The 55,136-nt window shown below is 53.7% G+C and carries 38 protein-coding genes, 4 tRNA genes and 5 pseudogenes; 42 read left to right on the top strand and 5 right to left on the bottom strand.

What is annotated here, in order from left to right:
• From ABVT36_RS15880 to ABVT36_RS15860, 5 genes and pseudogenes are all read left to right on the top strand, one after another.
• A partial coding sequence (locus tag ABVT36_RS15880; protein ID WP_368457412.1) for a hypothetical protein occupies positions 1–508 on the top strand: 508 nt, incomplete at its 5' end.
• A 3-nt stretch (positions 509–511) separates the two neighbouring features.
• The gene (locus ABVT36_RS15875; RefSeq protein ID WP_368457411.1) at positions 512–841 is read left to right on the top strand and encodes a hypothetical protein; all 330 of its coding nucleotides are present in this window, start codon (positions 512–514) and stop codon (positions 839–841) included.
• A 369-nt stretch (positions 842–1,210) separates the two neighbouring features.
• Positions 1,211–1,969 (top strand): annotated as a pseudogene (locus tag ABVT36_RS15870) (IS5 family transposase); the annotation flags it as partial.
• Positions 1,950–2,621, top strand: a pseudogene (locus tag ABVT36_RS15865) (IS5 family transposase); the annotation flags it as partial. The pseudogenes ABVT36_RS15870 and ABVT36_RS15865, both read left to right, overlap by 20 nt.
• Before the next feature lie 2 nt (positions 2,622–2,623).
• Positions 2,624–3,070, top strand: a pseudogene (locus ABVT36_RS15860) (transposase); the annotation flags it as partial.
• Here ABVT36_RS15860 and ABVT36_RS15855 read toward each other — a convergent pair.
• A pseudogene (locus tag ABVT36_RS15855) lies at positions 3,070–3,345 on the bottom strand (transposase); the annotation flags it as partial. The pseudogenes ABVT36_RS15860 and ABVT36_RS15855 overlap by 1 nt on opposite strands.
• Before the next feature lie 17 nt (positions 3,346–3,362).
• Between ABVT36_RS15855 and ABVT36_RS15850 the strand changes: the two are divergent.
• From ABVT36_RS15850 to ABVT36_RS15770, 17 genes and pseudogenes are all read left to right on the top strand, one after another.
• Positions 3,363–3,638 (top strand): annotated as a pseudogene (locus ABVT36_RS15850) (transposase); the annotation flags it as partial.
• A gap of 206 nt (positions 3,639–3,844) precedes the next feature.
• Positions 3,845–4,951 carry a glycosyltransferase family 2 protein gene (locus tag ABVT36_RS15845; protein WP_368457410.1) on the top strand — a complete coding sequence of 369 codons (1,107 nt, stop codon included), beginning with the start codon at positions 3,845–3,847 and terminating at the stop codon, positions 4,949–4,951.
• A gap of 40 nt (positions 4,952–4,991) precedes the next feature.
• Positions 4,992–6,104, top strand: coding sequence for a Coenzyme F420 hydrogenase/dehydrogenase, beta subunit C-terminal domain (locus ABVT36_RS15840; protein ID WP_368457409.1), 1,113 nt, complete (start codon positions 4,992–4,994; stop codon positions 6,102–6,104).
• Positions 6,104–7,372 (top strand): polysaccharide pyruvyl transferase family protein, encoded by a 1,269-nt coding sequence (locus tag ABVT36_RS15835; RefSeq protein WP_368457408.1) that lies wholly within the window; start codon positions 6,104–6,106, stop codon positions 7,370–7,372. The genes ABVT36_RS15840 and ABVT36_RS15835 overlap by 1 nt, the downstream gene beginning before the upstream one ends.
• Complete coding sequence (locus tag ABVT36_RS15830) at positions 7,369–8,283, top strand: hypothetical protein (RefSeq protein ID WP_368457407.1); 915 nt, start codon at positions 7,369–7,371, stop codon at positions 8,281–8,283. The genes ABVT36_RS15835 and ABVT36_RS15830 overlap by 4 nt, the downstream gene beginning before the upstream one ends.
• A 1,083-nt stretch (positions 8,284–9,366) precedes the next feature.
• Complete coding sequence (wecB, locus tag ABVT36_RS15825) at positions 9,367–10,524, top strand: non-hydrolyzing UDP-N-acetylglucosamine 2-epimerase (protein WP_368457406.1); 1,158 nt, start codon at positions 9,367–9,369, stop codon at positions 10,522–10,524.
• Positions 10,525–10,543: 19 nt separating this feature from the next.
• Complete coding sequence (gene wecC / locus ABVT36_RS15820) at positions 10,544–11,821, top strand: UDP-N-acetyl-D-mannosamine dehydrogenase (protein ID WP_368457405.1); 1,278 nt, start codon at positions 10,544–10,546, stop codon at positions 11,819–11,821.
• Complete coding sequence (locus ABVT36_RS15815; protein ID WP_368457404.1) at positions 11,812–13,950, top strand: glycosyltransferase family 4 protein; 2,139 nt, start codon at positions 11,812–11,814, stop codon at positions 13,948–13,950. Before wecC ends, ABVT36_RS15815 begins: the two co-directional genes overlap by 10 nt.
• A 713-nt stretch (positions 13,951–14,663) precedes the next feature.
• A complete protein-coding gene (locus ABVT36_RS15810) occupies positions 14,664–15,608 on the top strand; it encodes a glycosyltransferase family 2 protein (RefSeq protein ID WP_368457403.1) in 945 nt (314 codons plus the stop codon).
• A gap of 14 nt (positions 15,609–15,622) precedes the next feature.
• Positions 15,623–17,395, top strand: coding sequence for a hypothetical protein (locus ABVT36_RS15805; RefSeq protein WP_368457402.1), 1,773 nt, complete (start codon positions 15,623–15,625; stop codon positions 17,393–17,395).
• A gap of 384 nt (positions 17,396–17,779) precedes the next feature.
• Positions 17,780–20,095: an alginate lyase family protein gene (locus ABVT36_RS15800; RefSeq protein ID WP_368457401.1), complete on the top strand. Its 2,316-nt coding sequence runs from the start codon at positions 17,780–17,782 to the stop codon at positions 20,093–20,095.
• 14 nt (positions 20,096–20,109) lie between these two features.
• Complete coding sequence (locus tag ABVT36_RS15795; RefSeq protein ID WP_368457400.1) at positions 20,110–21,264, top strand: glycosyltransferase; 1,155 nt, start codon at positions 20,110–20,112, stop codon at positions 21,262–21,264.
• A gap of 45 nt (positions 21,265–21,309) precedes the next feature.
• Positions 21,310–22,431 (top strand): GDP-mannose 4,6-dehydratase, encoded by a 1,122-nt coding sequence (gene gmd / locus ABVT36_RS15790; RefSeq protein WP_367152237.1) that lies wholly within the window; start codon positions 21,310–21,312, stop codon positions 22,429–22,431.
• Positions 22,428–23,402 (top strand): GDP-L-fucose synthase family protein, encoded by a 975-nt coding sequence (locus ABVT36_RS15785; RefSeq protein WP_368457399.1) that lies wholly within the window; start codon positions 22,428–22,430, stop codon positions 23,400–23,402. Before gmd ends, ABVT36_RS15785 begins: the two co-directional genes overlap by 4 nt.
• A gap of 46 nt (positions 23,403–23,448) precedes the next feature.
• Positions 23,449–24,213, top strand: coding sequence for a glycosyltransferase family 2 protein (locus ABVT36_RS15780; protein WP_368457398.1), 765 nt, complete (start codon positions 23,449–23,451; stop codon positions 24,211–24,213).
• 2,242 nt (positions 24,214–26,455) lie between these two features.
• Positions 26,456–26,872, top strand: coding sequence for a CPCC family cysteine-rich protein (locus ABVT36_RS15775; protein ID WP_368457397.1), 417 nt, complete (start codon positions 26,456–26,458; stop codon positions 26,870–26,872).
• A 106-nt stretch (positions 26,873–26,978) separates the two neighbouring features.
• Complete coding sequence (locus tag ABVT36_RS15770; protein WP_368457396.1) at positions 26,979–27,494, top strand: hypothetical protein; 516 nt, start codon at positions 26,979–26,981, stop codon at positions 27,492–27,494.
• Between the two features lie 1,206 nt (positions 27,495–28,700).
• On the opposite strand, the gene ABVT36_RS15765 is transcribed toward ABVT36_RS15770, so the two are convergent.
• Positions 28,701–29,996 (bottom strand): M20 family metallopeptidase, encoded by a 1,296-nt coding sequence (locus ABVT36_RS15765; protein WP_368457395.1) that lies wholly within the window; start codon positions 29,994–29,996, stop codon positions 28,701–28,703.
• Positions 29,997–30,060: 64 nt separating this feature from the next.
• On the opposite strand from ABVT36_RS15765, the gene ABVT36_RS15760 reads away from it, so the two are divergent.
• The 7 genes from ABVT36_RS15760 to ABVT36_RS15730 all read left to right on the top strand — a co-directional run bounded on the left by ABVT36_RS15760 (position 30,061) and on the right by ABVT36_RS15730 (position 40,849).
• Positions 30,061–30,390 carry a tetratricopeptide repeat protein gene (locus ABVT36_RS15760; protein WP_367149384.1) on the top strand — a complete coding sequence of 110 codons (330 nt, stop codon included), beginning with the start codon at positions 30,061–30,063 and terminating at the stop codon, positions 30,388–30,390.
• 213 nt (positions 30,391–30,603) lie between these two features.
• Complete coding sequence (locus ABVT36_RS15755) at positions 30,604–31,698, top strand: ABC transporter ATP-binding protein (RefSeq protein ID WP_368457414.1); 1,095 nt, start codon at positions 30,604–30,606, stop codon at positions 31,696–31,698.
• The gene (locus tag ABVT36_RS15750) at positions 31,698–33,923 is read left to right on the top strand and encodes an extracellular solute-binding protein (RefSeq protein ID WP_368457413.1); all 2,226 of its coding nucleotides are present in this window, start codon (positions 31,698–31,700) and stop codon (positions 33,921–33,923) included. The genes ABVT36_RS15755 and ABVT36_RS15750 overlap by 1 nt, the downstream gene beginning before the upstream one ends.
• Entirely contained in the window at positions 33,920–34,810 is an 891-nt protein-coding gene (locus ABVT36_RS15745; RefSeq protein WP_368457394.1) for a sugar ABC transporter permease, read from the top strand. Before ABVT36_RS15750 ends, ABVT36_RS15745 begins: the two co-directional genes overlap by 4 nt.
• 115 nt (positions 34,811–34,925) lie before the next feature.
• A complete protein-coding gene (gene glk / locus ABVT36_RS15740) occupies positions 34,926–35,888 on the top strand; it encodes a glucokinase (protein ID WP_368457393.1) in 963 nt (320 codons plus the stop codon).
• Between the two features lie 516 nt (positions 35,889–36,404).
• Entirely contained in the window at positions 36,405–39,197 is a 2,793-nt protein-coding gene (locus tag ABVT36_RS15735) for a TonB-dependent receptor (protein WP_368457392.1), read from the top strand.
• 131 nt (positions 39,198–39,328) lie between these two features.
• A complete protein-coding gene (locus ABVT36_RS15730; protein WP_368457391.1) occupies positions 39,329–40,849 on the top strand; it encodes a tryptophan halogenase family protein in 1,521 nt (506 codons plus the stop codon).
• Positions 40,850–40,862: 13 nt separating this feature from the next.
• Here ABVT36_RS15730 and ABVT36_RS15725 read toward each other — a convergent pair whose 3' ends face one another.
• Complete coding sequence (locus ABVT36_RS15725; RefSeq protein WP_368457390.1) at positions 40,863–41,681, bottom strand: DUF3014 domain-containing protein; 819 nt, start codon at positions 41,679–41,681, stop codon at positions 40,863–40,865.
• A gap of 296 nt (positions 41,682–41,977) precedes the next feature.
• Between ABVT36_RS15725 and ABVT36_RS15720 the strand changes: the two genes are divergently transcribed.
• Positions 41,978–43,621 carry an alpha-amylase family glycosyl hydrolase gene (locus ABVT36_RS15720; RefSeq protein ID WP_368457389.1) on the top strand — a complete coding sequence of 548 codons (1,644 nt, stop codon included), beginning with the start codon at positions 41,978–41,980 and terminating at the stop codon, positions 43,619–43,621.
• A gap of 299 nt (positions 43,622–43,920) precedes the next feature.
• On the opposite strand, the gene ABVT36_RS15715 is transcribed toward ABVT36_RS15720, so the two are convergent.
• Entirely contained in the window at positions 43,921–45,252 is a 1,332-nt protein-coding gene (locus tag ABVT36_RS15715) for an MFS transporter (protein WP_368457388.1), read from the bottom strand.
• A 126-nt stretch (positions 45,253–45,378) separates the two neighbouring features.
• Complete coding sequence (locus tag ABVT36_RS15710) at positions 45,379–46,302, bottom strand: hypothetical protein (RefSeq protein ID WP_368457387.1); 924 nt, start codon at positions 46,300–46,302, stop codon at positions 45,379–45,381.
• 149 nt (positions 46,303–46,451) lie between these two features.
• Between ABVT36_RS15710 and ABVT36_RS15705 the strand changes: the two genes are divergently transcribed.
• The 12 genes from ABVT36_RS15705 to ABVT36_RS15650 form a co-directional block, all read left to right on the top strand.
• Entirely contained in the window at positions 46,452–47,906 is a 1,455-nt protein-coding gene (locus ABVT36_RS15705) for an alpha/beta hydrolase (RefSeq protein ID WP_368457386.1), read from the top strand.
• Entirely contained in the window at positions 47,893–48,645 is a 753-nt protein-coding gene (locus ABVT36_RS15700) for an ATP-binding cassette domain-containing protein (protein WP_368457385.1), read from the top strand. The genes ABVT36_RS15705 and ABVT36_RS15700 overlap by 14 nt, the downstream gene beginning before the upstream one ends.
• Entirely contained in the window at positions 48,642–49,835 is a 1,194-nt protein-coding gene (locus ABVT36_RS15695) for an ABC transporter permease (RefSeq protein WP_368457384.1), read from the top strand. The genes ABVT36_RS15700 and ABVT36_RS15695 overlap by 4 nt, the downstream gene beginning before the upstream one ends.
• 25 nt (positions 49,836–49,860) lie before the next feature.
• On the top strand, positions 49,861–50,973 hold the full coding sequence (gene alr, locus ABVT36_RS15690; RefSeq protein WP_368457383.1) for an alanine racemase: 1,113 nt from the start codon (positions 49,861–49,863) through the stop codon (positions 50,971–50,973).
• A 2-nt stretch (positions 50,974–50,975) separates the two neighbouring features.
• Positions 50,976–51,971: a bifunctional biotin--[acetyl-CoA-carboxylase] ligase/biotin operon repressor BirA gene (gene birA, locus ABVT36_RS15685; RefSeq protein WP_368457382.1), complete on the top strand. Its 996-nt coding sequence runs from the start codon at positions 50,976–50,978 to the stop codon at positions 51,969–51,971.
• Entirely contained in the window at positions 51,962–52,708 is a 747-nt protein-coding gene (locus tag ABVT36_RS15680; protein WP_368457381.1) for a type III pantothenate kinase, read from the top strand. The genes birA and ABVT36_RS15680 overlap by 10 nt, the downstream gene beginning before the upstream one ends.
• A 22-nt stretch (positions 52,709–52,730) precedes the next feature.
• Complete coding sequence (locus ABVT36_RS15675) at positions 52,731–53,450, top strand: SPOR domain-containing protein (protein ID WP_368457380.1); 720 nt, start codon at positions 52,731–52,733, stop codon at positions 53,448–53,450.
• Between the two features lie 105 nt (positions 53,451–53,555).
• Positions 53,556–53,631: transfer RNA gene (locus ABVT36_RS15670), tRNA-Thr, on the top strand.
• A gap of 110 nt (positions 53,632–53,741) precedes the next feature.
• Positions 53,742–53,825: transfer RNA gene (locus ABVT36_RS15665), tRNA-Tyr, on the top strand.
• A gap of 81 nt (positions 53,826–53,906) precedes the next feature.
• Positions 53,907–53,980: transfer RNA gene (locus ABVT36_RS15660), tRNA-Gly, on the top strand.
• Between the two features lie 111 nt (positions 53,981–54,091).
• A tRNA-Thr gene (locus ABVT36_RS15655) sits at positions 54,092–54,166 on the top strand.
• A gap of 127 nt (positions 54,167–54,293) precedes the next feature.
• The coding region (locus ABVT36_RS15650) for an elongation factor Tu (RefSeq protein WP_368457379.1) at positions 54,294–55,136 on the top strand (843 nt) is incomplete at its 3' end.

Below are 55,136 nucleotides of genomic sequence, written 5' to 3'. Positions count from 1 at the left end.
TGGTGGTACAACCTCGGAGTTAAGTGGCGGAAAGTTTGCCAATGGTGCCATTACGGCTGCAATGCAGTATGTGATGAATTGGCAGGGAGGGGGTGAAAGTGCACAAAAGGGGGTCACTAGAGAGTGGGCGGAAAAAGAGCTGGCCTTAATGGATGCATGGTTGAAAGAGAATTATGAGGGTTTTCCTGATACTAATAATTTCCTTATAAGAATTAATTCTCCGGTTGATATGGCGTTGCCACCAAATATCAATATTCTTGAGATGAATGTAAACGAAAGGATATTTCAGGATCAAGCTTTTCATGAAAAGCTTCATGTTTATATTTTTAATGAAATAGGGTCGGGGACGTATTTCTTTTCATCTAATATAGGCCAAATCCATGCTTGGATAAACGATACCGCACCGGACCTAGGAAGGTTCTATCGTGGAGTAACTGTTAGGGGAGAAGTGATGCCGGATTTAAAATCTTACCCAAGGCCTCAATTTAACTATTTTCCCGAGGATTAGTTAGTGCAGATCAGTATAAAGAAAATTTCCATATACATACTCTTGATGTTGGTTTTTCTATATCTTCTATTCTTTTATTTTTCTGATTCAATCAATGAAATAGCTAAAGCTGGAATAAAAAGTGATTTAAAGATTATTAAAAAAGCTACGCTTCAATTCAAAAAAGATAGAGGGTTTTTTCCTAAAAATCTAGCACAATTAAAACCGTATTTTACTGCCATGCCCAGTGATCCATGGGGGGATGCTTATATATATACAGTGGGTGATGGCTGGGTTGAATTAAAATGTTGTAAAAGCAAGAAAATACAAGTAGATAGATTTGGGTCAGAGTGAAATATTGACACGATATTCCGCTTTCCATTATCACTTGGCGCCATAAGTTCAAACCCCCGGCAGAGTCCTTTGCCGGGGGTTTGATATTCTGAGAAGAGGCTTGTCAAGAAGCCTGTTTCTGCTTGATCAGTGCCTCCAGTATCTCTGAAATAAACCTTTGTTTGCTTCGAGGCATCAAGCCAATCTGTTCAATCTGACGCTGTAGCGTGGAGGCTGGGCCGCGCTTCTTTTTAGCTGCCGATGCAGAACCTTCAATCAGTTCCTCGAAAGATACTCCTAGCAGGCTGTTGATTTTGTCGCCCGGGAACATTGAGTTAGATACAATACGGAAAACGATAACCCACAGAGGATTTTGGTTCAGTGCGCGGTATGGATGTTTTTCAGGAGTCTCTTTTCACAACAGTGCAGTTGGAATCGTTTGTTCCAGCAGATCACCCACTGAGGCCGATCAAAGCGCTCCTGGATGAGGCGATGAAGAACCTCAACTGGCTCTTCAGCAGCATCTATTGCGAAACCGGCAGGGAGTCCATTCCGCCAGAACGCCTTATCAGGGCGCAGTTGCTCCAGGTGCTTTACAGCATCCGCAGTGAACGGCAACTGGTTGAACAGATCAACTACAACCTCCTGTATCGGTGGTTTGTCGGCTTAACGATTGATGACAACGTCTGGAATCACTTCACATTCAGCATTAATCGGGATCGGCTGCTGGAAAACGATGTGATTACGGAGCTGTTCGAAGAGGTGGTTGAGCTGGCTCGTAAACGCAAGCTTCTTTCCGACGAGCACTTCAGCGTAGACGGCACCCTGATTCAAACCTGGGCTTCGCAAAAGAGCTATCGCCGTAAAGATGACAATAACGATCCTCCTGCGGGCGGTGGTCGCAACCGCGAAGCGAATTTCCACGGTGAAAAGCGCAGTAACATTACCTACGAGTCGAAGACGGACGGTGATGCGCGGATGGCCAGGAAAGGCCCTGGTAAAGAAGCCAAGCTGTCGTACATGGGTCATACCGTGATGGAAAACCGTAACGGTCTGATTGTTAAGGCTGCGGCCAGTCTCGCTACTGGCAAAGCTGAGCGGGAAGTAGCAGCGGGCTTGCTGGCGAANCTACAACCTCCTGTATCGGTGGTTTGTCGGCTTAACGATTGATGACAACGTCTGGAATCACTCCACATTCAGCATTAATCGGGATCGGCTGCTGGAAAACGATGTGATTACGGAGCTGTTCGAAGAGGTGGTTGAGCTGGCTCGTAAACGCAAGCTTCTTTCCGACGAGCACTTCAGCGTAGACGGTACCCTGATTCAAGCCTGGGCTTCACAAAAGAGCTATCGCCGTAAAGATGACAATAACGATCCTCCTGCGGGCGGTGGTCGCAACCGCGAAGCGAATTTCCACGGTGAAAAGCGCAGTAACGTTACCCACGAGTCGAAGACGGACGGTGATGCGCGGATGGCCAGGAAAGGCCCTGGTAAAGAAGCCAAGCTGTCGTACATGGGTCATACCGTGATGGAAAACTGTAACGGGCTGATTGTTAAGGCTGCGGCCAGTCTCGCTACTGGCAAAGCTGAGCGGGAAGTAGCAGCGGACTTGCTGGCGGAACTTCCCGGTATGAAGAAGCGCACGGTTGGTGCAGACAAGAACTATGACACCGCCGGGTTCGTGGAAGATTGCAGGGCCATGAATATGACGCCCCATGTTGCCCGGAATGACAATCGTATTGGAGGCTCTGCCATTGATGGTCGCACCAGCCGGCACGCTGGCTACCAGATCAGCCATCGGNGGGCGGTGGTCGCAACCGCGAAGCGAATTTCCACGGTGAAAAGCGCAGTAACATTACCCACGAGTCGAAGACGGACGGTGATGCGCGGATGGCCAGGAAAGGCCCTGGTAAAGAAGCCAAGCTGTCGTACATGGGTCATACCGTGATGGAAAACCGTAACGGTCTGATTGTTAAGGCTGCGGCCAGTCTCGCTACTGGCAAAGCTGAGCGGGAAGTAGCAGCGGACTTACTGGCGGAACTTCCCGGTATGAAGAAGCGCACGGTTGGTGCAGACAAGAACTATGACACCGCCGGGTTCGTGGAAGATTGCAGGGCCATGAATATGACGCCCCATGTTGCCCGGAATGACAATCGCATTGGAGGCCCTGCCATTGATGGTCGCACCAGCCGGCACGCTGGCTACCAGATCAGCCATCGGAGCAGAAAGCGGGTAGAAGAACCATTTGGCTAGGGCCTGTTAACACTAATTAGCCGGTCAGCGATCAGTGAAAAGTTGATGAAGAACTTAAAAACGACATCCAACTTGTCAAATCGACTAAATATTCTTCGGAAACCTTTCAAGCGGCGAAACAGACGCTCTACTTCATTTCGCTTTTTATACATCTCTTTGTCGTACTCCCAAGGTGTCAGTCGATTGACCTTCGGAGGTACGACAGGCGTCATACCTAAATCCAAAACGAGTTGTCGAGTGTCATTGCCTTCGTAGGCCTTATCCATGATGACGCTGGCACCTTCNCGGGTTCGTGGAAGATTGCAGGGCCATGAATATGACGCCCCATGTTGCCCGGAATGACAATCGTATTGGAGGCTCTGCCATTGATGGTCGCACCAGCCGGCACGCTGGCTACCAGATCAGCCATCGGAGCAGAAAGCGGGTAGAAGAACCATTTGGCTGGGGTAAGTCAATTGGTCTCATCAGGCAGATGAAAGTACGGGGTTTATCGAAAGTGAACAGTGTCTTTATGCTGACGATGATTGGCTGGAACCTGACTCGAATGAGGGCGTTACAGGGATAGTCCGTCTTGAAGGCGGGGAAAGCCCGCCGCCAAGGCCCGTAAGGGTGAAAAATGGCCTTAAATAGTCTATTTGGGCTGAGAATTCCAGATTCAAACGATCAACGTGTTCGAATCTGGGTGAAAATCAACAGCCTGCCAGTTCTATCTATTTGCAAAGACGAAGCTGGGCATAAAAAATAATAGGTTACATCACAGGAATTCCCATATTGAAACTAATAATCCAGATACCCTGTTATAACGAAGCCGATACATTGGCAATTGCTTTAAAAGCTCTTCCGAAGGCAGTGGCGGGATTTGATATAGTCGAATCAATCATAATTGATGATGGGAGTCAAGATGATACTATTAAAGTTGCTCGAGAGTGCGGTATTGATCATGTTGTTCGGCATACTCACAATCAGGGATTGGCGCGTGGTTTTATGACTGGCTTGGATGCTTGTTTGCGACTAGGTGCGGACGTTATTGTTAATACTGATGCGGACAACCAGTACAATGCAGATGATATCCCTGCTCTTACGAAGCCGATTTTGGCGTATGAAGCAGATATTGTAATAGGGGCTAGACCTATAGCGACAATTGATCATTTCTCTCCAGTTAAAAAGGTATTACAAAAGCTGGGGAGTTGGGTTGTGCGCGCAGCGAGTGGAACAGATGTGCCTGACGCGCCAAGTGGTTTCCGTGCCATGAGTCGGGCTGCTGCGCATCGTCTAATGGTATTTAGCGACTACACTTATACACTTGAGACAATTATTCAGGCAGGTCAAAAGAACATGGCAATCACCTCTGTGCCTGTCCGTGTGAATGGTGACTTGCGCCCATCGCGGCTCGTAAAGAGTATTCCCTCTTATATCAAGCGCTCTATTTTCACGATAATAAGAATCTTTGTAATCTACCGTCCCTTTCGCTTTTTTGGTGGGCTCGGCTCGCTAATATTTGGTGTGGGCGTTCTAATTGGTTTGCGCTTCTTGTTGCAATACCTGCAGGGCAATGGTGATGGGCATGTTCAGTCATTAATTTTAGCGGCCGCTCTTCTAATTATGGGTGCTCAGACTTTTCTCGTAGCGTTTTTGGCCGATTTATTATCTGCCAACCGAAAATTGATCGAAGACGTGAGAAGTAGCTTGAGGGCAGAGGTAGACACTGATGGCGTTTTAGAGACAGTAATCGACAGAGATCGAATTTATTCCACTCGGGTAGAAGCTGATGAGTTTTTGGAATCAGTAATTCGAAATTCTAACGATTTGTCCGGTGCAGCTTCGAGCCGGAAAACTCCCATGAGCAGTAATCCCCTAGCAAAAAAATCTGGTAGGTGAATGAGAAATTAACAATTAGCTCAAGTTGAGGGTAAAGAAGTTGGCAGCGGTTGGAAAATTAATTGATCGATTCCTAAAAAAGACGTGGTCCGAAAACGACATTAAAGCTTATGTTGGTGAGTACAAAAATGCATATTTGACTCATGCGACTGATCAAAGTATTCGGTCACGTGCCGCATCTGGCGGCACGACTAGTGCAATGCTGATTCATGGCTTAGAGGTTGGCGAGTATGAAGGAGTGGTCGTTTGCAATACTGTCCTCGAAGATGGCAAGGTGCGCGCGAGGTTTTCAATCGCAACTGATCGTGAGCAGGTTCTGAAAGCTCGAGGAAGTAAATATGTCGAATCTGACTTCCTTCGGGAAGTTTTGCCGTTGATACGCGCTTTCGACGGTCGCGTAGCTGTTGTAGGGTTGCCCTGTGATCTCAGTGGCCTCCAACGCCGTTGTGCAAAAGAACCAGAATTGGCAGCCAAGGTCATGCTGACTTTCGGCTTGGTGTGTGGCCATAATTCACGTAGAGAATTAATTGACGGAATTACGGAGCGACTTGAGCGTGAGGCTGGAAAGAAGCTTGTCGATTACCGTTTCCGGGTCGGCCATTGGCGTGGCCAGTTGGAGGCTGAGTTTGAAGATGGAGAAGTACTTGAAAAACCAACAAAGTATTTCAATGACTACCAAAATTTATTTTTTTTTAGTGAACGAAAATGTATGGCGTGCACTGATCATTATGGTTATAACGCAGATATTAGTATCGGAGATGTATGGCTCTTTCGCCTGAAGAAGGATCCTATTAAGCATTCAGGAATAATTGCTCGCAGTGATCGTGGGCAAGATGCATGCAATGGTGTTTTTGAATCGGGTAAGGTTCTTGCAAAAGAGCTGGATGTGAGAGACATTATGGATGGTCAGTCGCGGATCGGACCCTCACATTATAACGTCTCCGCTCGCCATAAAGCAGGTAAGCTGCTTGGCTTCAAGCTTAAGGACAGCGTTCGACGGCCAGTTTCTTGGCATTCCTATCTAAATGCACTGATCACACTTTGCAATATGCGACTCAGCGAGAGCAGCTGGGGGAAGAAGTTGATTTTTGCAACTCCCCGACAGATATTGAAATTCTATTTGTATTTAAAAAAAGCGTTGGAATCACTTTGATGAAGGAAGTTTCGATCGTTGCGGCAACATTTTATGGCAATCGAGGGGCTGAAGGCATGCTAAGCACCACGATTGGAAAATTAAGAGATGGATATCCGGGCGATCTTAGATTTAATGTATTTAGCTATTATCCACAGCGTGATCTGGAGTTGGTTAACGATGAACGGATATCGATATATTCATCAACCCCCGCGTACTTGGTTTTAGTACTGTTCCCGTGTTCTGTGTTGTTTCGGATTTTGGGTTTTTTTCGTTTTTATACTTTACAAAAAAGCTTGCCGAACTCAGTCCAAGCGTTGGCTCGTTCTGAGATGCTGGTTTGTCTGGCGGGAGTTTCTTTTGTCGAGGGGCGTGCGAAATTTCTTCCATTCAATATCGCCACAATTGTTCCAGCTATTTTATTAAACATTCCAGTTGTGAAGTTTGCACAGGCAATGGGACCATTCAGGTCACTGGTTAATCGCTTAGCTGCAAAGCTTATTTTGGGACGTTGTCGTCAAGTCTTTACCCGTGGCGAGGAGACTCATGGCTACTTGCATAGTCTTTTTCGCGATCGGCCGTTGTATCAACGAGCGGATGACGTGGCTTTTTTGTTCGCCAAGGAATACTGCATTAGCAGTCCGGCTCCTGGGCTGGATCAGCGTTTGGATCGGTTGCAGGTTTTGAGGGCCGCTGGACATAAAGTTGTAGGGGTATGTCCTAGTGTGGTTATTGCGAAGCGAGCTGAGGCCGCCGGCTGGGATTATCGACTACGTATGCTGGAATTAATCAATGGATTGACTCAACGTGGATACGTTGTGGTTCTTTACCCTAATGCCACTCGAGGCGAGGATATGGATAAAACACATAACAACGATTTGCCGTTGTTGGCCGCCATTGCTTCGGGACTTACTCAAGAGGTTAAAGAGAAGGTTGTTTATTTCATTGACTCATTAAACATAGGCCAAATTCATCGAATAATTAGTGCCTGTGATGTACAAGCAGTTTCTCGCTTTCATGCAATGGTTGCATCGCTCGCTTCTGGGGTTCCAGTCATGGTGATTGGTTGGAGCCACAAATATCTCGAAGTCATGGAGCGATTTCGGCAAGGAGATATGGTTCTTGATTACACGGCTGGTAGTGTAGAGCCTGCCCTGAATTGTATTGAAAAACTGTTGTTCGAGTGTCGTACTCGAATAGACCAGATTACTGCTGCTCTCCCCGAAGTCCAGCAGATGTCAAATATGCAGTTACAATATCTCCTAGAACTATTAAAGAGTAAAGAATGAGTCTTGCGCGGCTAAAAAATATTTGCAAATTCATATGGATTCTAGCGGTGTTCGTATTTGCGACGCTATACATTATCGATAAGAAAGCAGAGATCGCTCAGATGTTGGCTGCTCTGCCATTGAAAACCTTGTTCATCGCAGGTGTGCTAGTGATTGTCGGTAAATTATGCCTAGTCACTAATATGCAACAGGCGGCAGGAAGATTTTCAATTAGTTTAGGGTGGGGTGACTGCTACCGGATCTACAATTTGACTCAACTCGCTAAATACATACCGGGGTCAATATGGCAATTTGTTGGGCGTATCTCAATTCTTCGGGACCGTGGAGTTCATTCTAGCTCTATTCGTGATTCCTTGCTGGCTGAACATCTCTGGGTGATTGGTTCAGCCGGATTGTTGGCAATTGCCTTATTTTTTTTTAACCTCCCTGTCTTTTTGGCAATATCGCATGTTAATACTGGGGTAGTATCAAGTTCGACTGCTTCTATGATTGTAGTCACATTGATCGCACTCTTCTTGACTTTTCTATTGTCGAGTAAGCGGTTTCGGTGCTGTTTGCGTCGCTTCTCCCCCCCACACGAATTAGTCCCGATACTGCTGTTGACATGGCTATTTTTGGGGGCTTCGTTCTGGGTGACTCTGGGACCCTATACAGATTCTCATCCCTCGCTGCTATATGTTGTCGGGGTTTACTCCATGGCTTTCATCACGGGCTTCCTGGTCCCGTTCGCACCAGCGGGGCTAGGAGTTAGAGAGGGGGTACTTATTTTGGGGGTCATTTCTTTTGTAGGTGAGGATATCGCTTTGATGTTAGCTGCGATGAATCGAGTAATCTATTTCTTCGTCGAGATTGGGCTTGCCTCTCTTTGTGTTCGTTGGCGCATAGCAATACCAAATGTGATCAAAAAATAATCAATTTTCAGCTCAAGAAGTGGTTTTAGCCTCGTCTGTCATTCGACTCATAATTCTTCGTCAGGCATAATTCCTCGCTAGTAAACTAGGCAAGTTTTGTGCGTTGTTCACAAAGTAAATCTTGCGCAAGGTGAAACGCTCAAGAATATGGGCCCAAGTTTGGGTACCATGGGGGAACGGTGTCGGAGTTTCAGAATATAGGCCTGATAGGCAGCACCGAAAATGATAGTGGTGTAATTTTACTCAAACGCCTTATAGCGTTTTTGGAGGAGGAGAATCTCGCCGTTTTACTAAAAGAAACTGCTGGTGCTGTTAGTAATCATCATTCACGGATGGCGTCAAAAGACAAGCTCGGCGCACCCTGTGATGTCGTAATCGTGGTGGCGACGATAGGTCCTCGTGGCCGACCGGGCTCTGGATAAATTCAGTACTCCCCTCATCTGTATCAATTGCGGCAGCTGGGGGTTCCTTACTGATATCACGTCGAATAAAATCGAGCAAGAAGCAGTCGAAATTTTGACCAGTAAGTCATTGGTAGAGAGCCGCTACCTGTTGGGTATGTTTGTGACCCATACCGGCCAGCCGGTCGGAAGAGGCTCTGTACTGAATGATGTGGCTATTCCTCCGGGTGAATTCATTCGGAAGGTTGAATTTGACCTTTTCACTGGCGGTGAATGTTTACATACCCAGTGCTGTGATGGATTGATCACCCCAACTCCGGTTGGTTCAGTAGCTTACTCTCTCCAGAGTGGGATCGATCATGCACTCTAAACTTGATGTTAATGTGTTTGTCCCGCTAAATCCGCACATCTGCAATCGCCTACCAGTTGTGCTGGAATGGAGCAGTGGCAGCCAAGAGCCTTGAGTTCAAGACCGTTGGGAAGCCTAAGGTTGCTAGATTACACGTGACTTGTGATGGCGATGACCAAGTGAATACGGAGCTGGGAAATATCGTGTTCCTACAAAAAGGCCCAGAGGCTGATGTTGGTCCATCCGATTGATCGCAATTTTTACGAGACTTGCCGTTCAAAGCTGAATTGCCAGGTAGGCTGATTAAAGGGTTTGAAGATTTAAGGAAGCATTATGAAAAAAGTCCTTATCGTGTTCGGCACACGGCCAGAGGCGATAAAGATGGCACCGTTGGTGAAGGCATTTGCCAAAAATCAGAGTGCAGATTGCAAGGTGTGCGTGACCGCTCAGCATCGTTCGATGCTAGACCAGGTGCTGACACTTTTCGACGTAACTCCCGACTGGGACCTTGATATTATGGAAGCAAGACAGGACCTGACTGACGTAACGAGCAGGATCCTATTGGGTCTCAGGCCAATCCTTAAGAATTGGTGCCCGGATATAGTTCTTGTTCACGGAGACACGATAACAACTATGGCAGCATCGCTGGCCAGCTATTATGAGAAAATCCCCGTGGGTCATGTTGAAGCTGGATTGCGCACTGGTAATATCTACTCACCCTGGCCTGAAGAAATGAACCGAAAAATTAGTGGCGCTATTGCGACATATCATTTCGCGCCCACTATTAAAGCAAAAGAAAATCTTTTGCGTGAGGGCGTTCACAATTCCGCTACCCTGGTGACCGGCAATACTGTCATTGATGCTCTGTTTGGTGTTCTATCAATTATCAAGAGCGATGTGATTCTTGAGCAGAAACTGTTGGGTGAAATGCCTTTTCTCAAAGAAAATAGGCGCATTGTCTTGGTGACGGGTCATCGTCGGGAGAACTTTGGTAATGGTTTCGAAAATATTTGTACGGCCATTCGCAAGATTGCCTTGTCGAATCCAGATGTACTCGTCGTATATCCTGTGCACCTTAACCCCAATGTCCGGGAGCCTGTGAACCGCATTCTAACTGATGTTGAAAACGTCTTATTAGTTGAACCCCTAGAGTACCTTCCGTTCATTTACTTGATGAGCCGCTCGTACCTGATCTTGACCGATTCAGGCGGTATTCAGGAGGAGGCACCATCTTTAGGAAAGCCTGTACTGGTGATGCGTGATACAACTGAGCGCCCAGAAGCTGTAGAGGCCGGAACCGTGAAGCTGGTGGGGACGGATTGTGGTGTGATTGTTAATGAAGTTGCGAAGCTGTTGACCGATACAAACCAATACAGCGCGATGTCCGAAGCTCACAACCCTTATGGTGATGGGGCGGCATGTGATCGAATTGTGAGTTATACCGTAGCTCTGGAAATGACCAAGGCCACTGAAGAGTTGCATAATAGTTAATTGGAATTTGGCAGGAAGTATGAAGAAGTTTGAATCATTGACAGTCATGGGGCTTGGCTATATCGGTTTGCCCACCGCAGCAGTATTTGCATCCAGAAAAATCAGAGTTTGCGGTGTCGATGTCAACGAAAAAACAGTCTATACAATAAATAAAGGTGAAATTCATATCGTTGAGCCCGACTTGGATATTGTTGTTCGCTCCACTGTGACCGAGAATTATCTTCGGGCTTCACTGGAGCCCAAGGAGGCAGATGCATTCATTATTTCGGTGCCCACACCGTTCAAAGATGAACACACTCCCGACCTCTCATATATTGAAGCCGCAGCAACAGCAATTTCTCCAAAGCTGAAGAAAGGGGACCTTGTGATTCTTGAATCCACTTCGCCAGTTGGGGCAACTGAACACATGGCGAAAGGAATCGCAGGATTCCGCCCCGATCTGAGAATTCCCATTGAGAACCGCTCTGAAGGCGAATTCGATATTTTTGTTGCCCATTGTCCTGAGCGAGTATTGCCTGGTCATGTCATGCGCGAATTGGTGGAGAACGATCGCATCATTGGGGGTATGACAAAGCAATGTGCTGAGATTGCCAAGAGCCTATATGAGGTTTTTGTTGAAGGGGATTGTCTTCTGACGGATGTACGCACTGCTGAAATGGCAAAACTAACTGAGAATGCGTTCCGGGATGTGAACATCGCATTCGCCAATGAATTATCTATGATTGCTGACAAGCTCGATATCAATGTCTGGGAATTGATTAACCTGGCAAACAAACATCCGCGGGTCAGCATTCTTCAGCCTGGATGTGGTGTAGGTGGACACTGTATAGCTGTGGATCCCTGGTTTATCGTCAGTGCCGCGCCGGATGTAGCAAAGATTACTCATGCTGCCAGGAAAGTTAATGACTCCAAACCTGAGTGGGTGATCAAAAAGGTGAGGGAGGCGGCATCTTTCCTATCAAAGGAAAACTCAGTGGACACCGCGGCTTCAATTACTATTGCCTGCTTTGGCCTCGCTTTCAAGCCAGATATCGATGACCTTCGAGAAAGCCCCGCCTTGGAAATCACCAGGCGGTTGGCGGAGGAGCACCCTGGCAGAGTTTTGGCGGTAGAGCCGAATATCGAATCTGACAAGTTCCCCGACTCGGATCACGGTTTCAATCTCGTGAGCTCCGTCAAGGCTCTTCAGGAAGCGGATATCCTTGTGATGCTGGTGGACCATAAAGAATTCAAGGCCATCGATAGAAGTAGCGTCATCAGTAAACAGATTATCGATACGAAGGGGCTATGGACATAAACACTGAAGAGTTAACTCAGACGCTGTCCGGTGGGGGAGAAGAAAAAACCTCCTTGGCGATCAGCAACAGTTTAAGCACACAAGTAGCCTCTATGACTGAAAAGCTTAAGGAACTGGAAGCAGACTACGTTTATGCGACCGAAAGAGTAACCGAATTGGAATGTATGAAATCGAAGCTGGAGAAAGAGCTCGAGTCAGTAAGAGCTGAGCACAAACAGCAGCTAGAAGACTTTCGGCAGGCGTATGCCCGTGAGCTAGAAAGGGTGAAGGCGAGTGCGAGGGGCGAGCGCTCTAACCCTAAGCTGAGCGCAATTTGGGAGGAGTTGACCCGGGTCGAACGTCAAGTATCCAACTTTGAACAGTCTGCCTCCTACCGTTTGGGTGATCTGTTTGTTAAGCATCGCCATAGTCTCCGGGGCTTGGTCAGCCTTCCCTATAAAATTTGGTGCCTACAGCGTGAGGTAAGGCGGGAGCGTTCGCTTGATGAGCCTGTCAAACACTCGGCTTTGCAGAAGTACAGTGTGTTCAAACTGCAGATTATCTATGCTCGATCTGGATGTGAGGCTGCGGAGGAGTACGTCACGAAGGTTTGTAATAGGCCTGAAGAGTTTGCCAAAGCACTTGTCGAATTGGCAAAACTCGAGCTAAAGGTGAATCTCACACGTGCAAAAGCAATTGGTTGTAGGGCGGTCGACGCTGACCCGGGGGTGGCCAGGCGAGCATCGTTTGCATCGTTTCTTTATGAAGCGGGAAGCATTGCAGAGGCGTATAAGGCTTTAAGTGCCTTGCCATTTTCAGAGCGCGCCTCCTTGAAGTATCAAGCGAGCCAGATAGAGGGCGCCTTCAAGCTCAAGAATGCGACAGATTTGATACCTGAAAGAGCACCAACATCTGCCTATGATCCTGTGGCGCGCCGAATTCTTTATGTCGCGGCCTCGGTGCTACCATATCACGTTTCTGGCTATACGACTCGCACTCAGAATGTTTTGTCTGCAATCATCCGTAAAGGCTGGGAAGTCAAGTGTATAGCAAGGCCTGGTTATCCCTTAGACCGGCCTGACGCAAGAGAAGTCGAAGTGGGGAATGAGTACGAATTGGATGGTGTCAAGTACAGGCTTCTAGGCGGAAAGGAAAGAAACAAGGTCGACTCTGAGCAATACCTGCTTTTGGCTGCCAAGCAAATTGCAGAAGAAATTCGCGCGTTCAAGCCAATGGTAGTGCATGCCGCATCGAACTATGAAACTGCACTGCCTGCCCTGATTGCGGCTAGGCAACTTGGTATTCCCTTTTATTACGAAGTGAGGGGGCTTTGGGAATACACGGCGGCATCAAAACGGGCGGGCTGGGAAACAACCGAACGCTTCGCCCTGGATAGAAAGCTGGAGTCTCTTGCGGCACAGCATGCAGAGGGCGTGTTCACGCTGACTAATGCAATGGCAGACGAATTGGTAGCTCGAGGGGTGACTCATGAGTGCGTACAGCTGCTGCCCAACGCAATAGATCTTCAGAAGTTCCAGAGCCGCCCATACAACAAACTACTGGCAAGTAAGCTTGGTATCAAGCGGGACGATTATGTCATAGGTTATATCGGCTCTTTGGTTGGCTATGAGGGGCTGGACGACCTGCTGGTTGCCGTGTCGATGTTCAAAGAAACAATGTCAGAGGTGCAGTTGGTAATCGTCGGAGCGGGTGCAATCATGAATGATTTACAATGGCAGGTGCAGCAGCTTGGTATCGACAAAAATGTGCACTTTGTAGGCCGGGTGGCGCCTGATTCGGTGCAAGAGTACTTTTCAATCCTCGATGTAGTTGCATTGCCTAGAAAAGATATTCCCGTTTGTCGGCTGGTTTCTCCACTCAAACCCTTGGAGGCGATGGCAATGAGAGTGCCAATGGTGGTGTCCAGTGTGAACGCATTGAGCGAAATGGTGAAACATGAGCAGACCGCGCTGATTCACCAATCTGAGGATCCCGCAGACCTCTGCAGGTGCCTGAAGCGACTGGCAGATGATTCACTACTTAGAAAAAACTTAGCTGAAAATGCTTTTCAGCATGTTCACGACAATAGAACATGGAGTCAAGTTATCGGAGTTGTAGTTGAGGCTTACGAACGATACCAAAAGGTTTAGTTCATTACACATTTTCCTTGGGCCTAATTCGTATAGAGATTGTTAGAGCTGTTCGAGTGCATAAGTACGCAGAAATTGTCACTATAATCCCTAACTCGCTAGTGGCTGAGGTCGATAAAATTCCGATTGGTAGATGGACAATGAGGACTTGCCCTGAGATCGTATTGGGAAAAATGATTCCTTGGAGAATAGCTGCTCAAGATAAGTGCCCTTCGAATTTTCATATCCATAGTTGGGGTATGTTGAGCTCATTGTTGGTAATGTATAGCAGTAACGACGGCTTAAAATATTTTGCGCCTTTATTTCGAGTTTTCTTAGAAGGGGTAACCACTTCGCATCCTCCCCTGGTTTATATTGGAAGTGATCTATATTGGAAGAGTCTGGGATGGCCAGTATGACATGGTATCATGTGGCTGTTAGCCTGAGGGTCTATCAGGTTACGTATTGTATTTTGAAGCGCGCCTTTGGGCACTGCTACGGACCAGATACTGAGCTGAATCTACTTTGGAATTGCCTGAATATGTATAGTTCGAACTTAGCGAACGGTGAGAATATTAAGTTTCACAACAATCGCGATTGTTTCAGGTAGCGAAAAATTGGCGGTAAGGTGCCGCAAAGCATGTTGGGTTGTGCGTCGAGATAATTTAGATGAATCTAAGTCGCTCCGATGGGAAAAATGTTCATTTACCGTTAGATGAGAGCTGGTAAAATGTATGCTAAGTACTGAAGTAGTTAATCTTCAAGATGGTTGTAAGGGGAAAGCGTCAAGTCAAGGTGCTTTTAATTCCACGAGGTTTAGGTTTTCAGTAATCGTTCCTGTTTATGACCAGTGGAATTTAGTGGGGCATCTGCTAGCTCGTCTTGAGAGACAGACATTTCCCAGGCAAAAGTTTGAGGTCATACTAGTAGATAATGGCTCAGAAAAACCCATTCCAACTTATGAAGCTAACCTGAACCTTCGCCTTTATGAGTGCTGCGAGCCAGGATCGTACTCTGCGCGCAGTCTGGGTGTGATGCACTCTCAAGGAGAGTGGTTGGCCTTTACTGATGCCGATTGTCTACCTGAGTCAGATTGGCTAGAAAGGATTAATAATTCGATATCTCGATACAACGATGAAAAACTTTTAGTCGCAGGTGATGTAGAAGTGGCGTCCTCAAGGCAATGTCTTTCAGCCTATGAAATTTACGATATCGTTAAAGGGATATGTCAGAGTAAATATGTGGAAAGAGGATATGCAGCCACTGCAAATTTGACAATCAGTAAGAATTTTTTTTTGGATGTCGGGGGTTTTAATACATCCCTCTTTTCAGGGGGTGATGTCGATCTGTGTGGCAGGGCTGCTGCGGGTGGAGCTAGTTTGATTTTTTTAGAAGAGGCAAGAGTATATCATCCCGCGCGCTCCACTTGGCAGGAAGTTAAAGTAAAGGCTCGTCGAATTAAGGGGGGAGAAATTAATCGCTCCACAGGTTTTGGATTGCTTATGGTTGTTGTTAGGTCAATTATGCCTCCGGTTAACGCGATTGGAATTCTTCTTAGAAGAAAGAGGCACAGAGTAAAACATAGATTTATTGCAGCAATTATACAGCTTAGAATTTATGGTGTTGAGTTAATAGAGCTGATTAAGATTCTCTGTAAATTCCCCGCGGAAAGAAGGTAAGGGGTCAATTAAATATGAGCCTTAAGCGTCTTATAGCTGATTTTTTAGCTTGGTACAAAATAGTATTGCTTGCTTTCTATAATGTAAAGCGACTGTCTGGTATTTCAATCGTTTGTATGTCATTAGCGTCTAAAGTATTTACGTTGATGGCATTTCTCTTGCCTCTTAAAATTATCATAATGGCAGGTTCTGATGGAATTCCTAAATATTTTAGTGGTTTTATAGAGTATCAGAATAAGGGCGAGTGGATCTTATTGCTCTCTGTGGCGGCGCTTGGGTTTTATCTCATCTGCCTAGTACTGGATGTTATTGTTGATGCAGAAACCACCTCTGGAGCTAGAAAATTCGTTGCTACGATCGGCAGCCAGAGAGGGGTGATGCCGGAACTTGCCAAAGTCAAGAATTATTACTCCTTGATATGGCAAATTTTGACTGATGCACTTTTTGTTGTGGCTTGCCTTATTACTATTTCCTTACTTAATGGAACTTTATTTCTGGTTTTGTTTTTGTTGGTTTTTCTAGAGTTCTGGGTAACTTCCGCCCTTTTCCGTAAAGCCATTCCCGGGATCAGTTCTCGGTTAGGGAAATGGCTGTATTCCGATATCAAGGGTTATCTAAATATATTTGTTTCTCTCAATTTTTTGCTGGCTTTTGCGACAATAGTTTCACCATTTTTATTTGGTCTAGAGGCGGATGTTTTACTCTCTATAGCAAGCCTTATACTTTGCAGGCATTTATTGACAGCATTGGGGCAACTGATAAGTGTGGGTGTGAGGTTAAGTCGATCTCGAGATCGAATAGAAACGCTGGCTTATGAACTACGTAGCCCTTCTGACGGTGTAGAGTTATCAGCAGAAAGGAATCTTGTCTTTTTGTCAGACCAGGAGCGGCGGAAAACATGGCTGTGTGAAATATTAAATGGAGCGGGATGCTCTCCTAATTCTATTGAGTCTGCTTGGGTGGATTTTCATATTCAGAAAATTTATGTTTTCTTGGTGCGTACATTACGAATAGATTCCGCTCATGAGCATTGTTTTCAGGTTCAAATTTTTGATTCTACCCGTAAACAGTTATATCGTAATGAATATGGACTTTTTAATCTTGTCGATAGGCGAGAGCTTAGCGCTCCTAACCGCATCAGGTCAGCTGACGAGATTGGGTTTTGCTACCAAGTTTTGGAAGTTGGAAGCGGTAAATTCGTTTCAAAAGAAGAATGGCGCCTCTCATTTAAGAACGTTCTGATCCAGCATTGGTCAGTGGAACCACCGGAAAAGCTGGTTTCGCAATTCTCAGGCAATACTCAATTGATTCAAGAGAAGTTCTCTGATCGATTTTTCAGTTGTCTTGAGCTCGCCGTGACATCTGAATCCGAGAGCTCTAATTTGTCCAGATTTTTCTCGTATCTTCCCCGCATTAGGGAAATTTTATCTGCTGTTCCATTATATGTGTACAACCAAGACGTCAGGCTTGGCAATGTTTTTTATTCCGAGGACGACAGTCGCTATTACGTAATGAGTTGGGGGCGATGGTCACTGGATCCAATCGGGGCGATGTTGCCAGGAGGAATTTCCTTGATAGAAATTAACGAGATGATTTATCAGGCAAGACAGGGCAGAGGTGATATGCCCAGTGATTTTGACGCTACTCATATTAGCTTTGTTGCTAAGTTATACAAAGTTGTAAGTTGGGTGAAGTCTGGAAAATATGGTGCTGCCCTCGAAGCCCTGCAGACGGTTTTAGAAAGTCCTCTCATTCTGACGACAGCTTCAGAGGTCGTATGTGAGTAAGTTTGAATTAGGAAAATCCGCTGCAGTAACCTTGAAACTAGCATTGCGCAATCAGATTTATGGAAAGAGACGCCCTCTTTTTAACGATATGATGGCTAAAGTTAATGCGGCTCCCGTGAGAACGTGTTCAGGTTTTTCTATAATTTACTGCCGTATGTTTAAGGTTATTTCCAAGCGTCTCTGTTTTCATAACGCGAAATTCTCGGGATTTGCCAACTCTATATTTATTTGGCCCAGGTTTTGTGGCTCTGGAACGCAATTAGCAGGGCGGGTTTTTAAATTTCTAGAGTGCGAGACAGCAACATATAAAAGAAAATTAGGAGTGAGTAAAAGATTTGTTTCGAAGTCACTGTATCGTGAGTGTTTCGTGAGGGGAAGGCTTGCATGTCGCTAATACGTAAGCTGCTTGTAACTATTCCCGGTGCCCGTGCTGTAAAACAAATTGTTACTGATAGAATTTCCGGTGCAAAGCGCACCACTTGCTTTCCAGCGAATCGTCAACGCAATATTTTACAGCGACAAGTCGACTTGATTGCTTCAGCGCAATGGACTGGATCCGGTCAGGTCCTTCCAGATAGTTTTGTTCTGTACAGAATTATTGGTAACGACCTGGTTCCGCGACATGCGAAGGGTCAGTCAAAAAAAAATTTGCAGTTCATATTGCAGCATGAACCCGAACTTCCGGGTTGTGAAAAGCGGTTTATTGTGAATCGGATAATTGATCCTGGTGAAGAATGCCAGATCCTTGACTTGCTCAATGCGGCTGGACACCCATATCTACACCTGCCTTTCGATTGGGATGAGTACGCGAACATTGGTTGGGATATTGAGGGTGTGCCAGCCGGCTTTGCACCTTTCTCAGTTCGCCGGTCAGCACTCCCGAAGGCCTCCCAAGTGTCGGCCTATCTGCGTTTGTACCGCCTTAAGAATAACTATGTGATGAACAACAACGGAGCGAGAAACCTGGCGCTACATGACGGCAAAAGACGCGCCAATTGGGTTCTTCCGTGGGACGGAAATTGTTACTTGACGACTGCTGCATGGGAGGAAGTCCGCGCTTCAGTTTTGTCGAACAGCTGTGTTCCGTACCAATTCGTCCCGATGGCCCGAATCTTGGATAATCAGAACCTGCTAGAAGAAAATTATCGGCCAGAGGCTGTGGAAGAACCTCAGATGATATTCCGGGCTGACTCGGCGGAAGAATTTGATCCGGGCTACTGTTATGGGAGGCGCTCCAAAGTTGAGCTGTTCTGGCGACTGGGCTACCCGGGGCAATGGGATTACTGGCCAATAGAGCCCTGGGACTTCCCATGCCCTGGATATTCTGCGGATATGGGAAAATATGCCGAGGGCGGATGGGTTGCTCGTTTGTATTCCGGGAAGGCAGAATTTGAGAAACCGCGTGACCATAAAGCCTGGATTGGTCGTGACGAGGCTCGCACTGAAGCAATCGCAAACATGCTCGACATGCTCGATGCTCGAGTCTTCGATAACAGGTTGGATCCGGAGTGCCCTATTTATATTCCCAGAAAGGTTGGTATAGGCGATTCCTCGCCAGCCAATGCTTATCTTGTAAAGGCCGTTGCTGAAGCCATTAAAAGGAGGCCTTTTTCCGTAATCGATAAGGTAACACTCCCACCTGGGGGCAGTGTCCATGACTATTGGAATTCTGCTCCCTACAATTGGCTGAACCCGCTAAAGATACTAGGTTTGTCCTGCGTTCGCCGTGATGGCCAACGTGTTCCGAGAACTCGAATGAATGAACCACTAAGTGACAAATACGATCGCACTCGTCTGCAATATATGTTCGATGATACCTATACAACGGCCATTGCCTGGCGCCAGTATGGGGACCCAGTATATGGAAGTCGCGGTGGAGAACTGATTCGGCACTGGTTCTTGAAACCTGAGACCGCAATGACACCACACCTGAAGTATGCGCAAGTTCGGCGCGGCCATAATCGGAATCGTGGTTCCAGCACGGGTATCATTGAATTCAAGGATCTTTACTACTTCTTGGATGCTGTACGAATTCTCAAGCGAGGGGGATTCCTCACTGGGGAGGAGTTGGTGGATTTCAAGGCTTGGCTGGTTGAGTATCTGGAATGGCTGCGCACCAGTGAACAAGGCATTGGGGAGCGGGCCGCACTGAACAACCACGGAACTTATTACGATCTTCAGATTGCCGCCATTTGTGCGTTCCTTGGTGAAGCCAAGCTACTTAGGGAGACATTACGGGATTCACGTATTCGGCTGCTTGCACAGTTTGACGCTCAAGGGGCTCAACCCCATGAGTTGAAACGGACGAACACGGCCCATTATTGTTGTTTCAACCTACAGGGTTGGATCCATCTGGCCCACATCGCGGAGTCTGTTGGTGAAGACCTTTGGAATTTCACCGGTGAGGATGGCCGTGGCCTTAAGAAAGGAATGGAGTGGCTGTTAGCGCGTTCCCGGAGCGCCTGGCCTTACCGCCAGATAGAAGACTTCGATAGTGAGCGCTTTCTTCCAATAGCCTACTGTTATCAGGAGAAATACGGCCATATCGCTACGGAAATTGTACCGAGTTTGCCGGCAGCGGCCAGGGTAAAGTCGAAATTCCATCCTCATGACGGAATCAGGCCCTACTGGAATCTTTTTATGCCCGATTCATCATGTGATGCCGTTTGTGGCTCTCAAGGGGAGGGAATCACGGCGTGACCAGAGTTGCGGGAATGATAGCGCTGGTCCCTGATCGGTTTGCCCTTTACCGTTACCCGGTTTTCCGCAAGATCAGTGAGGAGGGCCGGGGAGAGGGGCAGGTGGTGATATACGCCGACCCGCGAGAGGACTCATCCAATATCCGGCTGGCGCCCGTCGAGTACTGCAATCTCAATCCGAAAGAAGGCGGTATACGATGGGTTCCCATTCGCAGTCTCTATTTCCGCAAAATCTGCTTCTGGCAGACCGGGTTGCAGGCGCTTGTACTTTTCGGCCGATGCAAGGTGATTGTCTACTGGGGTGAGGCGCACCGTCTATCGACTTGGATGAGTGCTGTTCTAGCCAGATTGCTTGGAAAGCGGGTTGTTTTCTGGACTCACGGTATCTATGGCAATGAGGGAGCTTTAAAGCGGTTGATTCGTGTTTGCTTTTACCGACTTGCCGATGGGCTTTTACTCTATGGCCAGTATGGCAGACGGCAGCTTGAGCGAGCGGGTATACCGGCGGAACGACTCTGGGTCATCAATAACTCACTTGATGTGATGGCTCAGTTAGCGATTGTGAATTCAGTTGGGCGGAGCGAATTGAAGAGTCTTAGGAGAAACTACTGTGATGATTCCGAACGGTTGTTTGTATTTGTCGGCCGGCTTGAACCACAGAAGCGCCTAGATATGTTGGTGGAGGCCGTTGTATTACTCAATGAAAGAGGTGTTGCCTCAAGAGCCCTGATAATCGGAGACGGCTCCGAATACGAATCGCTTACCCGTCAAGCCCAGCGTTTAGGCGTAGAGGATAAGATAGTATTTTATGGTGAATGCTACGAGGATGCGCAGGTCCTTCCGATACTCAACATCGCAGATATTTGCGTGTCACCGGGAGAAATTGGCCTGACTGCAATGCATGCCCTTATAGCCGGAACACCAGTTATCACTCATGACGACTTCGCCAACCAGATGCCAGAATGCGAGGCCGTCAGGGTTGGTGAAAGTGGATTTTTTTTCTCCCGTGGATCTGTAAATGATCTGGTGGAAAAAGTGACCATCTGTCTCGAGGCACTGGATAAAGGCCAGATCACCCAGGAAAGTTGCCGTGGAGTGGTTGAAAAAGAATATACGCCAGAGTACCAGCGGTCGGTTTTTTACCGAGCCGTCGATCCGCTGCTGGGTTAAATGTTGATTTCATGGGCCTTGGCCCTGTATGGAGGAAATAGATAAATGCGGAAGGCATTGATTACTGGCGTTACGGGACAAGACGGCTCGTATCTCGCTGAGTTCCTGCTCCACCGGGGTTATGAGGTACACGGCATCAAGCGCCGCTCATCGTCTTTCAATACTGATAGGATTGATCATCTGTATCAAGACCCTCATGAATCGAACCGGAATTTTATCCTGCATTATGGGGACTTGACGGACAGCCCAAACCTGACTCGTATCCTGCAAGAAGTGCAACCTGATGAAGTGTACAACTTGGCTGCGCAGTCGCACGTCGCAGTTAGCTTCGATATGCCCGAATATACTGCCAATGTCAATGGGCTGGGCACTCTCAGAATTCTTGAGGCGATTCGGCTGCTAGGCCTACAGGATAAGACGAAGTTTTACCAGGCATCGTCGTCGGAATTGTATGGCCTTGTGCAAGAAGTGCCCCAGAGGGAAGCAACACCTTTTTACCCCAGATCACCCTATGCCGTTGCTAAATTGTATGCCTACTGGATTACTGTGAATTACCGTGAGGCATACGGAATCTATGCATGCAATGGAATTCTTTTTAATCATGAATCGCCTCGTCGGGGTGAAACCTTTGTGACCCGAAAGATCACTCGTGGGTTGGCTAATATAGCGCTAGGACTCGAAAAATGCCTTTATATTGGCAATATGGACGCGTTGAGGGATTGGGGGCATGCGCGAGACTACGTTGAGATGCAATGGTTGATGCTACAGCAGGATGAGCCAGAGGATTTCGTGATTGCCACCGGGCACCAATATTCAGTCCGAGATTTTGTCCGGATGGCGGCGGCAGAGCTTGGGATCCAAATCGAATTTACAGGCTCGGGTGTTGAGGAACAAGGTGTTGTAACAGGCATTCGCGGCGATATTGCCTCCGGTGCCCAGGTTGGGGATGTGGTCATTCGTGTCGACTCCCGCTATTTTAGACCCGCGGAGGTTGAGACCTTGCTGGGCGATCCGTCCCATGCCAGGAAAAAGCTCGGTTGGAAGCCGACGATCTCGATGGAAGAACTGATTGCTGAAATGATCGGTGCAGATCTGGAGCTGGCACGCAAGACTGCCCTCCTCAAGAGGGAGGGGTTTAATGTCTCTTTAAGCCAGGGAGATCGATGAGCTTGGGGACGCGTGTATATGTCGCCGGTCATCAGGGTATGGTGGGCGCTGCGATTTGTCGAGAGCTTGAGCAGCAGGGTTTTGAGAACATTCTAGTCCGCACAAAGGCGGAGCTTGACCTAACTAACCAAAGTGACGTCAGGACGTTTTTCGCCCAGGAGAAACCGGATATCGTTTACCTGGCCGCCGCAAAGGTGGGTGGTATCCATGCGAATAACACCTATCCCGCAGAATTTATTTACCAGAACCTTATGTTGGAGAGTAATGTCATCCACCACTCGCAACAGTTTGGGGTCTCCAAGTTACTGTTTCTCGGTTCGTCCTGTATTTACCCGAAGTTGGCCCATCAGCCAATCCGTGAAGGGGCCTTGCTCCAGGGTACACTGGAGCCCACCAACGAGCCGTATGCGGTCGCTAAAATAGCTGGGATTAAGCTCTGTGAATCATATAATCGGCAGTATGGAACCGACTTTCGCAGTATTATGCCGACAAATCTTTACGGGCCGGGAGACAATTTTCACCCAGAGAATTCCCATGTGATCCCGGCGTTGATAAGGCGCTTTCATGAAGCTAGGCTGTCACAGGCACCATTGGTGGAGATCTGGGGAACAGGAAAGCCCAAGCGGGAATTCCTGCATGTCAATGATATGGCTTCGGCTTGCGTCCATGTGATGCAGTTGGATAAGGATCAGTATGATAGCTTGGCCGAGCCGATGCTCTCGCACATCAACGTTGGTACAGGCGAGGATGTCTCGATTGGAGAGCTGGCGGCGCTGATTGCCGAGATCGTTGGGTATCAAGGACAGGTGGTATTCAATACTGAGATGCCCGATGGTGTTCCCAGGAAGTTATTGGATGTTTCCAAGATCCACCAGTCTGGATGGAAGTCATCTATTCCACTTTCCCAGGGGCTCACCTATACGTATGAGTGGTATCTGGAAAATTCGTCCAAACCCGGCTTCAGGGCATGAGGGAACTTCGGGATCTAATTGACCTAGATTTGACAGGGGCGGCCCGTTGAAAAAAATAAGCATCATCACTGTTTGCTACAACAGTGCGGAAACCATTCGAGACACCATTGAATCGGTACTGTCACAGGACTATCCATCCATCGAATATATTATTGTGGATGGCGCGTCTACAGACTCCACTCCAGAAATATTGCAGGAATTTGAAGATCGGATTGATTGCATCATTTCAGAGTCTGACAGGGGTATTTATGATGCTATGAATAAAGGTATTTCCCGGGCTTCTGGCGACTTTATTGGTATTCTGAATTCTGATGATGTCTATGACAATAGAGAGGTGATCTCCCTGGTGGTTTCCAGTTTGGAGACGTCGGGTACCGAGAGTCTTTTTGCTGATCTTTGTATAGTTGAAAGATTCAGGCTTGAAAAGGTTCTCAGATACTGCAGTGCTAAGAATTTCAGTACAGGCAAAATTCGATGGGGGATGACAATACCTCACCCTACATTCTTCGTTTCTCGTGCTGTTTATGAGCGCTTGGGAGGATATCGATTGGGATATCGAGTCTCTGCTGACTTTGAGCTTATTGCCCGGTTTCTATATTGCAATCGCGTGAGTTACAGCTACCTCCCAAGGTCAATTATCCGAATGCGCCAGGGTGGTGTGAGCACCTCAGGGATTCTGGGGAGAATCCAGCAGAATTTTGAAATTGTGCGTGCATGTAGAGAAAATGAGATATATACCAATATATTTATGATCTCCATAAAGATACCTTTCAAGCTGTTTGAGTTCCTCAGGGGATTGAGAGCCTCTTAAAGTGCTTAACCGCAGGGAGTAATTTCTACCACCACATGACAAGTGATCAATTATCTATTGACCTCTCATCCTGAATATTATTTTTTCTGCCCACAGTTTGAAATCTTAGTTTCAGGTAATGTCCGCACCGATCTAGAGAGTAAGCTAACTATAAATTATTTAGCGACCTCCCTCAACAATAGATACATAGCTCGTAAGCGGGTAGTTTATTGGGTTAATACTACATAAGCAATTCTATCATCGGGGGGAGTGAAAAGTTTGGGGTACTGCGATCCATTTTTTGGGTGAAATACTTCTAGGCTGGCATTTCAGTGGTCATGGATAGAGTCTAAATTCCATTGTGACCAGGAGATTGAATACGTGTACATGAGTACCTGGAACTGGTTGAATCAACGCGTATGACACGAGGTATATATAAAAGAGGATTGTTCTCTGGATAAAGTTATTGTGAGATCCTTCGTCGATATTATTAAGGCTGACCTTGTTCATCAGGATTGATTGGAAGCCTAAATCGACGCGATAGCCTATATCAACGAATATATCGCTCTCTTTAATCTAGGTTGGCTTCATCCCAGTCTTTGTAAAGGCAGTTGCAAATAAATAACACTGCATTGAGTAAAGATCGCTTTCCAGTCCACCATTTCCATATCAGTGCGAAGGCGCGTCCCCATACGGCGGTTTGCTTAAAAATTCTGCCCTGGCGGTTAAAATTCATCCAGTTGTCCCTTGTCGGACAAACCCTGAGTTCCCAGGGAATGGTTTGCCGGTGCCCTGGTATGCGGGCCCCACCTCTGTCGGCATGGCATATTCACTCACTGTCGTCTGAATCTTCCGCTTGATTGAATTCTTTGCAAAAAGCGAATACCGTTGGTCTGATGCCATAGCGCCCAGTCGCTAACCCGGTACAGGCTAAAGAAAAAAGTAAAAAACAGCCAAAAAAAGCTAAAGAATACCGCAGTCACTGTCGTTCAACCCGCGAGCGCCCGGTAACAGTGGCGCTCGCGTGAAATCAATAACCACAGCCAGTCGATAACAAACCAACAATCAAATAGGGAAGGACCACACCATGACCGCGTGAGTAAGGCATAGGCGCCACCTCCCGGTGTTGAGACCACCGAGAGATGGCTAACCCCGAAAGATACCAGAGATATCTAGCGAGGCTGTCTTGGATGATACGCCACACATTCGCTCGTCTTCAATAAGGTTCCCCCTGAAGCCGGGCCCGACTGGCCACCCCCGCCCCTGGCGCCGGGGTGTCCTGTGGCGTAGCGTGACCATTGGTGTGGTGCTTTACTTCAGCCGCGCACCGCCCTGGCAGCGCAACCTCTCCCCGGATTTATCCTTTCCTTTTCCCCAAGGACCGCGCCTGCGGCGAGAGAAACGGCGCAAAGCCAATCCCGCTGTCAGCGGCTCTCCGTCACAGGCGATTCAAGGAGCCTAAAAAGATGCCTGTATTCCCCTGTCGATTGTCTAAGTCACTACGACTGCAAAGTTTTTATATCATCACACCCGTAGCCATCCACGACGATATTGTGGATTTGGAAATTGAGCCATGCGAGAGCGGCCGTCCCCTTTGGCTCAAACGCTTATTCGAGCTGCAGGAGCAAGCCTGGGAGCTGGCGGATCATCAAGCCATATTCCCCTCCTCCCATACACCAGCCCAACCCAAACCGACCAGGCGAAAGCGATCCTGATTCCAGGGGCAGGGTGCCTCGAAATACCGGGCGCCCTGAGCTGCACCGAAAGCGCTCAGCTTCCTCGGCTGTCGCTGCGGGAAGCTAAGCGGGGTTGGAGCGGCGAGCGGACCTTTCGATCTGTACCAACTCGTTCTAGTTGCGCGATGTCTGACCACTGCGTGGGGCACAGCTGTGACTGTAACTGAAAGCTGTGTCAATGGACGAGATGGAGTAGGCCCCGCTGATAGTCATATATAGGTATAGTTTTGTGAGAAGTGTGACCGGATCAGAGTTGGGGTTCTGATCATCCTGACTGTTATTTTGCCGGGATAGAGAACTGCGCCGAAAAAAACCAGGTAATACAGTTAGTTATAAATGGTGGTTTATTCCTGGACAGTGGTGGTGCAATTTTTCTAACTTGCGTGGTTGTATAAATTTTGCACAGAAGTATGGCTTAATAGAACTATTAGAGGGCTGACGAAAAATTGCTTTCAGAATAACAATCAGGATAATAATATCCATGGTGGCCGCTATATAAATATCAGCTGCAAGTACAGAGTGAATCTATGAGTGAAGAATGGTTCCACTGGTATGTGGAGCAAGCGACTAAAGAAAAGAGTTGGGCAAGGTATCGGGATAGATTTCTGTGCCCGTGCTGCTTTATGCCCACTCTTGATGAAAGAGCACGCTTTGATATTTGCTCTATATGTTTCTGGGAAGATGACGGGCAAGATACTGACGATGCCAAAATTGTTCGAGGTGGTCCAAATGCAGATTATTCATTGAAGGAAGCTCGAGCTAATTTTAAGCTAAATCACACAATGTATCGCGCCGCAGATAAAGAAGCTTTCAGTCGCGAAATGAAAGAAATGCTGATAAAGAAGAAAGTGTATCAGGCATTCGCGCGGGCAATAAAATCGGGTTCTGATTCAGACTGGAAAAAAGCACTTGAAATTGAAGGTGAGTATCACAATTACAACTAACAAGTTGATGCTGTTTGTTCCGGCCCTGCAGCTCTCTAGCGGATAGTTCAAGTTTCTCATGGCCTTCCGCAGGTCAAGGTACTAAGTTTCATCACTGGGAGAGTTTATGCCATTTACACCAATTCATATGGGACCGGGAATTGCTATCAAGGCAGCATTGCAGACTGGTTTCAGTTTAATGGTTTTCGGCTGGACCCAAATTGTAATGGATATTCAGCCTCTTATTGTTCTAATTACGGGCGAAGGCCATCTTCACGGTTTCACACATACCTATGCAGGTGCTAGCTTACTCGCCGTATTTTCAGCTTTAAGTGGTAAATACCTATCAGAGATAGGGCTCTATATCCTTGACATGAATCCAAATTGGCAGGTGAAAATATTCTGGCGGGTTGCGTTTTTGTCTGGTTTTATAGGTGCTTATAGCCATGTGTTTATAGACAGTATAATGCACTCAGATATGCATCCATTTTTCCCATTTAGTGAAAGCAACAAATTGCAAGGGATTATTTCAGTCGAATTGGTGCATAAGCTTTGTATGGTTAGCGCTATTGTTGGTGGAATTTTGTACTTTGTCATTAATTGGTTTATCAAATTTAACAAGCAAAGGCAGGCGACGTTTTAAAGTGCGCACCTGTTTCGAGCGTTATAAGTATTTCTAGCAAACTGGTGCCGCCATGGCTATACAAAAAAAATATCTTAACCAGCGGTATGGAGTACACTCGGGCCATACCCGTATCTGAGTATAGGAGCAGTTTTATAGGAAAATGGGCCTGTTATGAATTGAAATTTCGGTCACTGTGGACGTTATTTTTCAGGAGAGGGAATCACGTCGTAAAATGGCTATGAGTTTTCAAGAAAAATTGGAGAACAAGGGAAAATTACTATCGTCTTATTTGATGAGATTCAGGCACTATTGTGTCAATTTCAGTTAAGAGAAAGGTGCACTACAGAATACGACGAATAAATAGACCATAATTGATTTGCAATAGCTCCGGATAGGTTAGAAGCAGTTGCTTTCGAGACCAAAAGTATACTTCTAAAGAAGATTTGGCTAAATTCAAAGACGGAGCTGGGTCAATGGTCAGAGGATCACTGTGAGTTATATATCTTTCAGAATCTGCCAGGATAACTGCACCCCTCTATAGTTCAATTAGTCGTATTGGTCAGTTATGTCTATATTCGGCGCCGTTCTCGTTGTAGGGAAGGTGGTTATAGCCGCTCACTTCTATTGCTGGCTGGTGTAAAGTACATCAGGTAGTAAGTAGTATTTATGGCTTTGAACATAGAGTATTTATATAAAACTGGGGAGGGCGTATTTTGCCGCTAAAAAAATGGACCTTGCAATACATTGTTATAGCCTTAGTGCTTTTCCTTGTTTTTTTTGCGGTGCAGTCGCTTAAAGGTCGTGATTTGTCTTATGCGCTAAAATTCGCGGCAGTTTGGTGCCTGGTTACCACAACCCTGTTTTTTATTGCCCGGGTGAGAAATTTCAGAAACCGGGTTGCCTGTAAGCTATGTAATGACCTTCCGCAGAAATAGACAGTTAACCCTTTTAGGGTGCGGCTAATCATTCTTTGGATGGAATATCTGAAGGTTGGAGGGTTAAGGGGGATGGGTTGGCAGGTTGCTGAAAAGGCTTTTTCAGCAACCTGCTGTTCCGAACAGGAATGTTCGGGCCGCAGTTCAAACGTGTAACGGCTTGATTTGTCGTGGAGGGTTTGTGGACATAAGCCACAAATCCGGGCTGAGAAAAGCCAGGGAAGGCTTTTTCAGCAACTTACTAGAGGCCAGGCCGCAGCACAGCTGTGCTGCGGCTTCGGGGTGAAGCTCAGTTGCTCCGGTTTTCCATATAATTCAACGTCAGCTCGGTGAGAGCCTGGGTGCCGGTTTTCAGTGCGGTTTCATCGACGTAAAACAGCGGCGAGTGATTGCTGGGTGCGGTAGTGTGGTCCTGATCCCTGGGTGTGACACCGAGAAAATAATAGAAGCCGGGAACCTCGTTGGCGAAAAAGGAAAAATCCTCTGCGCCGGTGATCTTTGGAACCTCTATCACCTGCCTGTCTCCCGCGGCGGCTCTAAGTACCGGCAGGGCCGCTGCGGTCAACTCGGGGTTGTTCACGGTGACCGGGTAACCCTCCAGGATACGTACTGTGGCTTTGGCTCCGGCACTTTCGGCAATGTTTTCCGCGGTTGTCTTCAGTTTTTGGAAGATCTGGCGGCGGTTGTCCATATCAAAATTGCGGATTGTGCCCACCATCTCCACCTGGTCCGGGATGATATTGTTGCGGACGCCACCCTCGATTTTACCAAACGACACCACGGCGGGCTCTTTGGTGATATCGATCTGACGGCTGACGATGGTCTGCACCCCCAGAATGATCTGAGCCGCTACGGTAATCGGGTCTACGCCGCCCCAGGGGCGTGAGCCGTGGGTCTGGCGGCCGTCTACGGTGATGTAGAATTTATCCGAACTGGCCATCAGCGGGCCGGAGCGATAGCCGATGACCCCCATGGGCAGGCTGGAGGTCACATGTTGGCCAAAGGCCACCTCCGGCTTGTATTTTTTGAACAGTCCCTCTTTTAACATCAGTTCGGCACCGCCCTCCTCGCCGTCCGGCGCCCCTTCCTCGGCGGGCTGGAAGATAAACAGGACATTGCCCTTGAGCTGGTCGCGCATGGCTGCCAGCACTTCGGCGGTACCCATCAGCATTGCCACATGGGTGTCGTGCCCACAGGCATGCATCACGCCCACCTGCTTGCCGTTGTACTCAGTGGTGACCTTGGAGGCAAACGGCAGGTCCACCCGCTCGGTGACGGGCAGGGCATCCATATCGGCGCGCAGCGCCACGGTTGGTCCCGGTTTGCCGCCTTTCAACAGAGCGACGACGCCGGTATGGGCGATTCCGGTCTCTACTTCCATGCCCAGTTCGCGCAGGTGTCGGGCGACATATTTGGCGGTTTCAAACTCCCGGTTGCCCAATTCCGGGTTTTGGTGCAGGTGGCGGCGCCATTCGATGACCTTGGGCTCTGTCTTCTGTAGCAGTTGGTCTGTATCCGCAGACAGTGATGTGTGGGCGGCGAGCAGCGTTGCGCTTGCGGCGAAACACAGGAATACTCTTTTCACGGTGGATCCCCCGATATTCGTGTTGTCATCCCTGGATTCTACCGCCAACTGGAGGAAGGACCCCATGACCAATCCGATCATCGAGCGGCTGCGCACGCAGCTGCAGGAGGGGCGGGACTCACCCCTGTTGCGTTTTGGTCTCGGCAGTGCTCTGTTTCAGGAGAAGGCCTTCGCCGAGGCAGCGGAGCACCTGCAGGTCTGCACCCAACAGATGCCGGACCATTCGGCGGCCTGGAAGCAACTGGGCCGCACCTATATGGCACTGGAGCAGTGGGAGTCGGCCCGCACGACACTCACCCGAGGGCTACAGGTAGCTAAGGATCGGGGGGACAAGCAGGTTGAGCGGGAAATAGGGGTATTTCTGCGTAAACTGGATCGACTGGGCGGCGATTGACTCCTTTGCCCTGGTCAATTAGTGTCCATTCACTAGGCCCCAGGGAGGGAGGATGTCGCGCCATCCGGGCCGCGGGATAATGCTTGGCTGGCTGTCCTGCGCCGGTGGTAAAGCCAAAATAACACCAACCTCGAAGTTGTACGCCCATGAGAGCATCCAGCCCAGACAGGTTAGCCGGCAGTGCCCGCGCGGAAGGGGTGACTTGTGGCTGGGATTGAGTTCAGAGGGGTGGTCAAGCGCTATGGGGACAATCCGCCGGTTCTGCCGGGGCTGAACCTGCGGGTGGACGACGGCGAGTTCATGGTGCTGGTGGGCCCCTCCGGTTGCGGCAAATCCACCACTTTGCGCCTGATTGCCGGGTTGGAGTCCGTGACTGCCGGTGAACTGTGGATCGGCTCCCGCCTCGTCAACCTACTGCCGCCCAAAGATCGCGATGTGGCGATGGTATTCCAGAACTACGCGCTCTACCCCCATATGACTGTGTTCGAGAATATGGCTTTCGGTCTGCGGGTGCGCAGGCAACCGCAAGCGCAGGTTCGATCGAAAGTACAGCAGGTGGCGGAGTCCCTGGGTCTGACGGATCTTTTGCTGCGCAAACCCGGTCAACTGTCCGGTGGCCAGTGCCAGAGAGTGGCATTGGGGAGAGCGATAGTGCGCGATCCACAGGTCTTTCTGTTTGACGAGCCACTGTCCAACCTGGACGCCGAGCTGCGGGTGCAGATGCGCGCGAATATTGGTGGTTTGCATCGCGACTTGGGCACCACTTCTGTCTATGTGACCCACGACCAGGTGGAGGCCATGACGCTCGGTTCCCGCATCGCTATTTTGAATGCGGGTGCGGTGATGCAGGTGGGGACACCGATGGAACTCTATGGCGAGCCGGACAATGTGTTCGTCGCCGCTTTTATGGGTTCGCCGCCCATGAACATAGTGCCGGTACAAAACCGCGGCGACTCGCTGGGGAATGGCCTCTTCACACTTGGACGTGAGGATGTCGCCGGCCTGGGGGGTGAACTGCTGCTCGGGGTGCGTCCGGAGAAAATCTGCCATGGTGCCGAGGCGCCGCGACACTGGCCGCGAATGCGTGCGGCTGTAGCGATGGTGGAGACCCTGGGTGCCGAAATGCTGGTCCATGTGGGTGACGGCGCGGAGCGTATGATTGCGCGGTTGCCGGGGTTGCGACCACTTACTCCGGGTATGGTGCTGGAATTGGCACTGAACCCGGACTCGGTCTATCTGTTCGACAGCCAAAGCCAGTGCCGTATTCGTCCCGCGCACACCCGGCCGGAGCCGGTGCTGTGCCCCTGATGCGCTGGGCGCTGCTCTGGTTGCTGGGTTGCTGCACCCTCGGTGCCGGTGCACAGGATACCCAGCAGCTCATGCTGTGGCACGGATACCGCGGTGCCGAGCGCCTGGCCCTGGAGTCGTTGCTGGAGGATTTCAATCACCGCCAGGAAAAGATACGGGTGAGGGCCCTGGCGGTACCTTTCGATGCCTATGCGGACAAGCTTTCCGCGGCCCTGCCACGCGGCCAGGGACCGGACCTGTTTATTTTTGCCCAGGACCGCATTGGTGGCTGGGCCAGTGCCGGGCATATCATCGCGCCCATTGACGCGCTGGTGGAGGAGCCGGTGCTGCGGCGCTTCCCGCAAAAGCTGGTGGATGCCATGGGTTACCGGGGCCAGCTTTTTGGCCTGCCGTTCAGCTTCAAAAGCACGGCGCTGATCTACAACCGCGCCCTGGTACCCAAACCGCCCGCCACCACCGATGAGATGGTGACTCTGGCGCGCAGTCTCACCGACAGAAGCCGCGGGCGTTTTGGTCTCGCCTACAGCTATACGGAGCCTTTTTTTCACGGCGCATTGATGAACGCCTTCGGCGGCGGCCTATTGGATCGCCGGGGGGAACTGGCGCTGGACAGTGCCGCCAATGTCCGCTCGCTGGCACTGCTGCTGGGCTGGGTGCGGGAAGAGGGAATACTGCCGGAAGCGCCCAACAGTACCCTGGTCACCAACCTGTTCAATCAGGGGCGCGCCGCCATGGTGATCAGCGGCCCCTGGATGCGGGGTGAGATCGCGGACCACGTGGACTACGGCGTGGTGCCGCTGCCGCGGCTCAGTGGCAGCGAGCGCCCGCTGGCCCCCTGGGTTGCGGTCGAAGGCCTGTTTATCTCTCCCTGGTCCACCCACAGGGCGGCCGCCTACCAGTTGATGGTGTATCTGACTTCCCGCGCCGCCGCCGAGCATATGGCGCTGGCGGGCGGCCAGATGCCAGCCAACCTTTCCGCCTTCGAAAATCCAACCCTGGAGGCCGATCCTGTGGTCATGGCTTACCGGCGCCAGCTGGACACGGCCGTTCCCATTCCCAATGTGCCTGAGATGACGATGCTGTGGCTGCCCTTGGAGACGCTGTTGAAGAAGGTGGTGAAAGGGGCCGCACAGCCAGCGGCGGAATTGCGCCGCCTGCAGGTCGAGGTGGAGCGGGATACGGCGGCTCTGGCCACCGCCCGGACAGGGGAGGCAGCGCCGCTTGCCCCCGGGCTCTGGGCATTGGTGCTGACGTTGTTGGCGTTCCTACTGCTGCGCCGACGCGGGCGGTTGCTGGAGGTCTGGCGCGACAACCGCACCGCCTACTTCTGCCTTCTGCCGGCGATGCTGGGTATGCTGCTGCTGGTCTTCTTTCCGCTGTTGTACGGATTCTTGCTGTCTTTCACGGACACCTCCCTGCTCAACGAAAATACGCCATTGGCGTCGCGCTGGCTGGGGCTGGATAACTATCTCGGTATTCTGGGTGACTGGAACCTCTGGTATGGGGAGGGCGCCGGGCGCAGTATCGATTTCGATAATTTCTACTGGACGCTACTGGTCACCATCTGCTGGACCGCCAGTAACGTGCTGCTGTCCGTGGGGCTGGCGCTGGTATTGGCGATGGCCCTGGACCGGCCGATCCTGGGCCGCACCTGGTTCCGCGTTGTGCTGATTCTGCCCTGGGCCATTCCCAACTACATTACAGCGCTGGTGTGGAAGGGAATGTTTCATCCCCAGTTCGGGGTTATCAACCAGGCCTTGCAGATAATTGGTCTGGCTCCGGTAGCCTGGTTCGATTCCATCGGCACCAGCTTTGCCACCGGCCTGGTCACCAATGTCTGGCTCAGCATCCCGTTTATGATGGTGGTGATTCTCGGTGGACTGCAGGCGATTCCCCGGGAGCTGTATGAAGCGGCCAGTGTGGAAGGGGCGGGGCGCTGGTTCCGGTTCCGCAATATCACCCTGCCGCTGCTAAAGCCGGTATTGGTGCCCGCCATCATCCTGTCGGTGGTGTGGACCTTCAATATGTTCAACGTCATCTACTTGGTGAGCGACGGCGCCCCCGCCGGGGCCAACGATATTTTGATCACCAAGGCATTCCGTATCGGTTTTGAGAAATACCAGTACGCCTATGCCGCGGCCTATTCCATGGTGATACTGGCGCTCCTGTTCTGCTATGCCGTCTGGCAGACCCGGGCCAGCAACACACTGGCGGTGGCCCGATGAGCCTCGGTTTTTTGCGCCGCATCTGTGCCGATATTTTCAGCTGGCGCTTTTTGCTGCTGGCGGGTGCAGCGCTGGTGGTCTGCTATCCGCTGCTGTGGGTGGTGAGCCTGGCTTTTTCCGGTCAGCAGTCACTGCAGCTGATACAGCTGCCTGAAGATGCGGGCCGGTGGCAACAATTGACGGCACTGTTACCCCTGCCGCAACAGTGGACACTGGATAACTTCCGCTCCGTGCTCAGCGAGCAGCCGTTTATGCACTGGCTGCTGAACAGTTTGGTGGTGGCGCTGAGCACCACCATACTGGGACTGGGGCTGTCCTGCAGCGCCGCCTACGCATTTTCGCGCTTCAGCTTCCCCGGACGTGAACGGGGCCTGATGCTGTTTCTGATATCGCAAATGTTTCCCCCGGTACTGATGCTGATTCCCCTGTATGTAATCGTGGTGCAGTGGCTGGAGCTGGGCAACAGCTGGCTGGGGCTGATACTGGTATATTCGATTACGGCGCTGCCGTTTTGCGTGTGGATGCTGAAAGGGTACTTCGATACTCTGCCCTACGAGATCGAGGAATCGGCGTTGCTGGAAGGTGCCAGCCGCCTGTATATTTTCTGCCGTATCATTCTGCCTCTGGCGCGCCCGGCCATTGCGGTGACCGGACTCTTCTCTTTTATGACCGCCTGGAATGAATTCATTCTCGCCTCCATTTTTATGGACGACGAGGCGCTGTATACAGTGCCGGTAGGACTGCGTTTTTTTGTCAGCGACTACGCTTCCGAATGGGGCTTTTTCGCCGCTGGCTCCATACTGGTTTCCGTACCGGTAATCCTGCTGTTCCTGGTGCTTCAGCGTTTTCTGGTCTCCGGCCTGGCGGCCGGAGCGGCGAAGGGGTAGGGTTGCGGGTTCCGTTTGTCGCGGGCGCCATGCCAGCCTCCGTGGAGACAGATATTTTTTTACCGGCCGCGGGCACAGTGCAGCGCCTTGGTCAGAGACAGTGACAGGAATTGAAATGACGAGCATCGTTGCGGATATCGGCGGCACCAACGCCCGCTTTGCCATTGCCCGGGCCAGTGGCGACGGCTATCGGCTGGAAGAGCTAAAGGTCGCCGACTGCAAGCGCTTTGGCGGCTTCGACGGGGCCCTGCAACACTGGCTCGAGGGCCTGCAGCAGCCGGCGCCGCGGCAGGCGTGTATCGCCGTGGCCGGCCCTGTGGATAAAACTGCTGCCGGTGGGCGTGTCTATATGACCAATCTCGGCTGGCATATCTGTGCTGACAAGCTGCGCAAGCAGTTTGGCTTCACCAGCATCCAGTTGATCAATGATTTCGCTGCACTGGCACAGTCCCTGCCGTTGCTGTCCGGAGAGGATTACCAGGTGCTGCGGGACCAGCCGCGGCCCCCCGGGGCGGCCATGGCGGTGCTGGGCCCGGGAACGGGTTTAGGTGTTGCGGGGCTGGTGTGGGGTGAAGGGCGCTATCACGTACTCGCGGGGGAGGGGGGGCATGCGAACCTGGCCGCTTCAACCGAGAGGGAGGCGGAGCTGTTGCGGATAATAGGCAGCAGGCAGCGGCCGGTCTTCAACGAGTGGGTGCTGTCCGGCTGTGGGCTGGTGAACCTCTACTCTGCCGTGTGCGAATTAAACGGCCAGCCGGCGGAAGCCCTGGAACCGCCGGACATCAGCGGCCGCGGTCTGGAGGGCTCTGATCCCATGTGCCGGCAGACACTGCTGGATTTCCTCAATTTTCTCGGCAGTGCTGCTGGGGATGTGGCCCTCTACCTGGGCGCGCGCGGTGGTGTTTTTTTGGGTGGGGGCATACTGCCACGCATTGTCGAACTGCTGCCGCAAAGCGAGTTCGAACAGCGTTTTTTAAACAAGGGGCGGGTTGAGGACTGGATGCGGGCGGTGCCCCTCTACGCTCTCAAGGCCGGTTACCAGGCATTGATCGGGGCTGCGGTACAGCTGCGCAAATAACACTATCAACCCGGCAACCAAAGTTGGTTGCCGGTTTAATGTGGTACAAGGATGTGCCACCGCCGGGCAGAGGTCGGCGCTAGGGAACCTATGGTTAAGTCGACGCAAAGCCCCGTAGGGCGGGGCTGTGGCGCCACTTGGACTGTGTTGCTGTGCTCGTCAAGGACAACCAGCCTTGATCTTCGCGCAGTGCCTTGCCAAGCGGTGCTACAGGCTCCGCTGAGGCAGTACTGAATTAATCAGAGGCTTCCTAGCCCTTGGAAGCAAGCGATTCCGCGTAATCGTGCAGGTTTTCAGGGGCGACGATCCAATCGATGAGGAATCGTCCATTGGATTGCCTGGTTAACAGCGGGCGAAGAAAGTACCCGAAACCATAATCCGGTGCGGCATAGGAAGTACTCCCCAACGGGGCTTCAAATTTTCCCGCCTACTCCCCCCTCGGGGGAGGATGGCAAGGACGATGGGCAGACCTAGGATGCAGGGTCTCACTATAACGATAAGTCCAGGGAGAAGATGATGAGTCTATCCAACCGTGCAAAGGGGCCCTTTCGGCCGGCTTTGCTGTCCGCTGCAATTGCGGCGTCTATGACCGCCTCTGTCGGCGTCGATGCGCAGGAGCGGGAGGAAACCGGACCTCTTGAAGAAGTCATAGTGACCGGTTTTCGCAAGAGTGTGGTGGACGCCATCGGCACCAAGCGCGATGCCCAGGCCGTTGTCGAAGCTATCTCCGCAGAGGACATCGGCAAGCTGCCGGATTCCTCCATCGCCGAAGCCATTTCCCGCCTGCCCGGCCTGGCGGCCCAGCGCCTGGATGGCCGTGCCAGCCGCGTAACTATCCGCGGTTTTGGCGAGAACGAGAGTGCCACCACCTTTAACGGGCGCGAGCAGGTGTCCATTGGCGACAACCGCGGTGTTGAGTTCGATCTCTACCCGTCCGAAATCATGAGTGGCGTAACCGTCTATAAAACGCCCCAGGCCAGTATCGAGGCCGAGGGTATCGCCGGGGTGATCGACCTGCAGACGGTAAAGCCGCTGGAACGCAACGACCGTGTGGTTCAGTTCAATGGTCAGTACGAGATGACCAGCTTCGACAAGCTGAACCCGGATGGCGAGGATAGTGGGCACCGCGCCACCTTTTCCTATATCGACCAGTTCGCCGACGACAGGTTCGGCGTGGCCTTCGCCTATAACACCATGAGTTCTCCCAACCAGGAAGAGCGCTGGAATGCCTGGGGTTACCCGGAATTTACCCACCAGGGGCAGACTTTTTCCATCCTCGGCGGTGCCAAACCCTTTGTGCGCTCCTCGGTACTGGAGCGCGACAGCGCAATGCTGGTGCTGGAGGCTCAGGCGACCGAAAAACTGCACACCACTTTTGATGCTCTGTATGTGGATTTTTCCGATGAGAAAATCCTGCGCGGTATCGAGGTGCCATTCGCCTGGGGGCAGGGTTCCATCAGTGCGGATTCGGCCGTGGTAGATCCCGACACTGGTTTTGTTTCCAGTGCGGTCACCGAAGGCCAGCGGGTGGTGGTGCGCAATGATATGGAAAATCGTGATGCCGAGCTGAGCGCCTTCGGTTTCAATGCCAAATACGATGTCAGCGACACTTTACAGCTGGAATTCGATGCCAGCCATTCCGCGGTGGAGCGCCAGATCTGGAGCCTCGAAAGCTACGCTGGCACCGGTCGCGGCGACAGCGAGGGTGTGGCCGATACCCTGGGCTACACCTTCAATTCCGGTAATGCCGGTGCCAAATTTAGCCACGGCCTGGATTACAGCGACTTCGACCTGATCAGGCTGGGGGGGCCGCTTAGCTGGGGGGCAAGTTCCGCACTGAACGACAGATATGGTCTTGAAGAGGGGGACAGCTACTTTAACTCGGCCCAGGACGGTTTCCTCAATGCCCCGGAAATCGACGACGAGCTGACCTCACTGAAACTGGCCGCTGCGCAAATGGTGGACGCCGGTATCGTAACCGAAATCGAATACGGTGTTTCCTTCCGCGAGCGCGAAAAAGTCAAGCGCTCCCGGGGGTTCTATATGACCCTGAGGGACTTCCCTGATATGGTGGCCGTGCCGGAGCAGTACCGCCTGGGTAGTGTATCTCTGGACTTTATCGGTATGGGCGACATGATTGCCTACGACTCTGGCGCTCTGCTGGCGGACGGTTTCTATGAGCTGACCGATGAAGCGCTGACCGGTATCCAGCACCTGACCAAGTCCTATAGTGTCAATGAGGAGGTCACCGCCGCCTTTGTCCAGGCGGGTTTCGACACTGAGCTTTTTGGCCTGCCGCTAACCGGTAATGCGGGTATGCGCTATGTCTACACCGAGCAGAGCTCCCGGGGTTTTGCCGGTCAGGTTAACGGAGATGGACTGGTGATCGCCGAGCCCACTCGGATCAGCCATGATTACAGCAATTTTCTGCCGAGTCTGAATCTGGCATTGGCGATCGACGACCAGCAGACGGTGCGCTTTGGCGCCGCCAAGACCATCTCCCGCGCACGCATGGATGAGATGAATGCGTCCCTGGAAGTTACCTACAACCAGCAGCCGGATGACAATGGCAACAACTGGAGCATCAGTGGCGGCAATCCCACGCTCGAGCCGAAAGAAGCGGTGGGAGTGGATCTCACCTACGAAAATTATTTCAGTGAGGAAGGTTACTTTTCCGCGGCTATTTTCTGGAAGGATTTGAGCCAATGGCACTTCGACGACAACTACACCCTGGAGTTGGTGGGTGTCGCCAACCCGGCCACAGGCCAAGTGCCGGGGAATTCCACGGCAACTGCCTCCGGTAAGGTGAATGCCGGTGGCGGGACCCTGACCGGTTATGAGCTGTCTCTGGCGTTGCCATTTAATCTCTTTAGCGAAAGCCTGGATGGTTTCGGCCTGCTCGCCAGCCATACGGGAATCGAGTCCGATATTCAGGATCAGAACGGCAATGATTTCCAGTTGCCCGGCCTGTCCGAGAGCATCCAGAATCTGACCACTTATTATGAAAATTATGGTTTTTCTGCCCGTGTGAGTTTGCGCAAACGCGATGACTTTAAAGGAGAAGTTTACGGCGTTGGATTCGACAGTCAGCAGGTGGATGTGGTGGGTGAGACCATCGTCGATGCTCAGATCGGTTACGATTTTGCCGAGTCCGGTATCGGTGGACTGGAGGGGCTGTCGGTCTTCCTGCAGGGACAAAACCTGACTGACGAGCCCTTCACCACCCTGAGCGACGGCAATGCGCAGCAGGTGCGCGACTTCCAGAGCTATGGCAAGACCTATCTGCTGGGTTTCAGTTACCAGCTGTAAGGCCAGTGGCTGAAGTTTAACAGCCTGTTGTTCCGAACTGGGGGGTTTGGGTTGCGGAAAGCCAGGGAAGGCTTTTCAACGGGCTGTCAAGTCGTTGCGCGCCCTTGTGATACTGTCATTGCAGGGGCTTTTTGATTTTTGCTTTTGCGGTGGAGGTTTCAGTGAGCGGTGCCAAGATCAAAAAAGTCGTGATTCTGGGTGGCGGAACCGCTGGCTGGATGACCGCCGCACTCTTGGCCAAGGTACTCGGCAAAGCAATTTCCATTACTCTGGTGGAATCGGACCGCATCGGCACTGTCGGTGTCGGCGAGGCTACTATTCCGCCGATCGTCAATTTCAATCAAGCCCTGGGGTTGGATGAGCGGGAATTTCTCCGGGCCACCAAGGGCACCATCAAACTGGGTATCCAGTTCGAAAACTGGCTCCGTCAGGGCGAGAGCTATATGCACGCCTTTGGCAGTGTCGGCAAGAAGTTTCCCTTCTGTGATTTCCACCACTTCTGGTGCAGGCACCGGCACGCCGGCGGCACATCCAGTTACTGGGACTATTCGCTCAATTACCAGGCCGCAGTTCACAACAGGTTTGCACCGCTGGCGCAGATCAAAGGCACCAACCTGCCCGGTATCTCTTACGCATATCATTTTGACGCCGGGCTCTATGCACAGTTTCTGCGCCGCTTCGCCGAGAACAAAGGCGTCCACAGAATCGAGGGTACCGTCAGCGGTGTGCAGCTGTGCCCCCGGGACGGCTTTGTGGAAAGCCTGTCCCTTGAGGGCGGGCAGCGGATTGCCGCCGGGCTGTTTGTGGACTGCACCGGTCTGGCCGCGCTGCTGATTGAAAAAACGCTGGGGATCGATCTGGAAAGCTGGTCGCAGTGGTTGCCATGCGACAGGGCCATGGCGGTACCCAGTGCCGGCAGCCGCCCCCCGATTCCCTATACCCGCTCCATAGCACGGGCCGCCGGTTGGCAGTGGCGCATTCCCCTGCAGCATCGCAGCGGCAACGGTATCGTCTACTCCAGCGATCACTGGAGCGACGCTCAGGCCAGGGAGGCGCTGATGGACAGTCTGGATGGCGAGGCGCTGGCGGAGCCGCGCATCATACCGTTTCGCACCGGCCGCCGCCGCAATCAGTGGGACAGAAATGTGGTGAGCATCGGGCTGTCGAGCGGCTTTCTGGAACCGCTGGAGTCCACCAGTATCCACCTGATCCAGTCCGCTGCCACACGTCTGATCAAATCCTTTCCCCATCGTGGTATCAGGCCCGCGGAGGTGGCTGAGTTCAACCGCCAGTCACAGGTGGAGATGGAGCGCATCCGGGATTTTATAATCCTGCACTACAAATTGAATCAGCGCCGGGACACAGATTTCTGGCGCCAGTGCGAGGCGATGGAAATTCCGTCCACATTAGCGGATAAAATCGAACTCTTCCGGCACACGGGCAAGGTGTTCCGGGATTACGACGATCTGTTCACGGAGGAGGCCTGGCAGCAGGTGATGCTCGGGCAGGGTATAGTCCCTGAGGACTATCACCCCATCGCCGACACCCTGTCCGAGCGGCAGTTGGATGAGTTGATGGCCAGCCTGAAAACCCTGATCGACGGAACAGTAAAAAGTCTGCCGGCCCACGAGGAGTACCTGCCTTTTTGCTAACCCGGCACCTTATTTAGTTTTCCATTCGCAACTGTTCAAGGTCGGCTTTCAACGCCCGCAGTTTTTCCTTTACCCGCGCCGCATTGTCCGGGCCCATGCGGATCAGGAGTTTGTGTACGCCCGGGAGTTTTTCAATTTTGGGATCGGCAAACTTGTAGTAGACCGACGGGCGCACCAGTTGCACGGGTTGATCCACTTCCGGTGCTGCCAGTACCCGATCGATCGCCTTGAGCACCACATCGTGGAAGCGCTTATCGCGAATACCGAGTTCCCTATAGGCTTCCGCCAGCCGCGGGTACCAGAAACGGTAGAGCGCCACAGCGGCGTCGTTGTCCATCATCGCCAGCAATCTTACCGGTGCGTCGTAGCGCCGGTAATTCCCCTCCGACAGTGTCATCCCGGTGGGCCCCTCCTCAGTCACCAACAGTGTGCCTCGGGGGCTGTTGTAGGGGCGGTTCTTGGCCATCATTTCGCCGCTGGAGGCCGCGTTGACGGCGGCCACCCACTTGCGGATTACCTCGTCGGTCACCAGCCAGCGCCCGAGCGCACCATCTGGAGCCAGGCTGAGTAGGTCGTTGCGCACAATGGCATCACTGTCGTTGAGTGCTGGCAATTGTCGCTGCGGTTGGGTTTCCGGCGCCGGCTCCGGCACCGGTGTCTGCTCCGGTTCCGGGATGGGGGCCACCTCGGCTTCAGGCTCGGGCTCTACCACCGGTGGTGGAGCAGGCTCAGGTTGGGGGCCGGTGCTGACGAGAAAGTAGGCCCCTACCGCCAGGGCGGCAAGGACGATTAGGCCGGCGATCCAGACTCGGGCGGACTGATGCTCTGACATTCCCTCACCTCCTTAAGCTGGTTGGGTATCCGGTTTGCGGCCGGGAGCGGGCGCCAGGTTGTCACCAGGCGCCCCTTGAGCCTTTGACCGTGACTGGCGGGCGCGGTTTCACTGGTGGCTATCCGGCGGGTGATAAAAACCTTGTCCGGCCGTCAGGTTGATAAGCTATCCGCATACCAGTGTCGGCGCAAGCATGCGCCATCTACGCCCCCTGCGGGAGGATGCGGCTGTTCCGGGAGCGATTAGAGTGGGTTGCCCGGTTGACCACAGCCGGCGCCGAGTCCGGAGACATAACTATGATACGAATCGCCCCGACCCTTGCCGCCTTTGTACTTGCCGCCGTCTCATGCAGCACCGCTGCCGACCCCTTCTGGCATAACGCCACCATCTATTTTATGTTGCCGGACCGTTTCGCCAACGGAGACACCGACAACGATCTGTCCTATGGCCGGCAAGCGGATGCAGGGCCCCTGCGCGGCTTTATGGGTGGGGATCTGCAGGGGGTGATCGACAAACTCAACCAGGGCTACTTCAACCAATTGGGGGTGGACGCCATTTGGGTCTCGCCGCTGTACGAGCAGATTCACGGCGCGACTGACGAGGGCACCGGCCGCACCTACGCCTACCACGGTTACTGGCCAAAGGACTGGACCGCGGTCGACCGCAACTTTGGCAGTGAGGCACTGCTGGAGGAATTTGTCCGCACGGCGCACCGACACGGTATTCGTGTGTTGCTGGATGTGATTATCAACCACACAGGTCCGGTGACCGGTCGCGACCCGCGGGCGCCGCTGTCCTGGGTGCGCACCGAGCCGGTGTGCAACTGGTCCGGCTTTGCCGGCAACGTGCGCTGCACCCTGGTTGCCAACCTGCCGGATATCCGCACCGAAAGTGAAGCGCCGGTGGCACTGCCGCCGGCGCTGGTGGCCAAGTGGCAGCGGGAGGGGCGCCTGGAGCGGGAAAAAGCTGAGCTGGACGAATTTTTCGCCCGCACCGGATACCCCCGCGCGCCGAAATACTATTTCATTAAATGGGTCACCGACTGGGTGCGCGACTATGGTGTGGACGGTTTTCGCGTGGACACCGCCAAACATGTGGAGCCGCAAGTCTGGCGGTTGCTGAAGCGGGAGGCGAGCCGGGCGCTGGCTAAGTGGAAAGCGGACAACCCCGGGGAGAAACCCGATGACCGGGGTTTTTTTATGCTGGGGGAGGTCTATGGCTTTGGCGCCGACAGTTTTGGTGCGAGTGAGGGCCGCAATTACGATTTTGGCGATCGCCAGGTGGATTTTTTCGACTACGGCTTTGACAGCCTGATCAATTTCGATTTTGCCCGGCGCGTCAAGGGCGATACCGAGTCACTGTTCGCCAGTTACTCCGGGGATCTGCACGGCGGTGCCCTGGACGGGGTGGCCATCCTCAATTATTTGGCTTCCCATGACGATATGCATTCGTTCGATCGTCGGCGTCAGCATGCCCGGGAGGCGGCGACCAAATTAATGCTGGCACCTGGAGCAGCACAAATCTACTACGGCGATGAACTGGCGCGACCCCTGCATATGACCGATGCCCAGGGCGATGCGCAGTTGCGCGGATTTATGAACTGGGACCAACTGGGCGAGCCGCAGACACAGGCCATCCTGTTGCACTGGCAAAAGCTGGGGCAGTTCCGTCAGGCCCATCCGGCGGTGGGTGCGGGGGTGCACAAAATGCTGTCGGAACAGCCCTATGTGTTTTCGCGCACACTGAACAGTGAAAAGCCGGTGTTGGTATCCCTGGGCCTGGCACCGGGCAGGAAGTCCATACCTGTGTATGGGGTCTTCGCCGATGGGGAGCTGGTGCGGGACTTCTATTCCGGCCAGCAGGTGCCGGTAGAGGGGGGCAAAATCGAGCTGGAGTCACCCTATGAGCTGCTGCTGTTGGCAGCGGTGGACAGGTCTTAACAGTCTGAAGTTACCAACAGAAAACCGGGGCGAGTTTGTGTATAAGTGTTGAATATCCCGCTGCGAGCCAGCGATTGCGATAGTCCGGCCGCTGAGTATAAAAAAGCGCCAGCCTTTATCAGGTTGTTGAAAGAGCTTTTCCTGGCTTTCCGCTAACTCTCTTCGACAAATCAGGCAGTCACATGCTGGATTTGCGGCCCAAGAGTCCCTGTTAAGCTGCAAGCGGTATGGCCGGACCGATTGAGTTAGTGTCAACAGGCCCTCATTTATCCCTGGGATAACGGCGGTACCAGGCAGCGTCAATCGGCGGTAGTCGGTTGCGGCCCTTCGACGGTCACTTCCGCTTCCCCCTCTATGCGCAGGATCGCGGGGGTCAGGAAACCGGAGAGCCCCATCAGTATGCAGCCGGCGGCACCGGCGATGTACCAGGCCCGGACACCGACCAGCTCGGCGACGGGTGCGGCGAGCAGCAGACCCACCGGGGCAGTGATGCCGGCGAGGCTGCCCACCAGCGAGAAGATGCGGCCCTGAAAATCCGCGGCGACTGTCGCCTGAAGGATTGCGTGGATAGGGCCGTTGACCATTGCCGTGATGACGCCGATCGCGAACATCGCACCGGCGACGGCCAGCACACTGGGCGCCATTCCCACCCCGAGGGTCGCGATGCCCATGGCCATAAGGCCGCTCAGGGTCGTCAGGATGCGCCGCCTGAACCCGCCCCAGATTCCCAGCAGGATTCCACCGGCAAACGAGCCGATGCCAAACATCGAGTTGGTCCAGGCGAGGTCGGTCGCTGTTCCTGTCAGCTCCTCACTCACAAGCAGTGGCAGTAGTGAGAAGGCCGGGATCAGCAGCATATTGACGCCCATAGCGATCAGAACTATGCCCATGTGGCCGGGCCGCTCGCGCAGGTAGGTGAATCCTTCGCCTACGTCCCGCAAGGTCCCGCGGACCCCAGTGGACGACCGCTCCTCGCTGGATCGCTCGGGCTGAGGTACGCGGATGAAGACCAGCGGCAGGATTGCGATTAGCGCGGTACCCACGTCCACCAGCATGATGCCGCTCATTGAGAGAGTGGCGACCAGGAGTCCGCCCAAGGGCGCGGCGATGACGAGCATGCCGCCCAGCATCATCTGGTTGATGCCCTGGATGCGGGTCAGGTGCCGTTCGGGGACCATCAGTGTCGTGGACGCGAGCATCGCCGGTGCATGGAAGGTTGATCCGATCGCGCGCAGGAGGAGTGCGGCGAACACAGTTTCGACACTCGCCATGTCGAGCAGGAAGAGTGCCGCTAGCCCCAGTGATGTGGCCGCCACCAGGGCGTCGGCGGCGAGCATTACCTGTTTGCGGTTCCAGCGATCGACAAGGGCCCCTGCGAATGGGCCGACCAGGATCGGGGGCAGGAGGCCGAACAGCGACGCCGTAGCGAGCACGGTGGCGGAGCCGGTCTGGATGGTCAGCCACCAGATGATTGCGAACTGGACCGCCTGACTGCCGACCAGTGACAGCGCCTGCCCTGTCCAAAGGATCAGGAAAGGCCTCATCGGCGGATTGTCGGCGCAGCTGGATTCTGCCACTGTCGCGGCGTCCGGTGTCTGTGTCCCGCAGTCGGGACTCCTGGTGCCGCTCATCGCTGTCTCCATCCTTCAGTGACTACCGCAGGGTTTGGCTTTTTTTGTTGTGTAATTGGTGGGTAGTGATTGCATCCTGGTCCGATGCGCCGCAACCCCGGGCTGAAAAAGCCGCGCAGGGCTTTTTCAGCAGCCTGCCAGATTTTCCGGCAGCAGATCGAGACTGGCCCCGTCAAAGCCAAAATTTTCCAGCGGCACCAGTTGGGCGGAAATCTCAAACTGGCGCTGGGCCGTTTGATCGCACCAATCCATGATCTCCAGTTGGTCACCTTCCACACCGTGGAGTAGGGATTCCCAGTTGGACCTGGCTGTTTCGATAAGGCTCTGATAGTGGAGATCCTGGCCGAGCTTGAGAAAACGGAATTCCCCATCGGCGCTCTCCATCCTCAGCCATCCTGCGCCGCGTTCTCTATTTTGTTCGCCGATAAGCAGCGGACCCTCGGGGTCACTGTGCAGGGGGCACAGTGCGGAGTCAGCCGGCGGCGCTACGGGAGTGCCGACCCAGACCCATCCCGACAGGCCGATACGGCTGAGCTGCCACTCGCCCAGCGAGACAGTCTGTTGTTCGTCGATGCGAAACTCATCGCATTCCCTCTGCTCCGAACTGCCCTCGAAGCCGACCGCTGCGCCGGGATTTTTGCTGCGGAAACTGCGTAGCTGCCGGGTCATTGCGCTGTTCACTTTCCAGTGTTTCCGCAGCCTCCAGCGCATGGGGTAGTCGCCCCAGGCTACGATATAGTCCTCGCCCTCGGTCAGGGTTTGTACCAGGCGCCAGAGGGACCCGTCGATAAGAATACCGGTACCACTCTGCGCCGGGGCTTCCATTGCGTTGACGACATGTTCAGCACGACCCTCGATAACCTCGTACCAGGGAAAGCCGTGGCGCAGTGGTGGAGGGAATAGTAAAGGCGGGCGCCCGGACAGCAGTCGGCGAAAAAGCACTGACTTCTCGATTTCCCAGTCGGTCAGGACATAGCCTTCCCTCTGGGCGGTCTGTCCCCAGGCAAAGGCGGCACGGATCAACTGTTTTTCTCGGTCTGAAAAGCTCATGGACAGGGGACGGGTATTGTAAAGCGGGCACCTTACCACTGTGGGTGAGTGGGCGCTAATGTAATTGGCTGTAATAGAATGCGCGGCCAAAAGCGATGGTTGCTGGCTATACTGCCGGGCTTGGTATTTTGTTGAGGGGGAGTTCGGTTATGACCTGGATGCGGTGGCTTGGCACTGTTGTAGCCATGCTTTACGGAAGCCTGTCCCAGGTAGTCTGGTCCGAAGCGGTGGATAGCCGTGACTGCTACCTGGATGGCTGGAGGAGTGCGCTTAAGTGTTCGCGTCTCACCGTTGGTGAAGGGGTGACAAAAGTAGATCTCGCGGTGATGGTGGCGCCCGCGGTAAACGAAGTTGGCAGGGCGCCACTCTATTTACTCGCCGGGGGGCCGGGCCAGGCGGCCAGTGACCTGGCGCCACTGCTGAATCTGTTTGACAGGATAAACCGGGAGCGCGCGATAGTGCTGGTGGATCGCCGCGGTGCAGGGCGCTCAGAGCCGTTGGATTGTGGCTGGAAGCTGGACCCCCCCGACGACCTGGAAGTGTTTTCCGCACAGCTGGCGGACTGCTATCTGCAACAGAAAGACTTCGCCAACTCCCTGAGTAGCCGCCAGGAGGTCGATGACCTGGAGCGGGTGCGGCAGTATCTGGGGCATACAAAGATTGCCCTGTGGGGCGTTTCCTGGGGCAGCCGCACAGCCCTGCTGTACCAGCAATGGTACCCGGAAAGCTTGAGCAGCTTGGTTCTGGACGCGGTGGCGCCCATTGACGTCAAGGTTTTTTTAGCCGCGACGGCGGCGGAACAGGCGCTGCGCAAACTGGAGCGGGACTGTTCCGGGGACCCGGCCTGTGCCCGGCTCGGGGACTGGCGGGCCGACCTCGATCAGCTGCAGCAGGACTGGGACAATGATACCCGCCGGTTTCCCGACCCTTATACCGGTGTGCTTACCGGGGAGCCGGTACCCCGTTGGATTTTGCTGAACATCATCCGCGGCGCTCTCTACCTGCCGGAAACCGCGGCGCAACTACCCTATGCCATCAAGCAGGCCGGCAGTGGCAATTATCGCCCCCTGGCGGCAATTGAAGGCGTTTTGCGCGGGAACAACATGTCGCTGGGCCTCACCTTTTCGGTGGCCTGCGCCGAGGAGCTGAGCCGGACCAGCGACGAGGAGGTTGCCAGTGACAGTGCGGATACGTTTCTCGGCACAGCCTATGTAGCCCTGTTTGAGCGGGGTTGCCGGGTATGGCCGGTGGCTGAAAGGCCCTACCCCCAACCGGAGTCCAGGAGCCATCCGGTTCTGCTGATTTCCGGCGAGGCGGACCCGATTACGCCGCCGGTTTATGCGGATACACACCTGGATTATCTCACCGACAAGCAACACCTGGTCGTGGCGGGGGGCGGGCACTCCAATTCTGCCCGCGGCTGTATCCCCGAACTGATCGAGCGCTTCCTCAAGGCGCCGGAGACCCCGCTGGATCCGGGCTGCGTAGAGGAGATTCAAAGGCCCCCGTTCATGGTCGACAAATTCGGACCGGAGCTGGGGGCACAGCGCGGGGAGGCGGGGGAGCAAATGGAAATCGGAGGGCGCGGCAGTGATCCGGGTTGAATCAGTCAACAAACAGTTTGCGGGCAGGCGGGTGCTGCACAACCTCAGCTTTTCCGTGCCCGACGGCCGCATCACTGCGCTGCTGGGCGCCAACGGCGCGGGCAAGACGACCTGTCTGCGTATTATCTCCGGTCTGCTGAAAGCTGATGGGGGCGAGGTTTCAGTGGGCGGTCTGGATGTGGCCCGCCACCCCTTGGCCATTCGTCGACAGCTGGGCATCATCGGTGACCGGGAGGGTTTGTACGAGCGCCTCACTGTCGGCGAATATTTGTCCTTTTTTGCCAGTGCCCAGGAAGTGCCCGCTGCGGAGCTGGAGCAGGCGCTGGTGTGTATCCGCGCGGAACTGGAACTGAACGATCTCTGGGACCGGCGCATCAAGGGGTTTTCCCAGGGGGAACGCATGAAGGTCTCCCTGGCCCGGGCACTGGTACACAGGCCCAGCCATTTGATTCTCGATGAGCCCACCCGGGGTCTGGATGTGCTGGCCGCCCGCTTGCTGCGCAAAACGCTGTTGCGATTGCGCGCGGAGGGAACGGCCATACTGTTCTCAAGCCATATCATGGCGGAGGTGCTGGAGCTTTCCGATACAGTGCTGGTTATGGCCGGTGGCACCATCGTTGGCGATGGCACGCCGGATGCGCTTAACGAACAGTCCGGATGTGGCAACCTGGAGGACAGTTTTGTCGCGCTCGCCTATGGAGAGCGGGAGCTAATGGATAAACAGGGGGCACTGCCATGAGTGTGGTAAAGGATTTGTTCTCGCGGCAGATGCGCGCTTTAACGGGCAAAGAGTTTTTGGAAGTCTGGCGCGACCGGCGCGCTCTGATGATCGCCGCGGCTTTCACCCTGCTGTTTCCCGCGCTGATGGTCGGCGCCGGCTCCCTGTCCCTGAAGGTGTTGTCTGAAGACCATGCCAATGTCGCGGTTATCGGTGCTGAATATGCGCCGCTATTGGTGGAGCGGTTGCGGGGAGATGGCTTGCAACTGGAACTCCTGGATGAGGGCTCCCCGCCGGAACTGCTGCGGGAGCGGTATGACCTGGTGCTGCAGATAGAGGCGGCGTTCGAGGAGCGCTACCGGGACCTGTCGACGCCGCAGATTTATTTATACTTGGATGGCTCGGAGCAATCCGGTGGGCGGGGTGCGCAACTTCTGCAGGCGCGCCTGAATGGACTGGAGCGAATCGTTGCGCAACAGCGCCTCTCGGCGCAGGGCATTGCCCCCGGGCTTTTGGCTCCCTGGCAATTGCAGGTGCGCGATGTCAGTACACCCTCCAGCCGTGCGGTGGCGGTGCTCGGTACCTTGGTCCAGGTACTGCTCATTTCGGCGTTGCTGGTGTGCAGTGCGGCCCCGTCGATCGATACCTCCGCCGGGGAGCGCGAACGTATGAGCATCGAAATATTGCTGCAGCAGCCATTGCGAGGCTGGCAGATCATAGTGGCAAAAGTGCTGGCGGTGACCAGCATAGGATGGCTAGGTGCGCTGATCTCGCTGGCGGTGTTAACCATCGCTTTTGCGCTACTGCCTCTGGCGGATATCGGCGTCCAGTTTTCCGCCGACGCCTGGTCGTCGCTGGTGATGGGGTTGTTGCTGCTGCCGCTTGCACTGTTGGTGGCGGTATTGCAGATACTGCTGGCACTGCGTTCGCGGTCCTTCAAGGATGCCCAGATCCAGCTGAATATTTTGCAGGGGCTGCCGCTGATGTTGTTGGTGGTGTGGAACCTGTCCGGTATCGACCTGGAGGCCTCCGCCTGGCAGCTGATCCCGTTTCTCGGTCAGCAACTGTGGTTGAACCTGTTAATGGCGGGGGAGCCCGTATCTGTGCCTATGGCCCTGGCCGGCTCCCTGGTCACCCTTTCGGCTGTGGGGCTGTGTATATTAGTCGGCGCCCGGGCCTTGCGCCGGGAGAGCCTGCTGGGGGCCGCATAGCCGGTGAAGAGAGGTTGGTGAGGGCATGAACGATTCCCGCGAGGGGCTGCTGAGTATCGATTTGGAGTCCATCGCTGCTAATTATCAGGACCTGGCCGAACGCCTGGCCGACGGCAGCCGCTGTGGCGCAGTGGTAAAGGCCAATGCCTACGGCCTGGGTATGGAGCATGTGGCGCCGGCTTTGTATCGACGCGGCTGTCGCGACTTTTTTGTCGCCACTCAGGCCGAGGGGGAGCAGCTGCGTGCCCTGCTGGGCAGTGATGTGTCCATCGCAGTTTTCACCGGGGTGCGGCCGGGCAATGAAGGCCGCTGTATCGGTGCGGGCCTGCTGCCGGTGTTGTTTACCCTGCCGCAGGTGCGGGCCTGGGTGGAGGCCTGCGGGCGGGCAGGGGTCGCGGCGCCCTCGGTGCTCAAAGTGGACACGGGGATGACCCGCCTCGGAATGACTGCGGAGGACTTCGATGTTCTGCTGCAGGACCTCCCTTTACTGAGGGCGGCAAATATTCGCCTGCTGATGAGTCACCTGGCTTGCGCGGACCAGTCTCAGCATCCGCTCAACCGCGTGCAACTGGAAAATTTTCGCCGCGCTGCAGAGCGATTGCGCGAGCGGTTGCCGCAGGTTCGCCTCAGCCTGACCAATTCATCGGGTATTTTTCTCGGCCCGGAATACCACTTCGATATCGCCCGCCCGGGCTCGGCCCTCTTCGGTATCAACCCCACGCCGGGGAGGGAAAACCCCATGCGCGCGGTGGTGGAACTGAGCCTGCCGGTGGTGCAGACGCGCTATGTGAGCCAGCGGCGCCAGGTGGGCTACGGCGCAACCCAGTCGGTGGATGCCGGTACCTGGCTGGCGGTGGCGCGGGGTGGCTATGCCGACGGTATACTGCGCTCTCAGGCGGGTCGCGGTTGCGGCTGGGCCTGTGGCCGGCGGCTGCCGATGGTGGGCAGGGTGTCGATGGACTCCGCCACCTACGATATTTCCGCGCTGGAGCCGGCGGACCGGGATGCCCTGCAGACGATTCAGGTGTTGAACACCGAACTCACGGTGGATGAGGTCGCCGCCCATGCCGGAACCATTGGGTACGAAATTCTTACCGGCCTGGGCCACCGTTACCACCGCCGCTATTTGGGAAGCTGAAATTGTCCCGTAACAATCCATTGCAGACGTTGCGCCCGGTGCTGGAACTGCTGGCCGACGGAGAGGTGCATTCGGGGGAATCCCTGGGCTCCGCGTTGGGCGTGAGCCGTGCGGCAGTGTGGAAGCAGCTGCAGAAGCTGGAGCAGCGGGGAATAGTGCTGGAGTCTGTGAAGGGGCGTGGCTATCGCCTCCCCGGTGGGCTGGACCTGTTGTCGCCGGCGGCGATCGACTCCTATTTAAACCCGGGCGCGCGCGCCCTATTGGGCGGCTTGCAGGTGGTTGACCAGGTGGATTCCACCAACGCCCGTATGCTGGAGCTGCTGGAGCGGCAATGCGGACACGCGGTGGTGATGTTTGCGGAGCAGCAGACGGCTGGCCGCGGCCGCCGCGGTCGCCCCTGGGTGAGTCCCTTTGGTGGCGGAATCCACTTTTCTGTCGGTTGGCAGTTCAGTGGTGGCGTTCAGCTGCTGGAGGGGCTGAGTCTGGCGGTGGGTGTGGCACTGACCAGGGCGATGGCCGAGTTTGATGTGCCGGACCTGCGCGTGAAATGGCCCAACGACATCTGGTGGCGGGGGCGCAAGCTGGCGGGAGTGCTGCTGGAACTCAGCGGGGACCTCACGGACAGTTGCGCTGTGGCAATCGGCATAGGGCTCAATTTTCGCCTGTCGCCCCAGAGTGCGGCGGCTATCGACCAGCCCTGGGCGGAATTGGCGGGTATCAGGCCCGGCCTGGATCGCAATCGGGTTGCGGCGGCGGTGCTCAACCATCTTTTGCCCTTGCTGGAGCAGTATCCGGGGGAGGGGTTCGGCCCCTATCGGGACGCCTGGGTGCAACTGGACCAGTTTGCCGGCCGCCCCGTGATTCTGCGCTCGGCGCAGCGGGAATGGTGTGGTGTGGCCCGCGGGGTGGACGCGTCGGGGGCATTGTTGCTGGAGCTGGATGGCCGGCTGCAGCGCTTCCACGGCGGTGAATTGTCGCTGCGCGAGGCATGTCCGTGATTCTCGAGTTTGACCTGGGAAACTCCTGCGGCAAATGGCGCCAGCTCCGGGCTGGCGCGGTGATGGCGCGAGGCAGTCTGTCCTACGCCGATCTCCACCGCGGTCTGCTGTCGGGGGAAAGTGCGTTGGTGCGCCCGCAGCGGGTGCGCGCGGCCAATGTGGCCGGGGCGCAGGTCGCCGGGGCGCTGCAGCAGGTCATCGGGGACAGGTTCGGTCTGCCGGTGGAGTTTGCCCGTGTGGAGCCAGACTGTGCCGGTGTCACCTGCGCCTATCGGGATGTGGGCCGCTTGGGGGTGGATCGCTGGCTGGCGGTGCTGGCCGCCCACCAGCGCTATCCGGGTCCGGCGCTGGTGGCTGATTGTGGCAGTGCGCTGACCCTGGATCTGCTGGGGGCTGGCGGTCAGCACCTGGGCGGTTATATATTGCCGGGACTTGAATTGATGCACCGGGCGCTGTTTCGGGATACCGACGCGGTCAAGGTCGCACTGGACCCCTCTCCGGGGATGTCGCTGAGTCCCGGGCGGGACACCGAGGAGGCGGTCAACCGCGGACTGCTGCTGATGGCACTGGGGGCTGTGGAGCGTTCACTGCGGCTGCTTCAGTTCCAGAGCGGTGGTGCGGGGCCGCGCCTGTGGCTGACGGGCGGTGACGCTGCGCTGATCTCGTCTTTTTGTGAGTGGCCTTACCAGATAGTGCCGGACCTGGTGCTCGACGGACTGGCGCTCACCAACCCATAACTCTGACTCACATATAAACCCTATGCGCTGGATAGTTTTACTGCTGTTTCTCGTCAATGCTGGCCTCTTTGCCTGGTTTCAGACCCTGGGACAGAGCGTCGACACTCCCGCTGTGCAGCCACCGCCAAAGGAGGCGCAGGGGGAGCGGATACAGCTGCTCAGCGAGGTGCCGGCGAGCAGTCTTGCCGCCGTGGCTCCGCCGCCGCAGCATGTGGAGCCGGAAGCGGCGGAGGACCAGCTCTGCACCATACTGGGCCCGTTCGAAGAAGCGTATCAGGGCGAGGATATTGTGCAGCGCCTGGGGGCCCTGGAGGTGACGGCGCAACTGCGCAACATAGAAATGCAGGGGCAGATGCGCTACTGGGTCTATCTGGCACCGATGGGCTCCCGACGCGAGGCGCTGCACAAACTGCGCCAGTTGCAGGCCGAGGGAATCGACAGCTATGTGATTCCCAAAGGCTCCCTCAGCAACGGCATCTCGTTTGGTATTTTTGCCGAGCGGGGTCGCGCCGCATCACTGGTTGACGACTTGCGCGGACGCGGTATCGATGTCCTTATGCGCGAGGAGCCCCAGACTTATGCGGAGCTCTGGCTGGTTATCCCCCCCGGGGGCAGCGGGCAGTTGGCGGAGGAGTTCTGGCAGGAGCTGCAGTTGGAGTATCCGCAGCTCAGTTTGCGTCAGAACCTCTGTGAGGAAGTGCGCTCCGGCAACCCCGGGCCAGGACAATCCGCCGGTGGTTGAGAAGGCAAATTTCCCGGCCGGGAACGGTTGCTTGTGGGGGGAACATCCCCTAGAATCCCGCCTCCACTTAGGGGCCGAAGCGGGTTCCATATAGTGAGGGAAAGGGCTGGCGTAGCTCAGTTGGTAGAGCAGCTGACTTGTAATCAGCCGGTCGGGGGTTCGACTCCTCTCGCCAGCTCCATTTTGCTTCCCGCGCTGCAAGTCGTCGGATTGTGCAGTTAAGTCTGTGAATTTGAAGGGAAAATTGTTGACAGCGCTCTGGCTGGTGTAGAGAATACACGCCGTTTTCGAGCAGGGGTTCCCGAGTGGCCAAAGGGATCAGACTGTAAATCTGACGCGAAAGCTTCGGTGGTTCGAATCCACCCCCCTGCACCAATTTGACACGCTGGACGGCCGCCGGGCCGGGCAGTGTTGCCAGCGGGAGATGGAAGGGCCTGTGTCTGGAGTCTCCCGTTCGCGGGCATAGTTCAACGGTAGAACCTCAGCCTTCCAAGCTGATGATGCGGGTTCGATTCCCGCTGCCCGCTCCAAGTCGTAGTGCCGGAGTTTCGGGATGTGCCGTCGGTGATCGGCGGCGAGGTAGTGATCTCCGGGGTGCTGTCGCTGTGCCGCCCTCGGGTGACAGATTGTGGCAGTTAAACGCTCATGTAGCTCAGGGGTAGAGCACACCCTTGGTAAGGGTGAGGTCGGCGGTTCAATTCCGCCCATGAGCTCCATTCTTATGACCGCGGGGGCAGAGGTCTCTGCGGTTATTTGTATCCGGGTTTTGGGTTTCGCTGCTCGGGTGCGCCTGTTCCGGAAGTAGGTGCGGGCTTTGTCTGTGTCTATATTAGGAGGCTAGCAATGGCAAAAGAAAAGTTTGAACGTTCCAAGCCCCACGTGAATGTGGGCACCATCGGTCACGTAGACCACGGCAAGACCACCCTTACCGCTGCCCTGACCCGCGTATGTTCGGAAGTCTGGGGCGGTGACGCCGTTGCCTTCGACGGCATCGACAATGCCCCGGAAGAGCGCGAGCGCGGTATCACCATCGCCACCTCCCACGTGGAGTACGAGTCCCCGGTCCGCCACTATGCCCACGTGGACTGCCCCGGACACGCCGACTACGTCAAGAACATGATCACCGGTGCCGCGCAGATGGACGGCGCTATCCTGGTATGTTCCGCTGCCGACGGCCCCATGCCGCAGACCCGCGAACACATCCTCCTGTCCCGTCAGGTAGGTGTACCTTACATCGTTGTGTTCCTGAACAAAGCGGACATGGTCGATGACGAAGAGCTGCTCGAGCTGGTGGAAATGGAAGTGCGCGAACTGCTCGACCAGTACGAATTCCCCGGTGACGACACCCCGATCATCATCGGTTCCGCGCTGATGGCGCTGGAAGGCAAGGACGACAACGAAATGGGTACCACTGCAGTCAAGAAGCTGGTGGAAACCCTGGACGAGTACATCCCTGAGCCGGAGCGCGCCGTAGACCAGCCGTTCCTGATGCCCATCGAAGATGTATTCTCCATCTCCGGCCGCGGTACCGTAGTGACCGGTCGTGTAGAGCGCGGTGTGATCAACACTGGCGATGAAGTTGAGATCGTCGGTATCAAGGAAACCACCACCACCACCTGTACCGGTGTGGAGATGTTCCGCAAGCTGCTGGACGAAGGTCGTGCGGGTGAGAACATCGGCGCCCTG

The sequence above is a fragment of the Microbulbifer sp. TYP-18 genome (assembly GCF_040932045.1).
Classification (GTDB): domain Bacteria; phylum Pseudomonadota; class Gammaproteobacteria; order Pseudomonadales; family Cellvibrionaceae; genus Microbulbifer.
Note: the sequence above shows the minus strand (reverse complement) of the source record. Positions and strands in the feature narration are given on the sequence as shown.

Coding starts and splice junctions, on each gene's coding strand:
- ABVT36_RS15835 (WP_368457408.1), top strand. CDS start 6,104: ATGAAGGAAGTTTCGATCGTTGCGGCAACATTTTATGGCAATCGAGGG.
- ABVT36_RS15830 (WP_368457407.1), top strand. CDS start 7,369: ATGAGTCTTGCGCGGCTAAAAAATATTTGCAAATTCATATGGATTCTA.
- wecB (WP_368457406.1), top strand. CDS start 9,367: ATGAAAAAAGTCCTTATCGTGTTCGGCACACGGCCAGAGGCGATAAAG.
- wecC (WP_368457405.1), top strand. CDS start 10,544: ATGAAGAAGTTTGAATCATTGACAGTCATGGGGCTTGGCTATATCGGT.
- ABVT36_RS15815 (WP_368457404.1), top strand. CDS start 11,812: ATGGACATAAACACTGAAGAGTTAACTCAGACGCTGTCCGGTGGGGGA.
- ABVT36_RS15810 (WP_368457403.1), top strand. CDS start 14,664: ATGCTAAGTACTGAAGTAGTTAATCTTCAAGATGGTTGTAAGGGGAAA.
- ABVT36_RS15805 (WP_368457402.1), top strand. CDS start 15,623: ATGAGCCTTAAGCGTCTTATAGCTGATTTTTTAGCTTGGTACAAAATA.
- ABVT36_RS15800 (WP_368457401.1), top strand. CDS start 17,780: ATGTCGCTAATACGTAAGCTGCTTGTAACTATTCCCGGTGCCCGTGCT.
- ABVT36_RS15795 (WP_368457400.1), top strand. CDS start 20,110: ATGATAGCGCTGGTCCCTGATCGGTTTGCCCTTTACCGTTACCCGGTT.
- gmd (WP_367152237.1), top strand. CDS start 21,310: ATGCGGAAGGCATTGATTACTGGCGTTACGGGACAAGACGGCTCGTAT.
- ABVT36_RS15785 (WP_368457399.1), top strand. CDS start 22,428: ATGAGCTTGGGGACGCGTGTATATGTCGCCGGTCATCAGGGTATGGTG.
- ABVT36_RS15775 (WP_368457397.1), top strand. CDS start 26,456: ATGAGTGAAGAATGGTTCCACTGGTATGTGGAGCAAGCGACTAAAGAA.
- ABVT36_RS15770 (WP_368457396.1), top strand. CDS start 26,979: ATGCCATTTACACCAATTCATATGGGACCGGGAATTGCTATCAAGGCA.
- ABVT36_RS15760 (WP_367149384.1), top strand. CDS start 30,061: ATGACCAATCCGATCATCGAGCGGCTGCGCACGCAGCTGCAGGAGGGG.
- ABVT36_RS15750 (WP_368457413.1), top strand. CDS start 31,698: ATGCGCTGGGCGCTGCTCTGGTTGCTGGGTTGCTGCACCCTCGGTGCC.
- ABVT36_RS15745 (WP_368457394.1), top strand. CDS start 33,920: ATGAGCCTCGGTTTTTTGCGCCGCATCTGTGCCGATATTTTCAGCTGG.
- glk (WP_368457393.1), top strand. CDS start 34,926: ATGACGAGCATCGTTGCGGATATCGGCGGCACCAACGCCCGCTTTGCC.
- ABVT36_RS15735 (WP_368457392.1), top strand. CDS start 36,405: ATGAGTCTATCCAACCGTGCAAAGGGGCCCTTTCGGCCGGCTTTGCTG.
- ABVT36_RS15725 (WP_368457390.1), bottom strand. CDS start 41,681: ATGTCAGAGCATCAGTCCGCCCGAGTCTGGATCGCCGGCCTAATCGTC.
- ABVT36_RS15720 (WP_368457389.1), top strand. CDS start 41,978: ATGATACGAATCGCCCCGACCCTTGCCGCCTTTGTACTTGCCGCCGTC.
- ABVT36_RS15715 (WP_368457388.1), bottom strand. CDS start 45,252: ATGAGCGGCACCAGGAGTCCCGACTGCGGGACACAGACACCGGACGCC.
- ABVT36_RS15710 (WP_368457387.1), bottom strand. CDS start 46,302: ATGAGCTTTTCAGACCGAGAAAAACAGTTGATCCGTGCCGCCTTTGCC.
- ABVT36_RS15705 (WP_368457386.1), top strand. CDS start 46,452: ATGACCTGGATGCGGTGGCTTGGCACTGTTGTAGCCATGCTTTACGGA.
- ABVT36_RS15695 (WP_368457384.1), top strand. CDS start 48,642: ATGAGTGTGGTAAAGGATTTGTTCTCGCGGCAGATGCGCGCTTTAACG.
- alr (WP_368457383.1), top strand. CDS start 49,861: ATGAACGATTCCCGCGAGGGGCTGCTGAGTATCGATTTGGAGTCCATC.
- ABVT36_RS15680 (WP_368457381.1), top strand. CDS start 51,962: ATGTCCGTGATTCTCGAGTTTGACCTGGGAAACTCCTGCGGCAAATGG.
- ABVT36_RS15675 (WP_368457380.1), top strand. CDS start 52,731: ATGCGCTGGATAGTTTTACTGCTGTTTCTCGTCAATGCTGGCCTCTTT.